55 protein-coding genes and 1 pseudogene (2 of these 56 running past the window's edge) are annotated in these 57,671 nt (G+C 45.7%); 29 read left to right on the top strand and 27 right to left on the bottom strand.

Features of this window, described 5'->3' with window-relative positions; translation table 11 throughout:
* Window positions 1-227: the 3' end of a YgiQ family radical SAM protein gene (locus FTU44_RS07235; protein ID WP_005169087.1), read on the top strand. 2,185 nt of this gene lie to the left of the window's left edge; 227 of the gene's 2,412 nt are visible here — the last part of the coding sequence; its start codon lies beyond the left edge, outside the window; its stop codon occupies window positions 225-227.
* 399 nt (window positions 228-626) lie between these two features.
* On the top strand, window positions 627-1,175 hold the full coding sequence (locus FTU44_RS07230) for a DUF2726 domain-containing protein (RefSeq protein ID WP_159138516.1): 549 nt from the start codon (window positions 627-629) through the stop codon (window positions 1,173-1,175).
* 53 nt (window positions 1,176-1,228) lie between these two features.
* On the opposite strand, the gene FTU44_RS07225 is transcribed toward FTU44_RS07230, so the two are convergent.
* The 6 genes and pseudogenes from FTU44_RS07225 to mdtD all read right to left on the bottom strand — a co-directional run bounded on the left by FTU44_RS07225 (window position 1,229) and on the right by mdtD (window position 6,984).
* Entirely contained in the window at window positions 1,229-1,585 is a 357-nt protein-coding gene (locus FTU44_RS07225) for a RidA family protein (RefSeq protein WP_005169082.1), read from the bottom strand.
* A gap of 1 nt (window position 1,586) precedes the next feature.
* Window positions 1,587-2,371 (bottom strand): annotated as a pseudogene (locus FTU44_RS07220) (hypothetical protein).
* Window positions 2,372-2,593: 222 nt separating this feature from the next.
* Window positions 2,594-3,649: a DNA polymerase IV gene (dinB, locus tag FTU44_RS07215; RefSeq protein WP_074383683.1), complete on the bottom strand. Its 1,056-nt coding sequence runs from the start codon at window positions 3,647-3,649 to the stop codon at window positions 2,594-2,596.
* Between the two features lie 20 nt (window positions 3,650-3,669).
* Window positions 3,670-4,686: an MBL fold metallo-hydrolase gene (locus FTU44_RS07210; RefSeq protein ID WP_159138517.1), complete on the bottom strand. Its 1,017-nt coding sequence runs from the start codon at window positions 4,684-4,686 to the stop codon at window positions 3,670-3,672.
* A 58-nt stretch (window positions 4,687-4,744) separates the two neighbouring features.
* On the bottom strand, window positions 4,745-5,524 hold the full coding sequence (locus tag FTU44_RS07205) for a GH25 family lysozyme (protein WP_180049958.1): 780 nt from the start codon (window positions 5,522-5,524) through the stop codon (window positions 4,745-4,747).
* 68 nt (window positions 5,525-5,592) lie between these two features.
* A complete protein-coding gene (gene mdtD, locus FTU44_RS07200; protein WP_005094513.1) occupies window positions 5,593-6,984 on the bottom strand; it encodes a multidrug transporter subunit MdtD in 1,392 nt (463 codons plus the stop codon).
* A 335-nt stretch (window positions 6,985-7,319) separates the two neighbouring features.
* Here mdtD and FTU44_RS07195 point away from each other — a divergent pair, with 335 nt between their 5' ends.
* On the top strand, window positions 7,320-8,294 hold the full coding sequence (locus tag FTU44_RS07195; protein ID WP_086044352.1) for a hypothetical protein: 975 nt from the start codon (window positions 7,320-7,322) through the stop codon (window positions 8,292-8,294).
* 66 nt (window positions 8,295-8,360) lie between these two features.
* Here the strand turns inward: FTU44_RS07195 and FTU44_RS07190 are convergent, their stop codons facing one another.
* The gene (locus FTU44_RS07190) at window positions 8,361-8,981 is read right to left on the bottom strand and encodes a TIGR00730 family Rossman fold protein (RefSeq protein ID WP_159138519.1); all 621 of its coding nucleotides are present in this window, start codon (window positions 8,979-8,981) and stop codon (window positions 8,361-8,363) included.
* 332 nt (window positions 8,982-9,313) lie between these two features.
* On the opposite strand from FTU44_RS07190, the gene FTU44_RS07185 reads away from it, so the two are divergent.
* The 6 genes from FTU44_RS07185 to FTU44_RS07160 all read left to right on the top strand — a co-directional run bounded on the left by FTU44_RS07185 (window position 9,314) and on the right by FTU44_RS07160 (window position 17,798).
* On the top strand, window positions 9,314-10,891 hold the full coding sequence (locus tag FTU44_RS07185) for a TerC family protein (protein ID WP_159138520.1): 1,578 nt from the start codon (window positions 9,314-9,316) through the stop codon (window positions 10,889-10,891).
* A 73-nt stretch (window positions 10,892-10,964) separates the two neighbouring features.
* The gene (locus FTU44_RS07180; protein WP_005094506.1) at window positions 10,965-11,429 is read left to right on the top strand and encodes a YchJ family protein; all 465 of its coding nucleotides are present in this window, start codon (window positions 10,965-10,967) and stop codon (window positions 11,427-11,429) included.
* 61 nt (window positions 11,430-11,490) lie between these two features.
* Window positions 11,491-12,135, top strand: a complete 645-nt coding sequence (locus FTU44_RS07175; RefSeq protein WP_005108433.1) for a trimeric intracellular cation channel family protein — start codon at window positions 11,491-11,493, stop codon at window positions 12,133-12,135.
* Window positions 12,136-12,265: 130 nt separating this feature from the next.
* The gene (locus tag FTU44_RS07170) at window positions 12,266-13,585 is read left to right on the top strand and encodes an MFS transporter (protein WP_005108434.1); all 1,320 of its coding nucleotides are present in this window, start codon (window positions 12,266-12,268) and stop codon (window positions 13,583-13,585) included.
* Between the two features lie 165 nt (window positions 13,586-13,750).
* A complete protein-coding gene (parC, locus tag FTU44_RS07165; protein ID WP_159138521.1) occupies window positions 13,751-15,970 on the top strand; it encodes a DNA topoisomerase IV subunit A in 2,220 nt (739 codons plus the stop codon).
* A 151-nt stretch (window positions 15,971-16,121) separates the two neighbouring features.
* Window positions 16,122-17,798, top strand: coding sequence for a long-chain-fatty-acid--CoA ligase (locus FTU44_RS07160; protein ID WP_005094498.1), 1,677 nt, complete (start codon window positions 16,122-16,124; stop codon window positions 17,796-17,798).
* Between the two features lie 50 nt (window positions 17,799-17,848).
* On the opposite strand, the gene FTU44_RS07155 is transcribed toward FTU44_RS07160, so the two are convergent.
* On the bottom strand, window positions 17,849-18,229 hold the full coding sequence (locus FTU44_RS07155; RefSeq protein WP_005094497.1) for a hypothetical protein: 381 nt from the start codon (window positions 18,227-18,229) through the stop codon (window positions 17,849-17,851).
* Between the two features lie 100 nt (window positions 18,230-18,329).
* On the opposite strand from FTU44_RS07155, the gene FTU44_RS07150 reads away from it, so the two are divergent.
* Window positions 18,330-18,728, top strand: coding sequence for an MAPEG family protein (locus tag FTU44_RS07150; RefSeq protein WP_005094494.1), 399 nt, complete (start codon window positions 18,330-18,332; stop codon window positions 18,726-18,728).
* Window positions 18,729-18,850: 122 nt separating this feature from the next.
* Entirely contained in the window at window positions 18,851-19,387 is a 537-nt protein-coding gene (gene ppa / locus FTU44_RS07145) for an inorganic diphosphatase (protein WP_074383675.1), read from the top strand.
* 97 nt (window positions 19,388-19,484) lie between these two features.
* On the opposite strand, the gene FTU44_RS07140 is transcribed toward ppa, so the two are convergent.
* Window positions 19,485-20,831 (bottom strand): OprD family outer membrane porin, encoded by a 1,347-nt coding sequence (locus tag FTU44_RS07140; RefSeq protein ID WP_159138522.1) that lies wholly within the window; start codon window positions 20,829-20,831, stop codon window positions 19,485-19,487.
* 591 nt (window positions 20,832-21,422) lie between these two features.
* Here FTU44_RS07140 and FTU44_RS07135 point away from each other — a divergent pair.
* Window positions 21,423-22,157, top strand: coding sequence for a TorF family putative porin (locus tag FTU44_RS07135; protein WP_085064601.1), 735 nt, complete (start codon window positions 21,423-21,425; stop codon window positions 22,155-22,157).
* Between the two features lie 46 nt (window positions 22,158-22,203).
* Here FTU44_RS07135 and FTU44_RS07130 read toward each other — a convergent pair whose 3' ends face one another.
* Together FTU44_RS07130 and FTU44_RS07125 are read right to left on the bottom strand one after the other, a co-directional pair.
* Window positions 22,204-23,694 carry a YifB family Mg chelatase-like AAA ATPase gene (locus tag FTU44_RS07130; protein ID WP_005094488.1) on the bottom strand — a complete coding sequence of 497 codons (1,491 nt, stop codon included), beginning with the start codon at window positions 23,692-23,694 and terminating at the stop codon, window positions 22,204-22,206.
* 66 nt (window positions 23,695-23,760) lie between these two features.
* Entirely contained in the window at window positions 23,761-23,988 is a 228-nt protein-coding gene (locus FTU44_RS07125) for an accessory factor UbiK family protein (protein ID WP_005094487.1), read from the bottom strand.
* Window positions 23,989-24,265: 277 nt separating this feature from the next.
* Between FTU44_RS07125 and glnK the strand changes: the two genes are divergently transcribed.
* From glnK to FTU44_RS07090, 7 genes are all read left to right on the top strand, one after another.
* Window positions 24,266-24,604 (top strand): P-II family nitrogen regulator, encoded by a 339-nt coding sequence (gene glnK / locus FTU44_RS07120; protein WP_005094485.1) that lies wholly within the window; start codon window positions 24,266-24,268, stop codon window positions 24,602-24,604.
* 59 nt (window positions 24,605-24,663) lie between these two features.
* Window positions 24,664-26,079 (top strand): ammonium transporter, encoded by a 1,416-nt coding sequence (locus FTU44_RS07115; RefSeq protein ID WP_005169048.1) that lies wholly within the window; start codon window positions 24,664-24,666, stop codon window positions 26,077-26,079.
* Between the two features lie 140 nt (window positions 26,080-26,219).
* On the top strand, window positions 26,220-26,684 hold the full coding sequence (gene nrdR, locus FTU44_RS07110) for a transcriptional regulator NrdR (RefSeq protein ID WP_005094481.1): 465 nt from the start codon (window positions 26,220-26,222) through the stop codon (window positions 26,682-26,684).
* 2 nt (window positions 26,685-26,686) lie between these two features.
* Window positions 26,687-27,775: a bifunctional diaminohydroxyphosphoribosylaminopyrimidine deaminase/5-amino-6-(5-phosphoribosylamino)uracil reductase RibD gene (ribD, locus tag FTU44_RS07105; RefSeq protein ID WP_005169044.1), complete on the top strand. Its 1,089-nt coding sequence runs from the start codon at window positions 26,687-26,689 to the stop codon at window positions 27,773-27,775.
* Entirely contained in the window at window positions 27,772-29,064 is a 1,293-nt protein-coding gene (locus tag FTU44_RS07100; protein ID WP_005094477.1) for a DNA adenine methylase, read from the top strand. Before ribD ends, FTU44_RS07100 begins: the two co-directional genes overlap by 4 nt.
* 22 nt (window positions 29,065-29,086) lie before the next feature.
* Entirely contained in the window at window positions 29,087-29,746 is a 660-nt protein-coding gene (locus FTU44_RS07095; RefSeq protein ID WP_100329432.1) for a riboflavin synthase, read from the top strand.
* A gap of 109 nt (window positions 29,747-29,855) precedes the next feature.
* A complete protein-coding gene (locus tag FTU44_RS07090) occupies window positions 29,856-30,401 on the top strand; it encodes a VTT domain-containing protein (protein WP_005094471.1) in 546 nt (181 codons plus the stop codon).
* Between the two features lie 331 nt (window positions 30,402-30,732).
* Here FTU44_RS07090 and FTU44_RS07085 read toward each other — a convergent pair whose 3' ends face one another.
* The 3 genes from FTU44_RS07085 to FTU44_RS07075 are packed head-to-tail and all read right to left on the bottom strand — an operon-like array spanning window position 30,733 to window position 33,237.
* Complete coding sequence (locus tag FTU44_RS07085) at window positions 30,733-31,362, bottom strand: hypothetical protein (protein ID WP_159516345.1); 630 nt, start codon at window positions 31,360-31,362, stop codon at window positions 30,733-30,735.
* A 26-nt stretch (window positions 31,363-31,388) separates the two neighbouring features.
* Window positions 31,389-31,796 (bottom strand): DNA polymerase III subunit chi, encoded by a 408-nt coding sequence (locus tag FTU44_RS07080; protein ID WP_005094466.1) that lies wholly within the window; start codon window positions 31,794-31,796, stop codon window positions 31,389-31,391.
* Window positions 31,789-33,237 (bottom strand): leucyl aminopeptidase, encoded by a 1,449-nt coding sequence (locus FTU44_RS07075; RefSeq protein ID WP_100535239.1) that lies wholly within the window; start codon window positions 33,235-33,237, stop codon window positions 31,789-31,791. Before FTU44_RS07075 ends, FTU44_RS07080 begins: the two co-directional genes overlap by 8 nt.
* Window positions 33,238-33,393: 156 nt before the next feature.
* On the opposite strand from FTU44_RS07075, the gene lptF reads away from it, so the two are divergent.
* The 4 genes from lptF (at window position 33,394) to FTU44_RS07055 (ending at window position 38,443) form a co-directional block, all read left to right on the top strand.
* Window positions 33,394-34,494: an LPS export ABC transporter permease LptF gene (lptF, locus tag FTU44_RS07070; protein WP_180049956.1), complete on the top strand. Its 1,101-nt coding sequence runs from the start codon at window positions 33,394-33,396 to the stop codon at window positions 34,492-34,494.
* A 2-nt stretch (window positions 34,495-34,496) separates the two neighbouring features.
* A complete protein-coding gene (gene lptG, locus FTU44_RS07065; protein ID WP_005094459.1) occupies window positions 34,497-35,567 on the top strand; it encodes an LPS export ABC transporter permease LptG in 1,071 nt (356 codons plus the stop codon).
* A 124-nt stretch (window positions 35,568-35,691) separates the two neighbouring features.
* Window positions 35,692-37,239: a 2,3-bisphosphoglycerate-independent phosphoglycerate mutase gene (gene gpmI, locus FTU44_RS07060; RefSeq protein ID WP_005094458.1), complete on the top strand. Its 1,548-nt coding sequence runs from the start codon at window positions 35,692-35,694 to the stop codon at window positions 37,237-37,239.
* 31 nt (window positions 37,240-37,270) lie between these two features.
* Window positions 37,271-38,443, top strand: a complete 1,173-nt coding sequence (locus FTU44_RS07055) for a S41 family peptidase (RefSeq protein WP_180049954.1) — start codon at window positions 37,271-37,273, stop codon at window positions 38,441-38,443.
* On the opposite strand, the gene FTU44_RS07050 is transcribed toward FTU44_RS07055, so the two are convergent.
* Genes FTU44_RS07050 through FTU44_RS07040 form a run of 3 tightly spaced genes read right to left on the bottom strand, consistent with a single transcriptional unit; the run spans window position 38,444 to window position 42,107 of the window.
* A complete protein-coding gene (locus FTU44_RS07050) occupies window positions 38,444-39,868 on the bottom strand; it encodes a sigma-54 dependent transcriptional regulator (protein WP_100329428.1) in 1,425 nt (474 codons plus the stop codon).
* Window positions 39,869-39,883: 15 nt separating this feature from the next.
* A complete protein-coding gene (locus FTU44_RS07045) occupies window positions 39,884-41,449 on the bottom strand; it encodes a PAS domain-containing sensor histidine kinase (RefSeq protein WP_180049952.1) in 1,566 nt (521 codons plus the stop codon).
* Between the two features lie 22 nt (window positions 41,450-41,471).
* Complete coding sequence (locus tag FTU44_RS07040; protein ID WP_005108454.1) at window positions 41,472-42,107, bottom strand: response regulator; 636 nt, start codon at window positions 42,105-42,107, stop codon at window positions 41,472-41,474.
* A gap of 219 nt (window positions 42,108-42,326) precedes the next feature.
* Here FTU44_RS07040 and FTU44_RS07035 point away from each other — a divergent pair, with 219 nt between their 5' ends.
* The gene (locus FTU44_RS07035) at window positions 42,327-43,394 is read left to right on the top strand and encodes a serine hydrolase (RefSeq protein ID WP_180049950.1); all 1,068 of its coding nucleotides are present in this window, start codon (window positions 42,327-42,329) and stop codon (window positions 43,392-43,394) included.
* 56 nt (window positions 43,395-43,450) lie between these two features.
* Here FTU44_RS07035 and thrC read toward each other — a convergent pair whose 3' ends face one another.
* The 4 genes from thrC to xerD all read right to left on the bottom strand — a co-directional run bounded on the left by thrC (window position 43,451) and on the right by xerD (window position 47,909).
* Window positions 43,451-44,590 (bottom strand): threonine synthase, encoded by a 1,140-nt coding sequence (gene thrC, locus FTU44_RS07030; protein WP_004281061.1) that lies wholly within the window; start codon window positions 44,588-44,590, stop codon window positions 43,451-43,453.
* A gap of 56 nt (window positions 44,591-44,646) precedes the next feature.
* A complete protein-coding gene (locus FTU44_RS07025; RefSeq protein ID WP_180049948.1) occupies window positions 44,647-45,954 on the bottom strand; it encodes a homoserine dehydrogenase in 1,308 nt (435 codons plus the stop codon).
* Between the two features lie 125 nt (window positions 45,955-46,079).
* Complete coding sequence (locus FTU44_RS07020; protein WP_100329427.1) at window positions 46,080-46,892, bottom strand: DsbC family protein; 813 nt, start codon at window positions 46,890-46,892, stop codon at window positions 46,080-46,082.
* A gap of 99 nt (window positions 46,893-46,991) precedes the next feature.
* Window positions 46,992-47,909, bottom strand: coding sequence for a site-specific tyrosine recombinase XerD (gene xerD, locus FTU44_RS07015; RefSeq protein WP_005094442.1), 918 nt, complete (start codon window positions 47,907-47,909; stop codon window positions 46,992-46,994).
* A gap of 175 nt (window positions 47,910-48,084) precedes the next feature.
* Here xerD and FTU44_RS07010 point away from each other — a divergent pair, with 175 nt between their 5' ends.
* The 5 genes from FTU44_RS07010 to ftsW all read left to right on the top strand — a co-directional run bounded on the left by FTU44_RS07010 (window position 48,085) and on the right by ftsW (window position 53,231).
* On the top strand, window positions 48,085-48,345 hold the full coding sequence (locus FTU44_RS07010; protein ID WP_004281065.1) for a FeoA family protein: 261 nt from the start codon (window positions 48,085-48,087) through the stop codon (window positions 48,343-48,345).
* Entirely contained in the window at window positions 48,342-50,198 is a 1,857-nt protein-coding gene (locus FTU44_RS07005; RefSeq protein WP_005094440.1) for a ferrous iron transporter B, read from the top strand. The genes FTU44_RS07010 and FTU44_RS07005 overlap by 4 nt, the downstream gene beginning before the upstream one ends.
* 56 nt (window positions 50,199-50,254) lie before the next feature.
* Entirely contained in the window at window positions 50,255-50,506 is a 252-nt protein-coding gene (locus tag FTU44_RS07000) for a DUF6587 family protein (RefSeq protein ID WP_005094438.1), read from the top strand.
* Between the two features lie 161 nt (window positions 50,507-50,667).
* The gene (gene murD, locus FTU44_RS06995) at window positions 50,668-52,014 is read left to right on the top strand and encodes a UDP-N-acetylmuramoyl-L-alanine--D-glutamate ligase (protein WP_180049947.1); all 1,347 of its coding nucleotides are present in this window, start codon (window positions 50,668-50,670) and stop codon (window positions 52,012-52,014) included.
* 20 nt (window positions 52,015-52,034) lie between these two features.
* Window positions 52,035-53,231: a putative lipid II flippase FtsW gene (gene ftsW / locus FTU44_RS06990; RefSeq protein WP_005094435.1), complete on the top strand. Its 1,197-nt coding sequence runs from the start codon at window positions 52,035-52,037 to the stop codon at window positions 53,229-53,231.
* On the opposite strand, the gene FTU44_RS06985 is transcribed toward ftsW, so the two are convergent.
* The 6 genes from FTU44_RS06985 to thiC all read right to left on the bottom strand — a co-directional run.
* Complete coding sequence (locus FTU44_RS06985; protein WP_005094432.1) at window positions 53,220-53,480, bottom strand: zinc ribbon domain-containing protein; 261 nt, start codon at window positions 53,478-53,480, stop codon at window positions 53,220-53,222. The genes ftsW and FTU44_RS06985 overlap by 12 nt on opposite strands.
* Before the next feature lie 56 nt (window positions 53,481-53,536).
* Window positions 53,537-54,457, bottom strand: a complete 921-nt coding sequence (gluQRS, locus tag FTU44_RS06980) for a tRNA glutamyl-Q(34) synthetase GluQRS (RefSeq protein ID WP_225553535.1) — start codon at window positions 54,455-54,457, stop codon at window positions 53,537-53,539.
* Window positions 54,458-54,459: 2 nt separating this feature from the next.
* The gene (gene dksA, locus FTU44_RS06975) at window positions 54,460-54,987 is read right to left on the bottom strand and encodes an RNA polymerase-binding protein DksA (RefSeq protein WP_005094428.1); all 528 of its coding nucleotides are present in this window, start codon (window positions 54,985-54,987) and stop codon (window positions 54,460-54,462) included.
* A 210-nt stretch (window positions 54,988-55,197) separates the two neighbouring features.
* Complete coding sequence (gene cpdA, locus FTU44_RS06970) at window positions 55,198-56,010, bottom strand: 3',5'-cyclic-AMP phosphodiesterase (RefSeq protein ID WP_180049945.1); 813 nt, start codon at window positions 56,008-56,010, stop codon at window positions 55,198-55,200.
* Window positions 56,007-56,642, bottom strand: coding sequence for an NUDIX domain-containing protein (locus FTU44_RS06965; RefSeq protein ID WP_180049943.1), 636 nt, complete (start codon window positions 56,640-56,642; stop codon window positions 56,007-56,009). The genes cpdA and FTU44_RS06965 overlap by 4 nt, the downstream gene beginning before the upstream one ends.
* A 76-nt stretch (window positions 56,643-56,718) precedes the next feature.
* Window positions 56,719-57,671, bottom strand: partial view of a phosphomethylpyrimidine synthase ThiC gene (gene thiC / locus FTU44_RS06960; RefSeq protein WP_180049941.1) — the 3' portion only. 943 nt of this gene lie beyond the right edge of the window; only the last 953 of its 1,896 coding nucleotides appear in the window; the start codon falls outside the window, past its right edge — the gene reads right to left on this strand; its stop codon occupies window positions 56,719-56,721.

Raw genomic sequence — 57,671 nt, 5'->3', positions numbered from 1 at the left:
GCAAGAAAAACTCGACAGTGGCGGGTGATTCGCAGAAACGTACCGGTGAGCAGGGAAATCGTGGCAAGGCTGCACAAGCTCAGTCCCGTCCTTCAAATACCAAGAAGCGTCCTGAGCGTGGTCAAATCCTGACCCAGCACACAGGCCTACCGCCGCGTGAAACAGGGGATGCCAAAAAACCATTTGGTGGATCAAAGCCGAAAGCAAAGCCTAAATCACGTGCATAATTGAGTTAATAGAAAAGACACTTCGGTGTCTTTTTTTAGCACTTAGGTAAAGTAACGTAGCTTGAAACGAGGACTGAAAAATGTAAAAGGATGTATTATTTACATTAAGTCTGGCTTAAAAGTGATATAAAAATAACACTTTATCGGAATTGTTCTACAGTTGGGCAGATTTGTATTGCGATCAATTCTAGGGATGTTTTAGAGTGCATTATCAGTACCTTAAATCCACTTTCATTGACATAGGGAAAGATGTCATTTTAGGTAACGCAGAATCAGGTTTTGATACTGGTTGTATGGGTATCTAAGCAGATTAGTTGTAAGACCTATTTAAAATAAAGTGTGAGTTTATACTGCACCACAATAAAACAAAAATGATGATAAGAATGCAAGGATTGAGGCATGACCACCTATATTATGATTGGGAGTTTCCTGCTCTTCTGTGTCGTGCTCATGGCATGGAAAACGCTCGGAAATAATTCCAAACCACAAGACAGCGCGTTAAAGCAGCGTGCTATTTTTAACCTGAATGAGCAATTGACCTTCACGCGCTTGAAGGAAGTATTACCTGAATATATTGTTTTGGCCCATGTGTCCTATGACGCCTTAATGACCACCAAATTTAACCGGACGCGACATAAATATCGCAACCTGACTGCAGATTTTGTGATTATGGATCAACAGCATCGGATTATAGCCATTGTGGCTGTGGATGATCCTTTAATCTTGAAGCGTCCACAGCAGACTGGTTTTCAGGATGCCTTGTTGAGTATGGCCGGTTATCGGGTGATTCGCTACGATGATGTGCCGGAATATTACCAGTTGCGGCAAGATTTTCTGCAGGAGCAAGCGCAAATGAAGAAAATGCCCAAATATACGGTCAGCAATGATCTGAAAAAGTATTATTTATATTCAGATTTAGAGCGCAGTAAAATCAAAGCAGTAGGTTAAAATAAAAAAGCATGCCATGAGCATGCTTTTTTATGCATATCGATTTTGCCACATTATTCTGGTTTGACGGCCACGACTGTCATTTCAACCAAAACCCGTGGATCATAAAGTTTTGCCTCGACACAGGTACGAGGTAATGCTTCGATATCAGCCACCCATGCATCCCAGATTTCATTAAATGCCGCATAATCTTTTTCAATGTCTTTTAAATAGATGGTCACCGACATGATGTGACTTTTGTCTGTACCGACATCTGCCAGAAACTGGTCGATAATATCTAAAGTTTGTTGGGTTTGACCTTTGATATCCAGCTCAACATCTGTGGCCAGTTGCCCGGCAAGATGTACCAGATTGCCTGCAATGGCAATTTCTGAAAAGCGTTTCGAGATATGTAAGCGTTCCACTGTCATATTATTCATCCTGCGTTTTGGGCACCAGGGCTGCGACCAGTGCGGTCAGCAAGCAACCCACTGCCAGATAGAGGGCAATATAATGCCATGAACCGTCTGCCCAAATCACCCGTACTGCTGCAATAAATGGGGGTAAAACCACCACCAATAATACTGCCCATCTGATAGCCAACGCCGGCACCGCTGTAGCGATATTCGGTACCGAACAGGGAAGTGAAAATCGGTTGATGAGCCCTGACCACCCTGTCGTATGCAACATTTGCCAGTAAAATTATGTCGACAATGATCATTCAGGTGTTTTGTGCATCGAGTACCATAAAGAATGAAAAGGCCGAGAGCGCACCAATCAAACTATTCTAGCCACACATTTTTTGATGATGAAATGTATCCACCCGTCAGGCAAAAAACGGAATGCTGAAACAGCGGATTGCACCGACCATCAAGGTGATATTCCAGAAGAACTGTTTGTCCATGCCCAAGTAATTGCTAGAAATTCCCATCAGGACGACGGTTAAGACCTGCATTTTCTTATGGCCAAGCTAGTGACCAACGTGACCAAAGACCATGCCATCTAAGGGCAAAACAGAAAGCCAACACCAAAAGTGGCCAATGCCGCCAGAGTGTCCATATTCTCACCAATGCTGTGGAAACTGATCTTTAAAAATTAAGGTTGTAACAATGCCGTAAAGGAGAAAATCATACCAATCGACAATAGCACCCACAAAACTAGACAGCGCAGCTTTACGCGTATTGTTCTTGAACCACAGAAAGATTTACAGAAGACATGCAGGAAGGAAGTCCATGAGTTACATCAGAGTTGCCCTGTAATATTCGGATTTGATCGTCACGCCAATCACAGGACAGCATGCTGAAAGTAAAGGTGATTTTCAGCATCTCAGCATATACATGGATAATGCATTGCGCAGATAGAGTACTCTAAAAAATCAAAATATAAAAATAAAGTTGCTGTATTTTTAAACTGATGTTCAAAACATGAACAAAAGTCGTTTAGAGCAGTAATAATTGGGTTTCAGTCTCGGGGGCGCTGAGTTGATAGACGCCGACACCGATCAGCCGGAATTGCATCTGCGGCGCGATATGCAGATCATCCAATAGTAAGTCCAAGGCTTGTGCTAATTCTTGCGGACTGCGCAAGAGCTGCTTAAAACTTTTACTGTGTTGCATCACCTGAAAATTCTTGAGCTTTAATTTGACCGTCACGCCGCGAGCCGAAAGTTGTTTTTTTTGCAAGCTTTGCCACAGTTGTGCAACTAAAGCTTCCCAATAAGAATGGCACTGATTTAAATAAAGATCATCATCAAAGGTGGTCTCTTTGGAAATCTGCTGACGTTCCCGTTCTACTTCGACTGGTCGTTCATCAATGCCTTGCGCATATAAAAACAGCCGCCGTCCATATTTACCAAAATGCTGAATCAGAATGGCTTCATCCATCTGTTGTAAGTCACCCAAGGTATCCAGATTCAGGCTTTTCAGTTTTTCCTGCGTGACTTTACCCACCCCGGGAATTTTCTTCAGCGGCAGATTCTGAATAAAACGCTGCACCTGTGAGGGCTTGATCACACAGATGCCATTCGGTTTGTGCCAGTCCGAGGCAATTTTGGCCAGAAATTTATTCGGTGCCACGCCGGCAGAAGCAGTCAGTCCAGTCACTTGAACAATATCCTCCCGAATCCGCACGGCGACCTCGGTAGCACTCGGAATCTGTTGTAAATTTTCTGTGACATCCAGAAAGGCTTCATCTAGCGATAAAGGCTCAATCAGGGCGGTATATTGCTGGAAAATTTGATGGATCTGTGCAGAAACTTGACGGTATTTGGCAAAGTCCGGCTCAATTACGATGACCTGCGGACAGAGCTTGCGCGCCTGTCCCATCGACATGGCAGAACGTAGACCATATTCGCGTGCCGGATAGGAGGCAGCCGCAACCACCGCCCGGGGATGATGCGAGGCAATCACCACAGGCAGGTGTCTGAGTTCTGGACGTTCACGCAGCTCGACCGAGGCATAAAACGCATCCATATCGATATGAATAATTTTGCGCATAGCCGCTATCTTAAGGGGCTTTAATCTGCTTGGGAAGAGACCGTTTCGCGGAGTAAGTAAGGCTGTGGGCCGCTGAGCAGGATGACTTTAGTGCCTTGTGCCTCGGCGGCCTGAATCAGCAGATTTAAACTTTTTGGCGTGTCATCTGCAAGGCGGGGTAAAAATTGTAGCGGCTGGCTTAAAGGCTGGAAAAAATCATCCCAATGTATCGGGATGACCACTTTGGGTTTGAGCGTTTGCAGGGTTTCAGCCAGATAGTGCTGCTGATAGTCATTGGATTGTCTGGAGAGCTGGGCAATACCCAAAAATAACGTATCGACCTGCAGGTTTTTAAATTGATCCGGGATAAATCCGGTACTGGCCTTGACCAGAATCTTGTGTCCTGAATGCTCAATCAGGTAATCAAAACTGCCGCCTTCCTTAAATTCGGAAAATTTGGCCGGCAGGGCTAAAGGTTGGAATAACTCTTCGCCTAGGTCATCATTTACCGCTGTGGCTGGCGTATGTTGTGAAGGAATTGCGGTTACTTGAAATTTGTTGACGTGCTGTATTTGCTCAGGCGTGACGGAGTGTAACTGCTGCGGACTTACTTTGGGATTTGCCCGGGCGATATTCAGGCTAGTGGGTGAACCGATGACAGCGGTTTCAGGAAGCATTTCCAGTAAAGCCGGTAGATCCAGAACATGATCATAATGCGAGTGACTGACCAGAATGGCTTTGGCCCGGTGCAGTTCATGCTCTTGAATTAGCTGCCTTAATAGCACGCTATCACTCTGAATTGGACCGCTAAGCACTTGCGACAACGACGGCCGGCTAAAGAAACCATCTATCAGGATCTGATCCTGACCATCATCCAGCAACAGGGTGGAAACACCGAAAAATTTAACGTTTAGTCCAGAACGAGAGGAACTGCTTTGCGGCTGCCAGTTCTGAAAGTCACTGAGCTTGCCTGAAGGTTGCAGTAGATAAGCCAGCGCACCCACGCTGAGCAGCAGAACAATCACCAGACCGAGTAAAATACCTTTAATCCATTTCAAGATTTTTATTTCCTTATTTTTCTACTTTTATAAAGCGCTTGTTTTCAATCGATCGATTTTATTTGGCCTGATGAGTAGATGATGGTACTGCAATTGCATTCATTCTCAGAAAATCCAGCCACTGCTGTTCTGAGCCATAGAACACATTCAGATCCACAGTTGTATTAATGCCGGGAATTTTACCCTGATTGCTATGTTGCCAGAAGGTCCATTTGGGCTGATTGTTTAAATCGGGCAGGCCCTTATACTCGCGTACCCAGAGTGGCACTTCTGGAAAATATCCTGCCAATACAATATTATAAAATGCTTTAGAAATATAGAAAATTGGCTGTTTGCCATAATGCTTTTGCAGGGCATCGTGCATGATCTGGATTTCGTTTAGAAGCTGCTCTTTGGAATAGGTATTGATGCAATTGCTGTCATATTCCAGATCAATCACCGGCGGTAAAGCATTGGCTTGCTTGGGGACGGAGTCGATAAAGTTCTGTGCCTGAATGCTGCCATCGCGACAAAGCCGATAGAAATGATAGGCACCAACCAGAAAGCCGCGTTCCCGGGCCTTGAGCCAGTTCTCTTGAAAACGCGTATCTTTAAAGTCACCACCTTCTGTGGCTTTCAGATAGACAAAACGGTATTTTTCCGGCGAAATCTGCTGCCATTGAATTTCTTTTTGATGATGTGATACATCGAAACCCTGGATCGGATAATCTGCTGCATGCGCAGAAGGGGCTTTAATCAGGCAAAGATAAATCATGGCGATAATCATCACGGCGATCAGAATGCCAAGCCCGATGAAAAGCGGCTGTTTGAATCTGTTCAGAGCCAGATTTTTTTGCATTTTCAGTTCTTACCTGTATCTAAACCTGAGCTTAAAAGGCTGCATTCGCCTGGCGTTAATATATCGTATTAAACAGGGGTGTTTTTAGGAATATGCCAGAAAGTATAAGCCGCAATAATATTGATACAGCCCAAACAGATCAGTGACACATGAAAAGCAGCCACCAGATTGTCAGCGCCGTAATAGGCACTCAGCATGTTGACCAGGGTGCCTGCCAGCGCCACCCCGATACTCATTGACAGCATCATGATCATCGACAGGAAACTGTTGCCGCTACTGGCATCCTGCTGGCTTAAGTCCTTTAAAGTCAGGGTATTCATCGATACAAATTGTAGGGAATTTAAAATGCCGAAGATAAAGAAATGAATTGCACGCAGCCAGATCGGGGTGTCCGCCGTGGTCAGGGCAAAACTGGCAATACATAAACCCACCAATAAGGTATTGACCAGCAAAACCCGACGATAACCAAAACGCTGAATGATTTTTCGGATAATCGGTTTAGACGCCAGAGAGCCGAGTACGGTTGGAATCATCAATAGACCGGTAATAAAGGGCTCAAAACCAAAGGCGACTTGCAACATAAGGGGGAGTAAAAACGGAATCGAATTACCGCCAAGACGGGCAAAAAAATTCCCCAGAATGCCAATCGCATAAATTTTATTTTTAAAGAGCCGACTGCGGAACAGGGCATTGCTATGCGTATGCGAATGATAGGCATACATCAAGGCCGCCAAGATTCCGGCCAGAATCAGGCTTAGACTCCACCACAGCGAATTTTGTGGACTGGCAAAATTTTCAATTCCCAGACAGAGTCCCACCATGGCCACAACCAGCAAGACAAAGCCCCAATAATCAAAGCGAGCGACCAGCGGTTCAATGACATTCGGCATGGCCCTAAAAGTAATCAGCGCTCCCAGTAAGCCAATCGGCAGATTGATCAGGAAAATCCATTGCCAGGACAGATATTCCACCATCCAGCCCCCAAGAGTTGGACCAATCAGGGGGCCAATCAGGCCGGCCAGACTCATTAGGCTCATGGCGGCCAGAAACTGGGTACGGGGAATGATCTTGAGCATGGCCAAACGGCCGACGGGGAGCAGTAAGGCGCCACCCATTCCTTGCAAGATCCGATAAGCCAGTAATTCATTCAGACTATCTGACCAGGCACAGCCCAAAGAGGCCAAAGAGAAAATAATAATTGCAGCAAAATAGATATTTCTGACGCCGAAACGGTCTGCCAGCCAGCCACTCAAGGGAATACAGGCTGCCACAGACAAGACATAAGCCACCACAACACTGTGCATGCGTAAAGGATCGGCCTGTAGGTTATGTGCAATCGCGGGCAGAGCTGTATTAATAATGGTGGTATCCAGCCCCTGCATAAAAAATCCGATCGATACCAACAAGACCAGCAGTCTGAATTCGGGATCTAAGGCTTGATGCGTAGGCGTGGCATTCATAATTCTGGAAAACTGAAAATTTTGAATAGTTTAAAGGAAGAGTAAGGCACAGGTGTAGTGAATACGTGTGAACTTTTTTGCAAGATATAAATCAGTTATAAGTGTAAAACTCATAACAAAGTGAGTATTTATCAGATCGGAGCTCCATAGCTGTAAAGAGCGATAAAAATAAAATTAAAGCAGTACTTTTTTGTTTATAAACAGTTTTTTCTGCCAATTTCATCTTCATCAAATGAAAATATGACAAAATTGTCATGAAAATGAAATAAAACCGTCATAATCTTAGGCCAACTTTTCAGCAATGCTGAAATCTCCTCGCGTATAGGTTTGTTTTTATGACAATCGAGATTTTGATGGTGATCGGCTTCTGTTTAGCCGCTTACTCTATTGTCGGAAATGATGTACCTCAAACCCTAGGGACATTTATTTCTTCGAATTCACATCGCCCATGGTGGGTGTTGTGGATTTATATCAGCTCAATTTTAATTGTCGTATTGGTCTATGGTTGGTATGCATCTGGGGTGGGTGATGCCTCATACGGTCGTTTAGAAACGATTCCTTTCCCTGAAGGTGGCATTACCTGGTTGTACATTGTGCCGCCTATTCTCCTGTTACTACTGACCAGATACGGGATTCCAGTCAGTACCACCTTCCTGGTGCTTACGATTTTCTCTCCTGCCAGCCTGGGCTCGATGATGGTCAAATCGATGATGGGCTATGCCGTCGCCTTTATCGTGGCGATTGTTATCTATCGTTTTGTGGTCAAGCAGCTGGCACGCCATTTTGCCAAGACACGTCATCAGGAGCACTCCAAGGTCTGGATGGGCTTGCAGTGGGTCTCTACCGGTTTCCTGTGGAGTCAATGGCTGATTCAGGATCTGGCTAACATCTTCGTGTATGTGCCACGTCAGGTGCCGTTTGAATTCCTGATGTTTGCGATTACGGTATTCGTGGTCTTGCTGGGTGTGATTCTGTATCAACGTGGCGGGGCGATCCAGAACATTGTCGACACCAAAACCGGTGTCACCGACATTCGTGCTGCAACGATTATTGACTTCATGTATGCCATTATCCTGTTAGTTTTTAAAGAGTGGAGCAACATTCCAATGAGTACCACCTGGGTATTCCTGGGATTACTCGCAGGTCGTGAATTTGCCATGTCGATGATTCTGGATGAAGTCAACAAACATCGTACTTCACGTAATGTCAGTGCAGATGCCATGAAACTGATGTTCGGTCTGGCTATGTCTGTCATTCTGGCAACAACTTTGCCGATGTTTTACGAGTTCGTGACGAATTATGGTCAATAAGTCCTGATATTAAAAATCCAATAAAAAAGCGAGCCAGGTGCTCGCTTTTTTATTAATTGGAACGGTTTAAACCACAAATCTTTGCGGATGGCCTAAATTGGTTAAAGTTGTATAAATTTCTTCTTCGTGTTCGCAAATGATCAGTTTGGCGCGATGCTGGGGAGGCAAAAAACCATCTTCGACTGCACGGTCCAGCTGCATAATCAAGGCATCATAGAAACCGTTAACGTTATACAGCATCATCGGTTTCTGGTGCTGGTTCAGCTGACCCCAGGTGGCAATTTCCAGGATTTCCTCAAAGGTTCCCAGTCCGCCTGGCAAGGCCACAAAGGCACAGGCACGATCTGCCATCATGGCCTTACGTTGGTGCATGCTGGTGACAACATGTAATTCGGTAAGCTGGTTATGGGCAATTTCATAATCCAGCATAAATTCGGGAATCACCCCGACTGCTTCACCACCATGCTGAATCATGGCATCCGCGACCTGTCCCATCAGGCCAATACTGGCGCCACCATAGACCAGCCCGAAGCCATGTTCTGCCAGTCCTTGCGAGAGATGAATGGCTTTTTCTAAATAAACCGGTTTGTTGCCTGCACGTGAACCACAATAGAGTGCCACTAGAGGGCGAGTTGTTTTTGGGGAGTTGTCTTTAAAATAATCTGTCATTTGAATTACGCTTTGCATTTATTTTCTTCACCTTATCATTTTTCTTTCTGGTGACTCTAGCTTAATTAATAAATATGACAATTCTGTGTGCGGCTACATTTTCACTGCAATAGGGCTCAGCAAAATTCATCGATAAACAGCCATGAAAACAGGTGAATTTCAAATTGATCTTGATATACTGAAAATTGGTTTCACAACAATAGAACGAAAATGGGTAGTGGTCGTTGGCCGTGTAACGCTATAAATCGCCGTCAAGTAATTGGTATTGTTCAATATCAAAAATATTATGCTGTTTCATTACAGTCTCGGTTCATTCAATGCTGCAGTCCTGAGCTTCAGGAGCCAAGCGTATGATCTTTGAATGGATGTCGGACCCTTCAGCCTGGGTCGGTTTACTCACGTTAATTGTTCTTGAGATTGTACTCGGGATCGACAATCTGGTTTTTATTGCCATTTTGGCGGAGAAACTGCCACCAGAACAACGTAATGCCGCGCGGATTGTGGGCTTAATGCTGGCCCTGGTGATGCGTTTGATCTTGCTGGCTTCGATTGCCTGGGTGGTCACTCTTACTGATCCACTGTTCCATATATTTGATCATGCTTTCTCGGGTCGAGATCTGATTCTATTGTTTGGTGGGGTGTTCCTGCTGTTTAAAGGCACCATGGAACTGCATGAGCGTCTGGAAGCCAAACCGGTCATTAAAGAAGAAAATCCGGTCCATGCAGTATTCTGGATGGTGATTGTCCAGATCGTGGTGCTGGATGCCGTATTCTCATTGGACAGCGTAATTACTGCAGTAGGTATGGTCAAAGACCTGTCAGTGATGATGATTGCCGTGATTATTGCCATCGGGATTATGCTCTGGGCATCCAAAGCCCTGATGGATTTTGTCAACAGACATCCGACCGTGGTGATTCTGTGTCTGGGCTTCCTGATGATGATCGGTTTCTCGCTGGTGGTGGAAGGCTTCGGTTTCCATATTCCGAAAGGTTATCTGTATGCTGCAATTGGCTTCTCGGTGATTGTCGAATTTATTAACCAGACCATGAAACGCAATCAGGAAAAAATGGTGACCACCACGGATATGCGCTACCGTACTGCCTCTGCCGTGATGCGTATGCTGGGTGGTAAACCTGCTCAGGACAATGATTCGTCTGAACCGGAAGATGTTCTGGCAACCCGTGCCTTTGCCGATGAAGTCTTTAATGATGACAATGGCATCTATCATAGTGTCATGGTGCAGGGAGTTTTGGGTCTGTCTGAACGTCCGGTAAAATCGGTGATGACGCCGCGTCCTGAACTGGAATGGATCGATCTGGACAATGCTGCCGACAGCATCAAAGCACAATTGTTGCAGATGAGCCATTCGCGTTTGATCATCGCTCGCGGCGAACTGGACAATATTGCCGGTGTGGTGCTGACCCATAAAGTCCTGAATGAATATATCGAAACTGGGGTGCTGGACTTTGAAAAGCATTTACGTGAGCCAGTCATCGTACATGAAAATGCTCAGGTACTGATGGTGATGGATCAATTGCGTCAAGCGCCCTTACAGATGGCAATTGTGCTGAATGAATATGGCTCAATTGAAGGGATTGCCACCCCAATTGATATCCTTGAAGCGATTGCCGGTGAATTTCCAGATGAAGATGAGCTGCAAGTGGCAGCAGAAAGTCTGGATGATGGCAGCCTGATTCTGGATGGTTCCACCGATATTCGTCACGTTTCCTTGCTGCTGGATCGTGATCTGGTCAATGAAACTGAAGAATATTCGACCCTGTCTGGCTATGTGTTATTCCATATGGCACGTTTACCGCACAGCGGTGAAAAGTTTGAAGCAGATGGGCATATCTTTGAGGTGGTGACCATGGACGGTCATAAGATTGATAAAGTGCATATCATTCCGCAGCTTCCTGCGCAAGACTAAACTATAGTCAGCGTTGGGTTGGTAAAGTTTGCTAAAATAGCCCGCATTGTCGGGCTATTTTTATGGAACTGAAATGTCAGAAGCATGTCCATGCGGACAAGGTGAATATCATAGCTGTTGTCAGCCCTTACATACTGGACAACAGGTTGCAGAGACTGCACAGCAACTCATGCGTTCCCGTTATAGTGCCTTTGCCAAGCATGAAATCGATTACATCAAAACCACGACTGCGCTGGGTCAGCAGCAGGCACTGGATTTGCAAGCCATTAGTGATTGGAGTAAAGCCAATCAGTGGTTAAAGCTTGAGATTGTTCAAGCCAATGAAAAATTAGATAAAAATCACGCCTTAGTCGAGTTTAAGGCGCATTTTCATGATGGCAAGCAGGCACAAGTGCATCATGAAGCTTCGCATTTTGTAAAATTTGAAGGCCACTGGTATTTTCTGGACCCGACCACGGAGCAGAAACTCAGCATGAAACAGGTTTGTATTTGTGGCTCGGGGAAAAAATTTAAGCAATGTTGTGCGGGATTTTTATAACTTTCACATAGATTTAGCTTAGAATAAGCGCCATCTCAAAGCCTCAGGTGGAAGCAGGGCGATGTTACTGACCGTCATCTATATTATTGCAATTACCGCTGAAGCGATGACCGGGGCACTGTCCGCTGGCCGGCGCAGCATGGACTGGTTTGGTGTCATGATCATTGCCTGTGTTACGGCACTGGGTGGTGGGTCGGTCCGTGATGTTCTGCTTGGACATTATCCTTTAACCTGGGTCAAACACCCCGAATATCTGGTGCTGACCTGTTGCGCTGCTTTCGTCACCATCCTGATTGCAAAATGGATGCGCCAGTTACGTAATGTCTTCCTGGTACTGGATGCCTTGGGTCTGATTGGTTTTACCATTATTGGCTGCCAGATTGCTCTGGAAATGGGACATGGTTTTGTGGTGAGTGCCGTTGCAGGTGTCTTGACCGGTGTATCCGGCGGGATCTTGCGTGACATCCTATGTAATGATGTACCTTTGGTTTTCCGTCGTGAACTGTATGCCAGTATTGCTTTTGTTTCAGTGATCTTTTACTGGCTCTGTAGCCATTACGGCTTGTCGCAGGACCTGACCATTCTTTCCACCCTGATTTTCGGCTTTAGCTTGCGTTTGATCGCCATCTATTTTGGACTGGAAATGCCAAAATTCATTTATAAAGAAGATGATGAACATTCGGCATCTTCCAAAGACGAATCCTGATTTGTAATCGTCATGAATGCGGCTATAAAAAATAGCCGCATTCAGCTTAATTCATAGTATAAAAAATACAAAGCAGCCTACCTGTTGAGAAAGCAGCATCTCCCGTTCCACCTGATCAGAGATTTTTGTTATGGATTTAGTTTCTCGCATACAACGCTTACCGATTGGTCGGTTTCATTACACCTTGCTGGTGGTGATTGGACTCGGTTGGATGTTTGATGCCATGGATACCGGATTGATTTCGTTTATTCTGGCAAAAATGGCTGAAGACTGGCAGATGACTGCGGATCAAAAAAGCTGGGTAGTGTCGATTGGTTTTGTTGGTATGGCAATCGGTGCAATCTGTTCAGGTGGTCTGGCAGACCGTTTCGGCCGTAAAACCGTATTCGCTGTGACACTGGTGATTTATAGCTTGGCTACAGCGGCCTGCGCTTTTGCACCGAATTTGACCTGGTTGTTGGTGTTTCGTTTTATCGTCGGTTTAGGTCTGGGTGGACAGTTACCCGTGGCAGTGACGCTGGTCAGTGAATATATTCCTGCGCATGTGCGTGGCCGTTTTATCGTATTGCTGGAAAGCTTCTGGGGACTGGGCTGGTTGGTTGCGGCTCTGGTATCGCGCTTTGTCATTCCGGATTTTGGCTGGCAAACCGCTTTCCTGATCGGTGGTCTGCCTGCGCTATATGCGATTGTGATCTGGAAAATGGTGCCGGAATCTATTCCATTTCTGATTAACCGTGGCCGTGTAGAAGAAGCTTCGGCACTGGTGAAAAAGATCGAGCGTCAATGCGGCGTTGAAGTTTATGAAATCTTTGAAGTGAAGCCGGTCGCAGAGAAACAGTATATTTCATTTACCCAGTTGTGGTCGGGTATCTTTGCGCGTCGTACCCTCATGCTGTGGCTGATCTGGTTCGGTATTATATTTTCTTATTATGGCATCTTTACCTGGTTGCCAAGTTTGCTGGTCAAAGAAGGCTATAGCATCGTCCAGTCCTTTGAATACGTGCTGATTATGATTTTAGCGCAGTTGCCCGGTTATCTGGTGGCAGCATGGCTGGTCGAAAAGCTCGGTCGTAAACCGACCTTGGCAGGTTTCATCGGCATGTGTGCCATCTCGGCATATTTCTTTGGCCAGTCGGGCAGTGTCACCGAAATTGTGATCTGGGGCTGTCTGATGTCCTTCTTTAATCTGGGTGCCTGGGGCGTGCTTTATACCTATACACCAGAACAATATCCAACCAATATCCGTGCTTTTGGTTCAGGCTGGGCTGGCGCAGTAGGCCGAATTGGGGGCATCGCAGCACCTTTTGCTGTCACCCATCTGATGGGCATGCCAAATGGTTTCAGTTATGTCTTCACCATGTTTACTGCGGTTCTGGTTGCCGTTGCAATCGTGATTCTGGTTTTGGGTGAAGAAACCAAAGGCAAGACCCTTGAGTCGATGGGCTTATAAACTTGATGAATTTTTAGTTGCTTAGGGTCTATAAAGTGGATATTTTTAGGCCATAAGACACAAATTGTCGCGCTGAGGCATTTGATGCTCTTGTGTCATCCCCAGCCGCGACATAGCATAAGAAACATTGATACAAAAACGAATTATTTAGGACTATAGGTTGTTATGACAAGCCTTGCGCATCATGCGACAGAAAACCGCTCCGTAGCAGAATTTACCGAACAAGCTTATCTGAATTACGCCATGTACGTGATTATGGATCGGGCATTACCGCACATCAGTGATGGCCTGAAACCGGTACAGCGCCGTATTGTCTATGCCATGAGTGAGCTGGGCCTGAAATGGACCAGCAAACCAAAGAAATCTGCACGTACCGTCGGTGACGTACTGGGTAAATATCATCCGCATGGTGACTCGGCCTGTTATGAAGCCATGGTGCTGATGGCACAGCCGTTTAGCTATCGTTATCCGTTTATTGAAGGACAGGGCAACTGGGGCTCACCCGATGATCCGAAGTCTTTTGCCGCAATGCGTTATACCGAAGCCAAACTGTCTCAGTACAGTGAACTGTTACTGTCTGAACTGGGTCAGGGTACCTGTGACTGGCAGGACAACTTTGACGGTTCGATGAAAGAGCCGGTGAACTTGCCGGCACGTGTACCGAATATTCTCTTAAATGGTACAACGGGAATCGCCGTCGGTATGGCCACCGACATTCCGCCGCATAACCTGCGTGAAGTGATTAAAGGCACCATTGCCCTGATTCGTAACCCGAATCTGACCGATGAAAAAATCTCAGAATATATTCCTGCGCCGGACTTGCCGACCAAAGCAGAAATTATTACCCCACCGGCTGAACTGTTAAAAATTCAGGTCACAGGTCGTGGTAGTTATCGTATGCGCGCGGTCTATACCGTCGATAAAAATGAGATTGTGATTACCGAACTGCCATATCAGGTCTCAGGCTCCAAAATCATCACCCAGATTGCCGACCAGATGCAGGCCAAGAAACTGCCTTTGGTCAGCGATGTACGGGATGAATCGGATCATGCCAATCCAACCCGTTTAGTGATTGTATTGCGTTCTAACCGGATTGATGCCGAAGTGGTGATGAGTCATTTATTTGCCACCACTGATCTGGAATCGAGCTACCGTGTCAACATGAATATGATTGGTGCTGATGGCCGTCCACAGGTGAAATCGATTCGTCGCATTTTACTGGAATGGATCGAGATCCGTAAAACCACGGTGACCCGTCGTCTGCAATATCATCTGAACAAAATCGAAAAACGCCTGCATATTCTGGGGGGGCTGATCATTGCCTACTTGAGTATCGATGAAGTGATTCAGATTATTCGTGAACAAGATCAGCCCAAGCCCGTGTTAATGGAACGCTTTGGCATTGATGAGATTCAGGCCGAAGCCATTCTGGAGCTGAAATTGCGTCATTTGGCCAAGCTTGAAGAAATGGAAATGCGCCGTGAGCAGGAAGAACTGGAAGCGAAGGCTGCGGTGATTCGTGAACAGCTGGCCAATCCGGAATCTTTAAAAGCGCTGATCATCAATGAACTGAAAGATGATGCCAAGAAATTTGGCGATGATCGCCGTTCGCCACTGGTGCAACGTGCCGAAGCTGCTGCGATTAATGAAAATGAGATGCTGCCAGCCGATCCTGTGACCGTGATTTTGTCAGAAGCCGGCTGGATTCGCTGTGCCAAAGGCCATGATGTCGACGCTGAAAATCTGAATTTCCGTGCCGGTGATCAATATCTCAGCCACGCACAGGGCAAATCCAATCAGCGTGTCTATGTATTGGATGAATCGGGACGTAGTTATGCCTTGCCAATCAATAACCTGCCATCGGCGCGTGGTCTGGGTGAACCTTTAAGTTCAAAATTATCACCTGCCAGCGGCATCGGTTTTAAACAGGTCTTTGTTGCAGAGGATGAGACGGAAGTCCTGGCGCTGAGTAACAAGGGCTATGGTTTTAAAACGCAGGCCAAACAGCTGGATACCAATGCCAAAGCAGGGAAGGCCTTCCTGAACTTATCCGATGGGGCGCAAGTCATGAGCCTGCAGCCACTCGAAGATGCCACGCATGTTGCACTGCTCAGTTCAGCAGGACGCCTGTTGATTGTCGATTTAGCAGAATTGCCTGTATTGAACAAAGGTAAAGGAAATAAATTGATACAACTTGAAGGTGGTGATCAAATTTTGTCCATGACAATATTGAAGCTTGATGAAATAATTCAAGTGCTTGCAGGACAACAGCAGTTAAAATTAAAAGGGGATGATTTGCAGAAATATATCGGCAAGCGCGGTGCAAAAGGACAGCTTTTACCACGCGGATATCAAAAAGCAAATAAACTGTTGATTCAAAGATAAGACTAGCATCCATCCTGTAAAATACGTTATATATGAACAACGATTCAACAAGATGGATGCAATATTGCACATATACAAGTCTAAAAATGGCGTGTGATATTGAAAAAAACAGTTGAAAACACTAAGGATTATGATTGGAGAGATGGGCATTATGGAAAAAATTTGGTTGGCTGAATACCAAAAGACAGGGATTCCGGAAACAGTAGAATTACCGGCAGAGAATACTTCTCTAGTCGATGTTTTTGAACGTAATTTCCAAAAATTTGGTTCGCGTGATGCCTTTATCTTTATGGATAAGGCCATGACTTTCAATGATCTGGAAGAGGCGAGCCGTAAGTTTGCAACGTATTTACAAAGCTTGGGGTTGGCAAAAGGTTCACGTGTGGCGGTGATGATGCCAAACGTTCTTCAGTATCCGGTCGTGGCACTTGGGGTTTTCCGCGCAGGGTTGGTACTGGTCAACGTCAATCCACTTTATACTTCGCGTGAACTTGAGCATCAACTCAATGACTCAGGTTCTGAAGTCCTGGTGATTATTGAGAACTTTGCCTCTGTTTACCAAGCGATTCTGGGTAAAACCCCGGTAAAACATGTGGTTATTGCTTCTGTAGGCGATATGCTGGGTGCTTTGAAAGGAACTCTGGTGAACTTTGTCTTGCGTTCTGTGCGTAAGCAGATTCCAGCTTGGGACATTCCAGGCCACGTGAAATTCAATACGGCATTAAATAAAATTAGCCCGAGCAATTACAAACGTCCTGAGTTGAGCCTGAGCGATACCGCGGTTCTACAATATACTGGTGGTACTACCGGCGTATCGAAAGGGGCTGAACTGACACATCGTAACCTGGTTGCGAACATGTTGCAGTGTGACGGGATCTTCCAGAGTAAGTTTGGTGCACAAGATGGCCAGCCAGATGACCGTATTTTCTGTGCCTTGCCGCTTTATCATATCTTTGCATTCATGGTGTGCGCACTTTATGGCATGTATAAAGGTCAGGCCAACGTCCTGATTCCGAATCCGCGTGATCTTCCTGCGGTGATGAAGGAACTACGTAAATACCAGCCGACTTTCTTCCCGGCAGTGAATACACTATTCAATGCGCTGGTGAACAATGAAGAGTTCAAACAGCTTGATCATAGCAAATTGAAAATGGCGATGGGCGGCGGTATGGCGGTACTTCCTTCTACAGCAGCAGCGTGGAAAAAGCTCACTGGAACCAATATTGTTGAAGGTTATGGCTTGTCTGAAACCTCTCCGGTTGCAACGGCAAACCCGCCTGCTTCTGAAGAATTCAGTGGCACCATCGGTATTCCATTGCCATTAACTGAAGTGGCGATTCTGGATGATGACGGCAATGAAGTTGCACTGGGTGAGCAAGGTGAAATTTCAATCCGTGGTCCTCAGGTCATGAAAGGCTACTGGAACCGCCCAGACGAAACTGAAAAAGTCATGGTTAATGGCTTCTTCCGTACTGGTGATATCGGTGTCATGGATTCACGTGGTTATGTGAAAATCGTAGACCGTAAAAAAGACATGATTTTAGTGTCTGGTTTTAACGTGTATCCATCTGAGATTGAAGAAGTTGTTGCAACCCATCCAAAAGTACTGGAAGTGGCTGCGATTGGTGTGCCAGATGAAAAATCTGGTGAAGTACCGAAACTGTTTGTTGTGAAAAAAGATCCGTCTTTGACCACAGAAGAAGTCTTGGCCTTCGCTAAAGAAAATCTGACCGGTTATAAACGTCCACGCTATGTGGAGTTTATGGACGAATTACCGAAATCGAACGTGGGTAAAATCCTGCGTAAAGATTTACGTAAAACAGCTTAAACTCGATATTAAAAAAAGCGCCTGATGGCGCTTTTTTTATTTGCAGGTTTTTATTTTTTCATCAGCCAGCGGTCAAAATAAGGACGTCCTACACCGACCACTCCCAGAAAAATAAACATGGTGCCAAATTGGCGGGTAAATCCTGTCTGGTTAAAGTTGCCATAACTCAGAATATTGTCGACCACACAATAGATCAAAATGGCTACCACCCAGTGCCAGATTGGCATGCGCTTGATGCCGACGGCATAAAAGGCAATCCATAAAATGGCAAAGCTAAAGATCGGCGACCAGATATTCATATTGGCACAAATCACGGCCATCAAAAAAGCCACAATCGGCAGCACGATTTTTAATACGCGATCCACTTGACGTTGATGCTGGCGCTGTTTATCGAGGACATCGAACATTTCATTTTGCTCAGGCGCGACCATAGTGAATCCTTCTTAAGTAATAAAAAACACTCTATTTAACAAAATTTATTCACGAAACACCATGCTATGATAGATATAAAATTTTCATGAGAAAAAACAGATGCACAGCATTAGTGGGGTGATTTATCTCATTTTAGCCGCTTGTCTTTTGCCTTATGTATTTACTTTGATTGCAAAGAAATCGGCAGGCTTTAGCGCAAAAGACAATCAGAACCCACGAGAGTTTTTAGCAAAATCAACCGGGCTCTCGAGCCGTGCCAATGCGGTTCAACAAAATAGTTTTGAAAGTTTACCATTGTTTATTGCCGCTATTTTAATGGCTGAATATATGGTGGTTCCTCAAACCCTGGTCATGACCTTCGGGATAGCCTATCTGGTATTTCGTGTGTTGTACGGCATTTGTTATCTGGCCAACTGGGCGACTTTACGTTCGATCGTCTGGCTGCTTTCAATCTTATGTCCTGTGGCTTTATTGCTGCTGATCATCAAGATCGTTTAAGCAATCAATTACAGTTCGCGGACATATTTACAGTTCGATATTTTAAAATCCAAAAATTTCTTTAAAAACCGTTATAATTGTCGCGGTTTTTTAAAAGATATAACTTGTTAAAGAGTGATGCTATGAGCTACAGCAATATCCCAGCGGGTAAAGATGCGCCAAACGACATCTATGTCATTATCGAAATTCCTGCCAATGCAGCACCGATCAAATACGAAATTGATAAAGATTCTGATGCATTATTCGTAGACCGTTTCATGGGTACAGCAATGTTCTACCCAGCAAACTACGGTTATGTACCTAATACACTTTCTCTTGATGGTGATCCACTTGACGTATTGGTTGTAACGCCACACCCAGTAGAGCCAGGCTCTGTGATCCGTTGCCGTCCTGTTGGTAAACTGAACATGGAAGATGATGGTGGTGTTGATGCGAAACTGGTTGCAGTTCCACACGACAAATTGACTCCAATCTACAAAGATATTCAGGAATATACTGATCTTCCGCCATTGTTGATTAGCCAGATTGAACATTTCTTCCAGCACTACAAAGACTTAGAGCCTGGAAAATGGGTTAAGTTAAGCGGTTGGGAAGGTGCTGATGTTGCGAAACAAGAAGTACTGGACTCAATTGCTGCATATGCAGAAGCAAACAAATAATTGCTTTGCGTTAGTTTAAGATTTTAAATTTTTAAAGCTTAAATTGAAAAAACCTGCACATTGTGCAGGTTTTTTTATGGTTTGAACTTCGAGTTAATTAGAATAATTTCACAGGAATATCTAACCAGATACGCCATTCGTTTGTGTCACCAATGTAGTTTCCGTATTGGTATTCATCACTCGCACGGTAGTATGAGTGACGTACACGTAAGCTGGTATCTTTAGCAAAACCAGATTGAACTGTATATTTTACCTGATTAAAGAATTCACGTTCTTGAGCATCACCAGTGATTAATTGAGAGCGATCATTTTGATTAGCAACATCAATATCCCAACCATATACAAATGCAGAAGTCCAAGATAGGCCAGGAACATTCATTGCACTGAAATCGTAAGTGTATTGAAGCTGTGCTGATTTTTCATCATTACCAATGAAGTCAGACAGGTATGAGTTCGGCATATAAATGGTTTGATGACCATCACCTACACCTTGACCTAAACCATAGTCATAACCTGTATTACCTGTATTTTGTTGGTAAGCTAGCATGACATTGTGTGGGCCTTTATTATAGGTCGTAGAAATTGCCCAAATATTGTTGCTTAACTTATTTAGATCATTTGTGGTATGCGAATAAGTGTATGCACCACCATCTGACTTTTTATCCCAATCAGTATGATAACCACTAAAGTCATGAGTTAAAGTACTACCATTCGCCAATGCATAATTATAGTTTGCATTAACATAATGACGTTCTAGGCGGTCTTTAATGTCTGTACCATAGTAAGAAGCATTAACTGCATCATTAAATTTGTATTTTGCACCCCAAACTACTGCGCGATCCAATTCATTACCATCAGATTTGATCTGGCTTGAACGCTGGTTTTCAGTAAATTTACCAGCAACTAGACTTAAGTTTTCGATTTCATTACTTTCAACCAATACACCTGTAAAGTATTCAGGTACTAAACGCGCAGTATTGCTTGCAAGTACAGGTAGGTCTAAAACCTGAGTACCATAAGTAGCAGTCGTGTTTGAAACACGTGCTTTTACATATGCGCCACCACGTGCCCAGTGATCATAAGCTGAACCATCGGGATGTTGAGGAATCATGTCATTGCCGGCATGTGCATTTTCACCCAATTTGAAAGATGCATCACCAATAATACCGGCACCAAAGCCGACTACACCTTTGGTAAAACCAGAGTCTAATTTAACGATCGCAGTTTGAGCAGCTGAGCTTGTGTCATTAACAACTTTGCGTTCACCTGTTTGGTTATCAGTGTAATTGGTTTTATCACGGTGCAAATAGCCAGTCCGGAAAAGTACAGAACCTTCAGCATCTTCTACAAAACCTTTAGACTCGCTTTGCTCGCTAGCGAAAGCGGTAGAAACCAAAGCAGCCTGAATCAAAACTGCTAATGTTAATTTTTTTGAATTTTGCATTGGGAAGAGAGCCTTATACAAATTGATCGGAATTTTTTAGGAATTGTATAAGAAATGCTGAAAAAATGTCATTTTTTATTGGATATATTCCACTAAAGTTTAGATTTTTTTAACTCAAATTAAACAATAGCCAGGATTTGAGGTGATTAATTTTTAACCTGTCGGTAAAAAGTGAGTAAAAACATAACTCTATTGACAGGTATAAATGATATTTCTGAAGTGATGAAATGAATGTGATCAGCTTGTTTATTTTGAAACGTGCGAAAAATATGATCAAAAATTACGCACTATTTTTTAGCACAAATTTTAATCATTACAAAAATAGAATCAAAATGGGGCAAATTGTAAATGATTATGTATAAGTATTAAAAAAGTGATGAAATAGCCTTAAATACATTTATTTAAAAGAAAGCCTAGATAATTCAGTTTTTTATAATTTAAATTAAAAACAATAACTTAAGTTTTATTTGTCTTTTTGGATTTATTATTTTGGTTCCTTTTATCCAGATTGGCATAGCTCTTGCAAATTTTGAGCTTGAGTTTAATCAATGATCATAAAAACGTCTCAGACGATCTGGGGGGAGCCACACAATGAAATTAACATTAAAAGTATTATCTCTTGCTTTATTGGGCGCTGTATCTTCTTTTTCTTTTGCCGAAGAACCTGTTGCTGAACATACGGTATCTGGAAATATAAGCGTACTTTCAAGCTATAACCTGCGTGGTATTACTAACATTCCTGAAAATAGCGGCGCTACCTTACAAGGTGGACTCGATTATAACCATGCGTCTGGCTTCTATGCAGGTTGGTGGGGATCTACGCTAGATTACACTTTGTCTGAAGAAGGACGTGATGCTTTCGAAAATAACTTCTATGCTGGCTATAGCCACGCAGTCAATGATGACTTAGGTTTAACGATCGGTACGACTTACTACTATTATTATGAATCTGATGTCAATTCTGATGGATTTGAGCTGTTATTGGGTATGAGCTATAAAGATTTGGGCGTTACAGCACAAACCCTTCTTGAAGATACCACTTGGGGCAATGCAGGTGATACCTATTTAAAAGCCACTTATAGCTATGCTTTACCACAAGATTTCAGCTTGGATACAGCTTTAGGCTTATATGCTTATGAAAAATCAGGTGACTTTATTGAAGGAACTACGGAAAGTTTCGGTTTCCGTCATTTTGACATCGGTTTAAGCAAGCCACTTGGTGACACAGGTGTAACTGCAAGCATGAATTATATCTTGGGTGGTTATGACCGTTTTGATGAAAAACAAAAGAATAAAGTCGTATTCGGACTGGGTTATAGCTTCTAATTCTCTTTAGATAAAAAGGCGACCTTAGGTCGCCTTTTTTAATGACCTAAATCTGTTGCTGTCCCCGATAAGACAAAGCTTCAGACAGATGCTGACTCTGGATTTCTGTGCTTTGATTTAAATCAGCAATAGTACGTGCCACCCGTAATACCCGATGATAGCCACGTGCGGATAAATTCAGTTTTTGTTGAGCCAGTTCAAGCATATTCTGGGCAGTCTGATCCAAGCCAGCATAATGTTCTAGCTGCTTTGGACTCAGACTCATATTCAAGCTATTTTGCCGTTGCATCTGAATCTCATAAGCTGCTATCACGCGTTGTCTGACCGTTTCAGAGTCCTCTGTCGGCCGATTATCCTGTAACTCATGCGCCTGTAAGGGCGGTACATCAATATGTAAATCAATCCGATCCAGCAGCGGCCCTGAAATCCGGTTCTGATAGCGCTTGATACTGTCAGGCGAACATTGGCAGCGAATATCCTGATTAAAGGCATAACCGCATGGGCAGGGATTCATGGCAGCCACCAGCTGAAAATTGGCTGGAAAAGTGATCTGACGTGATGCACGAGAAATCACAATTTCTTTGGCTTCCAGAGGCTGGCGCAAAACTTCCAGTACCTTTCGATCAAATTCAGGCAATTCATCCAGAAATAACACGCCCAAATGCGCCAGCGTAATTTCACCCGGTTTGGGGTGTGAGCCGCCACCGACCAGTGCAACAGCAGAAGCAGTATGATGCGGGGCTCGAAACGGCCGCTGGCCAAAAGGATGATTGGCATTGGCGACTGAATAAATACTGGCAACTTCCAGATTTTCCTGGGTTTTTAAAGGCGGTAAAATACTGGCTAATCGAGATGCGAGTAAGGTTTTTCCTGTCCCCGGTGGTCCTCGAAACAGCAGGGAATGGCCACCCGCTGCTGCAATTTCCAGTGCACGCCGTGGCCGCAATTGGCCTTTGACATCGGCAAGATCACATTTATAAAAATGGTTGGTATCGACTGGGATGGTTTGTATTTCTGCTAAGCACTGCGTCTGAGCAAGATGCTCACACACCTCTTTTAGATGATTGGCAGCAAAGACCTTAAAGTCCGGGAGTTGGCAGGCTTCTTGTGCATTCGGACCCGGCAGCATCAGTTGATGCTGATCATGTTGACAGGCAATCGCAATGCTCAGGATCCCTGTGACTGGGCGAAGTTGACCATCGAGAGCCAATTCTCCAATAAACTCAAGATCATCGGTGCAGTTTTCCGGAAGCTGTCCGGAGGCGACCAAAATACCTAAAGCAATCGGTAAATCCAGACGCGAACCATCTTTCGGTAGATCTGCTGGAGCCAGATTAATGGTCAGGCGTTTGGTCGGAAACTGAAAGCCACTATTTAAAATGGCAGAACGCACCCGGTCTTTACTTTCCCGGACTGCGGCTTCAGGAAGCCCCACAATCGTGAGTGAAGGCATGCCGGAACTGACATGAACTTCGACTTCAATTAAAGGCGCGTGCAGGCCAAGCAAGCCTCGTGTATAAATTTTGGCAAAAGACATTATTATTGTTCCAATTTAGTGCATTATTTTTATCGGTCTTAGGTCTTTTGTGCACTGTACTTGTGCTTATTTTTTATTCGAAATTTTATCTTCTAAGGCTTCAACCTGTTTCAGCAAATCATTGAGGCGATGATTGGCATTATCGAGGGCAGTACGTTGACGTTCAATTTCTTCTTTGGACACCAGGTCCATTTTTGTCACAGCTTCATTTAATAGAGCACGAATATTCTGTTCCAGATCTTTCTTAGGTTGTTCAACTTGCTGCAAAATTGCTTGTAATAGGGTTTCAATCATTGTCTGATCCATCGCCATCGAAAGGAAGCGACAGTTTAGCATTGCTCGAATACAGACCCTAGTATTTCAGACAAAATATAGGCTTAATCGATAAGAGATATTGTAAAAATCCACATAAAAAATGTCGGTTTTTTAAAGATTCAAAACCTTTATAAGTATAAAATAAGGTATAAATAAACCGCATGCCGGGCTTTCTAATTTCCCCCGACCTTAGGAATCTTGGCATGAAATTTGAACGTAAAACCTTACTGGTGAAATAAGCCGAAGGAAAACAAACATGAAGCTCGTAACTGCAATCGTAAAACCTTTTAAATTGGATGATGTTCGTGAAGCATTGTCTGAAATTGGTGTTCAAGGCATCACTGTAACTGAAGTGAAAGGCTTTGGTCGTCAAAAAGGCCATACTGAACTCTATCGTGGTGCTGAATACGTTGTAGATTTCCTGCCGAAAGTCAAAATTGAAATCGCGATTAGCGATGACATGGTTGACTCCGTCATTGAATCTATTACGCGTGTTGCTAGCACTGGAAAAATTGGTGACGGAAAAATTTTCGTGACGAACTTAGAACAAGTCATCCGTATTCGTACAGGTGAAACAGGTGCAGACGCTGTTTAACTTGGCACGAAGTTTGCTGAGTACCTAAGAACTCACAAAAACTTGGTTGGGGGATACGAATGAAAAAAATGCTACTTGCGTTCGGCATGGCCGGCGCACTTTTTGGTGGTTCTGTTGCATGGGCTGAAAATGCTGCAACAGCAACACCACCCGCAGAAGACATTGTGCTTGTTGAAGAAACAGGCGAAACCACACTGAATAATACGGCAGATACTCCAGCAGCAATTGCTGAAGCAGCGCCAGTTGAAACAGCAGTACCTGCAGAAGAAGAAGCAACATTAGATACAGGTGATACTGCCTGGGTTTTAACGTCCACCGCATTAGTTTTACTCATGACCATTCCGGGTCTAGCACTCTTTTATGGCGGTATGGTCCGTAAGAAAAACGTCCTGGCGACCATGGCGCATAGCTTTATTGCCGCTGCAGTCGTCAGCATTGTCTGGGTGATTATCGGTTATACCCTGGCCTTCGGGGAAGGGAATGCCTTCATTGGTAGCTTGGACAAATTTATGTTGGCCGGTATTACCACAGAGGCGCTTTCAGGCACCATTCCTGAAATTCTGTTTGTCATTTTCCAAATGACTTTTGCCATCATTACCGTTGCAATTATTAGTGGTTCGATCGCAGAACGGATGAAATTTGGTGCTTTCGTTGCTTTCATTGCACTTTGGGTGGTGATTGTCTATGCGCCGATTACTCACTGGGTCTGGGGCGGCGGCTGGTTGGGTAATGACGGTGCGCTCGATTTTGCTGGTGGTACAGTGGTTCACATCAACTCGGGTGTTGCCGGTCTGGTAGCAGCGTATATGCTGGGCAAACGTATGGGCCTGGGCCGTGAATCGATGGCGCCACACAACTTGACCCTTACTGTGGTGGGTGCATCTTTACTTTGGGTGGGCTGGTTCGGTTTCAACGGTGGTTCTGCCTTGGGTGCGAACGGCTCTGCAGGTTATGCGCTGGTGGTGACTCAGGTGGCAGCGGCAGCGGCAGCGCTCTCTTGGCTGATTACTGAAAAACTGGCACGTGGCAAAGCATCTGTATTAGGCGGCGTATCGGGTGCAGTTGCTGGTCTGGTGGTGATTACGCCAGCCGCAGGTTTTGTGACTGTCGGTGGTGCATTGGCGATGGGTCTGATCGGTGGTGTGGTGTGTTTCTGGGGGATTACTGCGCTGAAACGTGCCTTGAAAGCCGATGATTCTTTAGATGCGTTTGGCCTACATGGTGTAGGTGGTGTGGTCGGTGCAATTTTGACCGCTTTTTTTGCCAGCGAATTCATTATGGGGGATGCTGCGCCAGCCAACATGATGAGCCAGCTTTGGGTTCAAGTTGAAGGTGTACTTGCGACCATCGCTTACTCTGCCATCATGACCTTCATCATCCTGAAAGTGATTGACTTGATCATTGGTATCCGTGTCGCATCTGATGATGAGCGCATGGGTCTGGATTTGAGCCAGCATGGTGAACGTGTCGAATAATAATAAACACACAATAATCAATATATAGTGCAAAACAGCCCAAATGGGCTGTTTTTTTTCTATATGTTGCGTAAGACTCTACAAAGTTTGCAATTTTTGCTACACTCGGAATCCATCTGGATTTGTTCAATTAAACCGCTATGCATTGCCCATTTTGCAATACTGCCGACAGTAAAGTGATTGATTCACGCCTGGCAGCTGAAGGCTGTCAGATTCGTCGTCGCCGTGAATGTGTCAGTTGTAATGAACGTTTTACGACTTTTGAAAGTTATGAAGTGGTGATGCCGCGCGTGATTAAATCGGATGGCAAGAATGAACCCTTTGATGAAGCCAAATTACGTCGTTCCCTGATGCATGCCTTGCAGAAACGTCCGGTAACCCAAGAGCAGATTGAAACAGTTTTGAGCGATATCCAGTTACAGATTCGCCGTTTGGGTGAGCGTGATGTGAAATCGCGTACCATCGGTGAAATTGTCATGCAGTCTTTATTCGCACTCGATCACGTGGCCTATGTGCGTTTCGCTTCGGTTTATCAGGATTTCCAGGATGTTGAAGCTTTTCGTCATCAAATTGAACAGATGCAACAGCGAGAATCACAAGAATAAGCATGTCTGAACTGAATCAAGATCAAGTCTGGATGCGCCGCGCAATTCAGCTTGCCCAGCAAGGTCAATACTCGACCAAGCCCAATCCGAATGTCGGCTGTGTCATTGTCAAAGATGGCGTCATTATCGGTGAGGGTTTTCATCCTCAAGCAGGGCAGCCGCATGCTGAAGTATTCGCGCTGCGTCAGGCTAGTGAGCAGGCACGTGGTGCAACCGCGTATGTCACTTTGGAGCCGTGTGCGCATTATGGGCGAACGCCGCCATGTGCCAAGGGTCTGGTTGAAGCTGGTGTGGCTAAAGTGGTCGTGGCCTGTCCTGATCCAAATCCGCTGGTGGCGGGCAAGGGTGTACAGATTTTAAAAGATGCCGGTATCGATGTTGAAGTCGGGATTGGTCAGGAACAAGCGCATCAGCTGAATCAAGGTTTCCTGAAAGCCATGGCGACCGGCATGCCGTATGTGCGACTTAAAATTGCATCCAGTCTGGATGGCCGTACGGCGATGGCATCCGGTGAATCGAAATGGATTACCGGAGCCGAGGCGCGTCAGGACGTGCAGTATTGGCGGGCCATTTCCGGTGCAGTCATCACTGGGATTGAAACAGTTCTGGCCGATGACTGTCAGCTGAATGTGCGGCAACTCGATGGCATTGAAGATATTGAAACAGTAGTACAGCCCAAGCGTATCATTTTGGATCGTCAGGGGCGTTTGCCATTAACGGCGAAAATTCTAGCGCAAGCCGACACCGTGTTGGTGATGGGACCTTTTCGGCAAGAGCTGGCCGATCTGGGTGTGTTACAATTGCCGGTACAGCCTTTAAAACAATTATTGTCCCAGCTGGCTGAGCAGCATCAGATTTATGATGTCTTGGTGGAAGCAGGGGCGACCTTATCTACGGCATTTTTACAAGAACAATTGGTTGATGAACTGATCAGTTACGTTGCACCGACTTTATTGGGTCAGTCTGCACGTACTATGTTTAATGCAGAATTCAGCCTTATGGCAGAACAACTCCGATTTAAGCTGCGCGATGTGACCCGCTTGGGTGATGACGTGCGCTTCAGGTTAATTCCTTTTCAAGAGACACTATGAGTTCAGAGTCTACGGTTTATCATAAACGTCGCCATGCGGCACGTACCACCGATGAATATCTTTTCCATCAGCTGGTTCCTTATCTGGGCAACAAACGCCGTTTATTACATTTGATTCTGGAAGCACTTGAAATTACAGGAACTCTGAAGCGTGAAGATGGCCGTGCGCCGATTTTTGCTGATTTTTTTGCTGGTTCTGGTGTGGTATCACGCTTAGCCCGTCAAAATGGTTATCGCGTGATTGCCAATGACTGGGAACCCTATAGCCATGCATTGAATCATGCGGTGCTGGCCTGTACTGAAGCACCGGCGTTTAAAGAATTGGGTGGCTATCAGAAAGCCATTGATTATCTGAACCGTCTGCCGGAAGTGAAAGGCTGGGTCACGCATAACCTGTGTCCGCGCAATGATGAAATTTATGATCCCGCCCGTGACCGTTTGTTCTTTAAACGTCGTAACGGCATGCGTATTGATGCGATTCGTCAGCAGATTGCAGCTTGGCAGGCCCAAGGTGCCATTGACGATGTAGAGATGTCTGCCTTGCTGGCACCATTACTGTATTCAGCCAGTTTTGTCAGCAATACCTCGGGCGTTTTCAAGAGTTTCCACCACGGCTGGGGCGGAAAAACCCAAACGGCGCTGGAACGGATTGAATCTTTACTGTGGCTGACCCCAAGCCGCTTTTGCGAGTCGGATCAGAAGAAAGGTATGGCTGCCGAAATGTGGTGTGTCGATGCCCAGCATCTGGCCAATCAGATGAGCGGTTTTGAAGTAGATGTGGCTTATCTGGATCCACCGTATAATCAGCATGCCTATAGCAGTAATTACCATGTCCTGAATGCTTTGACCTTATGGGATCAGGCCGATTTACCGACGCCAGATACCAAGGGCTTCAAGAGCGGGATTGACCGGGCATGGCGCAAAGAGCGTCCGAGCCAGTACAACTCTTCCAAATATGCCAAAGAAGCCTATGAAAACTTGTTGGCGACCATCAATGCGCGTTTCATTCTGACCAGTTATTCAACGGATGGTAATATCAGCGCCACTGATTTATTGCAGGCCAACCTGAAACGTGGCCGGGTGACCTTGCTGACTCAGGATGTACCACGTTATCGGGTCAGCAAACAGCGCCAATCTGAACGTGCACGCGTACTGGAATTTATTGTGATTACCGATACCCATGCCAGGTCAGGTCCACCGATCCGTCAACTCCTCAGCCAGTTGCATCATTATGCAGAATTGGGCGGTGTGGATACCACCGGTGTCAGTACCCAGTTGGCACTCTGGTAAAAGAATAGAAAAGGAAATAAAAATGTTTACAGGTATTATCGAAAGCCTCGGCAAAGTAGACAGTCTGCGAATTGTGGGTGGTGATGTACGTTTACGTATCCAGACTGACCTGGACATGTCGGATGTACATCTGGGTGATTCTATTGCTACAAATGGCATCTGCCTGACAGTCATCGACTGGGGCGAAAACTGGTATGCAGCTGATGTGTCCCGTGAAAGTCTGAACCGGACGACACTGGGCAACTGGAAAGCCGGTCAACCTGTTAACGTCGAAAAAGCCATGTTGCCGACTACGCGTTTTGGCGGCCATATTGTTTCAGGTCATGTCGATGCAGTCGGCGAGATCACTTTGGTGCGTGCAGATGCACGCTCGATTTATTATGAAGTCACTGCACCGGCTGAAATTGCCAGATATCTGGCAGAAAAAGGTTCGGTCACAGTCGATGGTATTAGCCTGACCATTAATCACTTGCGTGGCTGTGTGATTAGTCTGAACTTGATTCCGCATACGGCTGAACGTACCAATATCGGTACCTGGAAAGTGGGTAGCAAGGTCAATCTGGAAGTGGATGTGCTGGCACGTTATATCGAGCGTTTATTGCTCGGTGATAAAGCCGCAGATACCACTGAACAGTCTAAGATCAGCATGGATTTTCTGGCTGAAAATGGCTTTTTAAAATAAGTGGAATGCTTGAATACTGAACAGTCTGATTGAAAAATTAGACTGTTTTTTTATTTTTCGGGATAATCAGCAATTCAATTTGCAAATATTGCCTTGGTGGACAGGTCGAATGCTCGATTTTTTACTCAACTTGGAACAGTCATTACCGCTATTGCTTGATCAATATGGGGTATGGATCTACGCGATCCTGTTTCTGGTGATTTTTGCGGAAACCGGCTCAGTATTTTTCTTTTTTCTGCCCGGTGACAGTTTATTGCTGGCTGTAGGAGCTTTATGTGCCAGCAGCGATATATTGACCCTGCATTCGATGGGATTACTGCTCTTTACTGCATCGGTACTCGGCTACACCGTGAATTATTACACTGGAAAAGTGCTGGGCCTAAAATATTTTAATCGGCATTCACGCTATTTCAAGCCGGAATATATGGTGAAAACCAATCACTATTTTATGAAACATGGCGGTAAAACCATTCTGATTGCCCGTTTTATTCCCTTTGTTCGTTCATTTGGTCCTTTTGCCGCCGGTTCAGCCCATATGAGTTTTGCCACATTCAGCTTTTATAATATTACGGGTGGTATTCTCTGGATTGGTACTTTATTAAGTATTGGCTATTTGCTTGGAAATGCTGCCTTTATGCTGGCCGATGTGCTCTAAAAGATCAAACTAAAAAGCCCGAATCAGCCGAATGCCAGTCAGTTAAGCAATTGACTGGTATTTTCTTTTTTAAATTCATAATTATATTTGATGGATGGAAAGGTCATCCGCAACTGTCTGAGGCATGCGGTGAATTGCACCGCAAGATGTCCTCCTTGCGAAGCTCCGCTTCTCATTTGGGCAAAACCAAATTAACCAATAATTTACAGATGTTTGATGTAAAACCTTAAGGCTCCATCGTGAACGGCTAAACAGTTAAAGCATCTATTTCTAAACTCCTTAACTGATCAGCATTACCGAATGAGCGGGCTTTTTATATGAGTTGGGATTTTTAATCAGGTCTCACTTGCCCGGAAAATTCTGAATTTTTCAGTATGTAGTCGATTTCTTCTTGGGCCGCCACACGCATTTGTTCTCTTAGTGCATTGATGGTCTGTTCAATCACCGTTTCTGCCTCAAGTTCCAGACGCAAACGCACACTCTCTAATTCGGATAAAATGGTGTGGTCTTGAATCTGGATACGACCTTGGGCAAAGTCAAAACTATGCTCAGGATTTTTCTGATAACGGGCAACATAGTGCTGCATTTCTGTCTCTAGACTGAGGTTTATGTCAGCGAGGGCTTGGGTCTGCTCAGCAAATTTACGCTGTTCATCCTGATATAGCTGTGCAATCGCAGCCTGCTCTGCGGCACGTTTATCGGCCAGAGCCTGTTCGAGTGCCAGCTGTCTGCGAATACGTGCAGCCTCAATCAATTCAGCCTTGCGCTGCGCATAGGCTTCTTCAATCTTGCGTTCAGATTCCTGCTGTAAGCGCTGATCACGAATCTGCCATTCTTCTAAAGAGGTTTCAGGCTTTAAAATGTCACAGATCCGAGAGAGGTCATCGATAAAGGTCTGACGTACAGCTTCCGGCACATTTAACCAGCGCTGTTTAAAATCTGGACCTACATTTAATGCCACATGCCTCTCCTTGTGGGTGATATCGGTTAAAGCTTATGGGTGTTGGGCTCAATACCTAAACGACGATATTGTTTGAATTTTTCACGACCCAGCTGTTTAGCCGTTTCATGGTTTTCAATGATCTCAATAATGTGACTAAATTTTGCGTAAGGTTCAAGTGCTTCCGGATTAAAATTGAAAATAATCCAGTCGGACTGTTCAGGCAATGTTGCCGAAATACACACGCTCGCCTCAGGCTGATCAATACCATGCGGAATAAAACTCGCGCGATCAAAGCTCCACAGGCGTTCATCCAGCTGCTGTTGTAACGCTGCATCGGCACATAGTAACCAGATCCGCGCCGGCTGGCGCAGAATCTTGCGGCATAAACGACAAGCACTTTCGACTTGTCGTTCAGGACTTTTTTCAAATAAATAAAAGCTGACCTTAGCCATTCGTTTGAACGCGGTTGGCCAGGAACTGCATCAATAATGGCACTGGACGCCCAGTTGCGCCTTTATTGGCACCTGAGTTCCATGCTGTACCTGCAACATCCAGATGTGCCCAGCGATATTCACGGGTAAAACGCTGCAAGAAGCAGGCTGCAGTGACAGAACCAGCTTTTGGGCCACCGATATTGCCAATATCGGCAAATGGTGAATCGAGTTGTTCCTGATAGTCATCTATGACCGGCATACGCCATACCCGGTCAAATGAATGCTGGCCGGCAGTTTCCAGTTCTGCTGCCAATTTATCATCTGGTGTGAACAGACCTGTCAGCACGGAACCCAAAGCCACCACACATGCACCGGTCAAGGTCGCAATATCAATCACCAGAGCAGGGTTGAAACGTTTCACATAGGTCAGGGTGTCACATAACACCAGACGACCTTCGGCATCGGTATTCAGGATTTCAACCGTTTGACCGCTCATCGTCGTGACGATGTCACCCGGACGAGTGGCTTTACCAGAAGGCATATTTTCTGCTGCGGCAATGGTTCCTACCACATGCAGAGCTAAGCGGGACTCACACAATGCACGCATGGTACCCAGTACAGAGGCTGCACCGCACATGTCGTATTTCATTTCATCCATACCTGCGCCAGGTTTGAGTGAAATACCACCGGTATCAAAGGTAATGCCTTTACCGACCAGGACCACTGGCGCTTCACTACGCTCTGATTGATATTCAATGCTGATAATACGACCCGGACGCTCTGAACCCTGGCTGACTGCAAGGAAGGCACCCATGCCTAAATCTGCCATCTGTTGTTCATCCAGTACCGTGACTTTCAGTAAATCCGGATATTCAGCAGCCAAGGCGATGGCCTGATCTGCCAGATATTCCGGGAAACAGATATTGCCCGGACGGTTGCCCAGATCACGCGCCAGGTTTTGCCCGCTCTGTACTGCTTGAACCAGTTGCAGCTGTTCTGTCGTTAAAACGCTATGCGTGGCAATCAGGTCGATCTGTTCAAGTACAAATTCATTCTTTTTCGACTTATATTCATCATAACCATAGCTGGCTTGAGTCAAAGCCAGAGCAAACAGATAATGCAATTCTTGTGGAAGTTGTGTCAGGTCTACAGAAATCTGTTTGAATTTTTTTTGAGTGGCCTGAATAATAGTCTGGGCAATTTTTGCGAGTTTTGCTGGTTGCAATTCAGCGACTTTGCCTAAACCGATCAGTGCTGCATGGCTGGACTGGCTGACTTGGCCAATCAGGCTCAGACTTTCAGCCAAAGCTGCTTTGAACTGAGATGCTTCAATTAATTTGTCTAAATTGTTGATTTGATAGGTTGAGGTGGTATTTTGAAGTTGTTCTGAGTCAACTAAAATCAACAAAGATTGACTTGATCCATTCTCTGGGAATGACGTATTAATTGTAAGTTTCATATTCTGTTTTCACGCCTGTCTAGATTTGTAAATCATTCAGTCATTGAACCATTTATCTGAATAGAGTTTCAATGGGTAGGGCCGTCTAGGTTTTATATTTTTGCTATTCGGGTAAACTAGCACTCGTTTTATAGACCTTATTTTGGAAGAATTAATTTGATTATTCGGCGTTATCTGGTCAAGCAAGTTGTCTCGACATCCTTGGTGGTGATTGCCTTATTGACCTTGATCATGATGGGTGGCCGACTGATCAAGTATTTTGGTGTCGCAGCGCAAGGCCGTCTGGATGCAGGCATTTTATTTAGCATCATTGGCTACCGTCTGCCTGAGTTTTTAACCTTGATTCTTCCGCTCGGTTTCTTTATTGGCCTGATGCTGGTATTTGGCCGTTTATATGTCGACCATGAAATGGCGGTGATGAATGGCAGTGGTGTCAGCCGGCATCAATTGGCGCGCCTTCTGGTGCCGATGACCTTGGTGTTTCTCATTACCCAAGCCGGCTTGATGCTCTGGGCAGCGCCATGGGGAATCCGCCAGTTTGAAGCGCTGACCACCAGTCAGGCGGTACGCACCGGCTTTGATCTGGTACGACCCAAAGAATTTATTTCCTCTGGCCCCTATACCATTTATGCCGGTGATCTGTCTGAAGACCGCAAGAACTTAAAAGATATTTTCTTCTATCAGCGGGCAGAAAAACCCGGTAAACCGGATGTGATGATTCTGGCCCAGGAAGCCACCCGCATCGAGGTGCCAAATGATGCGGCCAATGTGGTCGATCTGGTTCAAGGTCGCCGTTATGAAATTTATCCGGGCACTCCGCAATATACCCAGGCTGAATTTGCAAGCTATCGTCTGCGTTTAGAAAATGATGAGGAAGCACAGTTTGCCAGTGCTGAAGTTGAAGCCCTGCCAACCTCGCAATTGTGGCAGAACCGTCAGGATCCTGTGGTGGCCAGTGAATTAGGCTGGCGGGTATTTGTACCATTTGCGATTCTGATTGCTTTGATTCTGGCCGTGGCCTTGTCTGAAGTGAGTCCACGCCAAGGTCGTTATCTCAAGTTATTTCCGGCGCTCATGATTTTTGCTAGTCTGATTGTGGCGTTAATGGCCGTGAAAACCCGGATCAGTAAAGAGGAAATGGGGATCTGGGCTTATCCATTGATCCTGATTGCTTATGCGATTGCGGGTGCCTTGTTCTCACGTAAACAGAATTTGGCCCCGAAAATCAAGAAACAGATTCAGCGAGTGAGGTCTTAATAATGTTGGCACGTCGTATAGTTGCAAAACATGTGACCCAAACCACTGCGCTGGCGATGCTGGGTGCAACCGCTGTGTTGGCGGGTTTACAGGTGTTATTTACTTATCTGGGTGAGCTGGGCTCACTAAAAGAAGGTTATGGCGCCTGGGATGCCTTGAAATATGTGCTCTGGGGTGCTCCGAATTATCTTTATGAAATTCTGCCGATCTCGGCGCTGATCGGTGCGGTTTTAGGTTTGGGCACATTAGCCTCAAATAGTGAACTGATTGTGATGCGCTCGATCGGGATCAGTCTGTGGCGGATTGTTGGCTGGGTGATCCGTTCAGCATTACTGCTGGTGGTCTTGTCATTTGCCTTGAGCGAGTGGGTGATTCCTTATACCAATGAACAGGCCAAGAGCGTAAAAAGTTCGAGTAAAGCCGCGCAACTGGGCGAAGTGCGGGGTTACTGGACACGGGAAGGGCAGCGCTTTATTTATATTGATTATGCCAATTCGCAAGGTCAGCTGAAAAATGTGCAGATGCTGGATTTTGATGAAAATTATCGCTTACGCGGCACCTTGCAAGCGGATCAGGGCGAATTCGTCACAGATGGCTCCTGGACATTAAGCAATACCGAGCAGTTCGATATTCTGCAAAATGGTAGTGCTACCCTGATCAAGCAGGAACAGCAACCTTTGGCACTGGCATTACAGCCAAAATATGTGCATATGGTCACCATCGATCCTGAAGACTTGTCACCGAGCCAACTGATCAGTTTCACAAGTTATATGCATGAATATAGTCAGGTGCCAAAAACCTATCAACTGGCTTTCTGGCAGAAACTCGGTTCTCCTTTTGCCCTGATTGCACTGGTGGTGATTGCCTGTTCATTTATTTTCGGGCCGCTGCGTCAGCAATCCATGGGTTTTCGTCTGGTGATTGCCTTATTTGCCGGTCTGGGCTTTTTCTATCTACAGGATTTCCTCGGCTATGCCAGTCTGGTCTATGCGCCATCTCCGGCATGGTTTGTCTTTATTCCGATTCTGATCATGTTCGGTATTGGGGGTTACCTGCTGCATCGGGCACGCTAAGACCCAGGAAAATAGAACAAATCAATCGCGATGAGCGGCTTAAACCATACTCTGGTCATGGCCTCTTTTTGCAAACTTCGCTAAAATAGAGCGATTAATTCGTAGACGAACAGAGTATTTCATTATGACGGATGCAACTGCTGGCAAAATCCCTCACGTTTTGGTGATTATGGATGGTGTGGGTCATCGCGAAGCGGTCGAAGACAATGCGTTTTTAGCAGCTAAACGACCAAATTTAACTGCAATGCAGGACAAGCATCCGCATGGTTTGATCTCGGGTTCAGGCGAAGATGTTGGTCTGCCAGATGGCCAGATGGGGAACTCGGAAGTCGGACATATGAACCTCGGTGCAGGTCGTGTGCTGTATCAGGATTTTACCCGGATTACCAAAGACATTCGTACCGGTGATTTCTTCAATCATGAAGTACTCGTCGATGCGGTGGAGAAAGCCAAAGCTTCAGGTGGTGCAGTGCATTTGCTCGGCCTTTTATCTCAAGGCGGTGTGCATTCGCATGAAGACCATATTGTTGCGATGGCTGAACTGGCACTCAAACGTGGTGTCAAAGTTTATTTGCATGCTTTCCTGGATGGTCGTGATACGCCGCCACGAAGTGCCCAACCGTCATTGGAAAAACTGGATGCGCTGTTTGCACAATATCCGGGTCAGGGTCGTATTGCCAGCATGATTGGTCGTTACTTCGCGATGGATCGTGACAACCGTTGGGATCGCGTCGAACAGGCCTATCGTTTATTGACTGAAGGCGAAGCGGCCCGTACAGCTGCCACCGCAGTTCAAGGTCTGGAACAGGCTTATGCCGCAGATGAGTCGGATGAGTTTGTCAAAGCCACCCGCATTGGTGAGCTGGCAAAAATTCAGGATGGTGATAGCGTGGTCTTCATGAACTTCCGTGCTGACCGTGCCCGTGAAATTACCAAAGCCTTTGTTGAAAAGGACTTTGCTGGATTTGCACGTAAAGTGGTGCCGAACTTAGCCAAGTTTGTGATGTTGACGCGTTACCAAGCAACGATTGATGCGCCTGTGGCCTATATGCCAGAAGCGTTGGTCAACTCGATTGGTGAATACCTGTCAAATCTGGGTAAAACCCAATTGCGTATTGCTGAAACTGAAAAATATGCACACGTGACGTTCTTCTTTAGTGGCGGTCGTGAAGATGAATATCCGGGTGAAAAACGTATCCTGATTCCATCACCAAATGTAGCAACTTATGACCTCAAACCGGAAATGAGTGCTTATGAAGTGACTGATGAGCTGGTCGCTGCGATCAATTCAGGCGAATTTGACCTGCTGGTGGTGAACTATGCCAATGGTGATATGGTCGGTCATACCGGTGTTTTTGATGCCGCAGTGAAAGCGGTCGAAGCGGTCGATACCTGCTTAGGCCGGGTTTATGAGGCGGTGATGGCGCAAAAAGGTCATATGCTTATCACTGCCGATCATGGTAATGTAGAGCAGATGCAGGACTATCACAGTGGTCAGGTGCATACTCAACATACCACTGAATTGGTTCCATTTATTTATGTAGGTCCAACTCAGGCCACGATCGCAGAAGGTGGCGTATTGGCAGATGTCGCACCGACCTTATTAAGTCTGATGCAAGTTCCAGTCCCTGCGGAAATGCAAGGTCGCAACCTGATTGAACTGAATCAATAATTTTCGATAAGATTTTAAAGAAAGGTAAAAAATGGCAACAACACATTGGAAGTCTGTCGTTATACCATGCTTACTGATGTGTTTGAGTCATTCGGCCTGGGGTGCGGGCTCAAAAGAGCCGGTATTCGATGATATGGAAATGGATGGTCAGGTTTATACTGAAATTCCTGTGGCATCCATTCAAGAATTTGTACAAATTTACGGCATCGTCAAAGACAATTATATTCAAGACAAAAATGACGACGCCTTGTTCCAACAGGCAATCCAAGGGCTGGTCAGTGGCTTAGACCGCTATTCGCGTTATTTGTCTCCTGAAGATTATAAGCAGCTACGTGAATATACTGAAGGTGATCTGGCCAGCATTGATTTCGATCTGCAATTTAACTCGCAGATGAAGCAATGGATGGTGCAGGGATTGAGCGCCGATGCCGACTCTGCCAAGCAGGGACTGCGTAATGGTGTCACGGTCTATAAAATTGATGATCAGGTACTGAGTAGCCTGAATCAGGAGCAGGTGCGACAGTTATTGAGCGGGGCGGTCGGCTCTACGCTGAGCATACAGCTTTCCCCGCAAAGTCCGGTGGTTCGTCTGGTAAGGAATACCAAGCTCGATACTGAAATTAAATCCAGTCTGCACAATAATCAGGTACTGGTATTGCAGGTCAAAGTTTTCCAGCAAGATACAGCCAATGAAATCAAGCGCCTGATTGAAAGCTATTCTGACAGACGCTTAAAAGCGGTGATGTTTGATCTACGCAATAACCCGGGTGGCTTACTTTCTGCCGCAGTAGAATCGGCCGATTTATTTTTGAATCAGGGTGTGATTGTCTCGACCCAAAGCCGTTCGGAAGGCAATCAGCAATTTCAGGCGCTGCCAAGTTTTGAATTTCAGAATCTGAAAGTGGGCGTTCTGATTAATAACCGTTCAGCTTCGGCAGCTGAAGTCTTTACGGCAGCATTGAAAGAACATAGCCGGGCTTGGGTGGTCGGTGAGCAAAGCTATGGCAAAGGTGTGGTACAAAAGCTATTTCCACTGAGTAATGGTTCTGCTTTACAAATGACAGTGGCACAATACTTCAGTCCGAGTGGTCAGATGATTGAAGGGCGGGGCGTGCAGCCACATTTCAGTTATCCGTTTAAGCAGGAAATGCGTGAGGAGAGCTATCTGGAACACGTCACAGACCTGCTGCTCCTGCAAAAATAATTATTCGTCTTCCTCAGTATCCAGTCCGAACTTTTTCAAACGATAGCGTAGGGAGCGGAATGACATACCGAGCTTTTTCGCGGCCAGTGTGCGGTTCCAGTGCGTTAGATTCAGCGCATTGAGTAGGACTTCTTTTTCAATCTTTTCTAAATATAGCTCTAGGCCTTCTTCTGGGAGCTTTCTCGGGGCAATCAGGGTGTCAGTCGCAATGATCTCGCTCGTGAGCGTATTCATCTCCTGAGCGCTGTTAAGAGCCTGACGTAACGGTGCACTTTGCAGGTGCTGAAGATCAATCCGCTCTTCATCACTCAAGGTGATTGCACGTTCCATAATATTACGCAATTCACGTACATTACCCGGATAATATTGTTCCAATAAAAATTCTTTACTGCGTTCTGTCAGTTTTTTATTGGCAATGCCCCATTCCTGGCAAATCTTCTGAATAAAATGTTCGGCGAGTAAGAGAATATCCTGACTCCGTTCACGCAGCGGCGGTAAAGTCAGATCCATCACATGAATACGGAAATATAAATCCTGACGGAATTTGCCTTGTTGTACCAAGGCTTCCAGATCCTGATGAGTGGCACTGATGACGCGGAAATCCACATCAATTTCAGTATCTGAACCGAGTGGACGAATACGTTTTTCCTGTACGGCACGTAACAGTTTGACCTGCATGGAAAGTGGCAGTTCTGCAATTTCATCCAGAAACAGGCTGCCACCATGTGCCGATTGAATCAGCCCCTGTTTGTCCTGAGCGGCGCCAGTAAAGCTGCCTTTCTTATGCCCAAACAGTTCGCTTTCCATCAGTTCAGTGGGAATCGCACCACAGTTAATTGCAATAAAAGGGCCTTCATTACGGTTGCTCAGGCGATGGACCAGATTGGCCACCACTTCCTTGCCAGTTCCCGATTCGCCAGTAATAAAAACCGGTGCCTGTGAGCGGGCAATTTTTTGTAAGGTAATACGTAAGTGCTGAATCGGTATCGATTGCCCAATCAGCATTTTATGTTCTAAAGCATCATTTGGATTATTATGGGAATAATCCACCGGTTTATTCAGTGCTTTTTGTAGCAGCTGTTCCAGATGTTTCTGATTGATCGGTTTGCTGACAAAGTCAAAGGCACCGGCCTTGAGTGCAGCAATCGCGATTTCCATGTTGCCATAGGCGGTCAGAACCGCGACCGGAAGTGCAGGATAGAGATGACCAATCCAGTCCAGTAACTCCAAACCATTGCCATCGGGCAGGTTCAGGTCAGTTAAACAGGCATCATATTGATGATCTGCAAGATATTTTTTAGCATCTTGCAGACGATGTGCGATGTGCGTACGAATCCCCATCCGCAGCAACGACATTTGCATGAGGGTGCATAAATCTTCTTCATCATCCACCAAGAGCACCAGTGGCTGTTGTTCCACACTCATTTCCCTTAAACCCCTTTATACCGTAATACGTTGGCAGCTAATGCGAAAGCATGCGCCCTGTTCTTGTTGTATATAGTTTAATTGTGCCTGATTTGCTTCACAAAAACTATGTGATAAGTACAGTCCTAATCCGGTTCCACTAATCGAGGTACTGAAAAAAGGTTGAAATAATAGGGCTTGGTCGTGTATGGCTACACCTGAGCCGAAATCCCGGATATCAATCCAGACCCGATGTTCATAGGGATGTATATTCAGCTGAATGTAATTGGCATCTGCTGAATTGTGACGGATGGCATTGCGAAGCAGGTTAATCAGGACTTGCCGGAACTGCGCTTCATCGAACTGAATCAGCAGTGGCACATCAATATTAAATTGAATCTGATCGCAAATATCGGCCAAATCTTCCTGGATAAATAACGGGATAAATTCATTAAGATGAATCGGCACCGGATGGGTTTCTTTATTTTTGACCATATTCAGCGTGTCCTGAATAATCCGGTCAATCCGGGTCGCCTGTCGGCCAATCATCTGGTTGAGTACTTGTTGTTGTTCACTGCCAGAGTCAAGGTATAAATCATTGGCCTGCACAATAGCTGCCAATGGATTACGAATTTCATGCGCAATACTGGCCGAAAGCTGGCCCAGTGCGGCAAGTTTAAGTTGCTGCACCTGCTGATTGAGTTTTTTGGCATCCTGTAACACCAATAACATCAGGGTTTGATGTGGCACAATCAGCTTTTGTACCTGTACATGAATGTTATAGCGACTTTGCTGTGATTCAAATTGAAAACGCTCGCCATTTTCCAGCGTTTCAAACTGGATCAGTTCAAATAAATCTGGTTGTGACTGGTAGAGGGTAAATTTCTCATGCGCAAATTTTGCTTCGATCCCGAGCAGTGTACAGGCCGCAGGGTTACTCAGGACCACATGATAATTTTCATCCAGCACCAGATAGCCAGTTTCGATCTGTTCCAGAATATAACGGTTAATATTCTGTAAGCGATAAAGTTCCAGAGATTGCGAAAAGTTCAGGTTTTCCAGAATCTGAAAACGGCGCACCGCAATTTGCCCGGTTCCATAGACCACAAAGAACAAAAAGGCCAGCAGGGCACTATTACTGATATTGCTTAAGGAAGAAAATGCAAAAATACTACCGATGAAGTGTTGATATATAACACTAATCACAGCAATCAGGGTGACCACCAAAGCCTTTTTGGCATCCAGCAATAACGATGCGGAAAAGATGGTGATCACAAATAGCAGGCCAATTTGCAGATTAGGCCCATCACTTGCCAAAGTCAGTAAACTTAAGACGCAGACATCGCTAAAGAAAATCATAATCAGCTGCGGCTGGATCAGGCGTCTGATCCATTTCAGCGCGAACAGCTGCGCTGTATTAATGGCAACACCGATTCCCAGCGCATAATAATACAGCTGTGGATATTGATAATCGCTGGTTAGCTCGGGGTAGGTCAGCAGAAAAATCAGCAGCAGGCCAGTGCTGATCAGCAGGCGATACGCGCTATACCAGATCCCTAAATGATACTGATTGAGTTCAGAATAATTGGTTTTTTGTGCCATATGCAGCGTGACTCGCCAAAGGCTAAGGTTTAATCAGCCCATAGCGCATGGCCAGATGCGTCAGTTTGACATCACTATCAATATTCAGTTTTTCAAAAATACGATAACGATAGGTATTTACGGTTTTGACGCTGACAAAGAGCTTGTCAGCAATTTCCTGAGCGCTGATACAGTTCACCACCATCATCGCCACTTGCATTTCACGTTCTGACAGTGCATCAAAAGGCGATTGCTGTGTATCAGAAAGGTAAGAACTCGCTAACTGTTCTGCAATGTCGGCACTAAAATATTTACCGCCTTGCATGACTTTATTGATGGCGCGAACCATTTCTGAAATCGGCGCCCCTTTGGTAATATAACCTTTGGCTCCGGCTTTTAATAACAGCGAAGGATAGGGTTCTTCTGCCAGACCGCTGACAGCCAGTACTTTGGTTTCAGGGGCGCTCTGAAGCAGACGACGCGTGGTTTCTACGCCACCAATGCCCGGCATATTCACATCCAGTAAAACCACATTCGGATGATGCTGACGAACCAGAGAAATCGCTTCTTCACCAGATTCAGCCTGTCCAATCACCTGAACCTCCGCATGGTCTTCCAGCATTCTGCAAATTCCAGTACGTACTAATTCATGGTCGTCCACAACTAAAACTGTGATCACCTACGCTCTCCCTCTGTTAAAAAAATCATTTTTTTGTTACATAAAGCAAAATAAGCTTGCAATGAAAGTACAAAATTAGCAATCCTATTCGCAAGATAAAATCTGAAACTTATCACACAGTGTCAAGATCAAAAAATGTTCTGCAATGTGTTTAAATGTAAGGCATATTAGAGGTAATACGCAAATCAATCTTACCTCTGTTAGTTGAGTGAAGAAATAGTGAAGAAAATAAACAAGTCTTTAAGGCATGTATTGGGCCTGTCCGTGTTAGTCAGCATGAGTGCGACAAGTTTTGCTGAAATCATTATGAATTCTGGCACGACAGAGGGCGGATCCAGCATTAGTTGGTCTTCTGAGGAAGTCAATCAGCTGATGAGTGATGATTTCCGTGTGGCTGCTGATGAGCCTTCGCCACCCGGTTCAGCCACCGTGACCACGACCTTGCGTCAGAGTGTACCGAGCACCCAGCAGTCGGTTAGTGTTCAGCAACCAGCCAAAACAACACAGATTTTTGATACAAACAGTTATAGCAATCAACCCTCTGTAAATGCCCGTGCTGCATTGGTTATGGATGCACAAACTGGTGAGGTGCTGTTTAGCAAAAACACCAATACCGCTTTGCCGATTGCATCTATTACCAAATTAATGACAGCTGTGGTGATTTCCGATGCACGTTTAAACATGTCAGAAAAAATCACGCTGCAACAGGCTGATTTCTCTTGCGCAGGTTGTAAAAGCTCAAGCTCGACCTTACGTGCTGGCGATAGCATGAACCGTGCCGAAGCTTTATTGTTTGCTCTAATGAAGTCTGAAAACCCGGCAGCTGCAGCCTTGGCGCGAACGTATCCAGGTGGTCGCAGTGCATTTATTGCAGCGATGAACAGTAAGGCCAAGGCCTTAGGCATGAATTCATCCCGCTTTATGGAATCAACCGGCTTACACCCTGGAAATGTGGCATCAGCTCGTGACTTGGGAATCTTGGTAAATACGGCCTCTCAATACGGCCTGATTCGTCAGTTCTCGACCACGCCAAGCTATGACTTTAACTTGGGTTATCGTGTATTGAAATCTAATAATACCAATGCCTTGGTACGTAATGGCGGCTGGAATATCAATATTTCTAAAACCGGTTTTATTAATGAAGCAGGGCGCTGTGTGGTGATGCACACGACTCTGAATAACCGTCCGGTGGCGGTGGTAGTTTTAGGCGCAAACAGCTCACAGGCGCGTACCAATGATGCGACCCGTTTAATGAGTTGGGTCAGCCAGCAACCTAAACGAATCTAATTGATTGGTTCATAAAAAACCCTGCAAGTGCAGGGTTTTTTTAATTCTGGCCGAAATTACATATTCGACAGAATAGAGTCTTTAACTTGACTCATAGTTGCATCAATCGACAACATCACGGCATCAGCACATTGCTTGATAGCAGTGTCTGGATCTTTCAGACCGTTACCCGTTACGGTACATACGATTACTGAACCTTCAGCAATTTTACCCGCTTTAATGTCACGGATCGCGCCGCCGACAGACGCAGCAGACGCAGGCTCTACGAATACACCTTCATACATAGAAAGCAGACGTTGAGCTTCAAGAATCTCCGCATCAGTCAGTTCATCAAACCAGCCGTTTGAATCACGAACAACCGCTTTAGCATGATTGAAGCTTTGCGGATTGCCGATACGAATCGCAGTTGCAACAGTTTCCGGATTTTCTACTGGACCGCCACGAAGGAAAGGTGCAGCACCAGACGCTTGATAACCTGCCATGATTGGCAAGCCTGCCGGTTTAGGACCAGTGAAAGCATCGGTTTCAGCATCGTAAACGACTTGCTCAAATTCTTCTTTCGACTGGTTGGCAACCGCTTCGGTATAACCCATCCAGTGCGCAGTGATGTTACCCGCGTTACCGACTGGCAGGCAGTGATAATCCGGTGCACGACCTAAAGCTTCAACGATTTCATAAGCAATGGTTTTTTGACCTTGCAGGCGGTATGGGTTGATTGAGTTTACAATCGTTACCGGTGCCTGATCGGCAACTTCTTTAACCAGGCGCATGCCGTCATCGAAGTTACCGCGAATTTGCATGGTAATCGCACCATACATCATCGCTTGTGCCATTTTACCCATGGCAATTTTGCCTTCAGGGATGAGCACGAATGCTTTGATGCCAGCACGCGCAGCATATGCAGCCGCAGCCGCAGAGGTGTTACCAGTAGATGCGCAGATGATGGCTTTAGAGCCTTCTTCAACGGCTTTCGTCACCGCCATAGTCATACCGCGGTCTTTAAATGAACCAGTCGGGTTTAAGCCCTCGTACTTCACATAAATTTCAACATCTTTACCAATAATGCGTGGAATATTCTCAAGCTTGATCAGTGGAGTATTACCTTCACCCAAAGAGATCGCACGAGTAGTTGCAGACACTGGTAAACGGTCGCGATAGCGGTCAACTAAACCAGTATAACGATTGGCATTCGACATGATGATGTTCCAATTGTGTGTAGAGCTTGGCAAGGGGAATACTCCCCTCAACCCGATTAATTATCAAGCGATTCTAAACGAATTCGTACAATTTCGCCATGAATGACGGGTAATGCTTGAATTTGTGAAAGCGCTGCATCCATTTTTGATTCGACGATAGGATCGGTCAGAATCACGATAGGAATAAGGTCTTTGGATAAACGCGGTTGCTGCATGATCGCATCAATACTGATACCGGCACGACTGAGGATCGTGGTGACATCGGCAAGCACGCCCATTTGATCTTCGGCATTAATACGGATGTAATAGCCGGTGGTCATTTGTTCACGACTCAAGATCGGTAAATCGGTCAGTGCTTCAAAGGCCAGTTGCGGAATGGTTCCGGCACCGTCTTCGGTATAAATGATATCACGGACAATATCCACCACGTCTGCGACCACAGCAGAAGCCGTTGGGCCTGCACCCGCACCTGCGCCGTAGTACAGCGTTGGGCCAACCGCATTGGCTTGTACCAGTACGGCATTTTTCACGCCATTGACGTTGGCAATCAGTTCTTCTTCAGGAATCAGGGTTGGATGAACACGGAGTTCAATCCCGGCATCGGTGCGGCGTGCAATTCCCAGGTGCTTGATACGGAAACCGAGGTCTTCTGCATATTTCACATCTTGTGCAGTGACTTTGCCAATACCTTCAGTAAAGACTTTGTCAAACTGTAGCGGAATACCAAAGGCACATGAAGCCAGAATGGTCAGCTTATGTGCAGCATCAATACCTTCCACGTCAAAGGTTGGATCGGCTTCGGCATATCCGAGTTCTTGTGCTTCTTTGAGTACGTCTTCAAAAGTACGGCCTTTTTCACGCATTTCGCTGAGAATGAAGTTACCCGTACCATTGATGATGCCCGCCAGCCATTCAATCTTGTTGGCCGCCAGACCTTCACGAATCACTTTAATAATGGGAATACCGCCAGCCACTGCCGCTTCATAGGCAATCTGCACGGCATTGTCTTCAGCCGCTTTAAACAGCTCATTCCCATGTTCAGCCAATAGCGCCTTGTTGGCAGTGACAATATGCTTGCCATGTTTCATGGCTTCCATAATAATTTCAAAAGCAGGATGAATCCCGCCCATGACTTCGACCACCACGTCTACGTCAGGTTGACGCACGATGTCCATCAAGTCTGCACTTTGTTTCACTGATGCAGGTAGGTCCAGATCAGGACGTGGACGACGGGTGCCTACATAGGTAATTTCAATTTCACGACCGGTGCGACGTTTAATCTCAGCAGCATTTTCTTTTAATAGTTTCAAGGCACCACCACCTACAGTACCAAGACCGAGGATAGCCAGACGAACTGGTTTCACGTCACACTCCAAATAAACAGTTTTTTACGAGAACCTAGATCATAGCTAAAAAAACGCCATGACTCTAGGGTCATTTCAGAATATCTTTATCTATAAAATAAAGTTAAATAACGTATTAAAATGAGTTATTTAAGTCGCTTCAATAATTCAGCGCTAGACAGATATCCGCCGAGGTAAACCCCTTCCGAACTATAAATGGCAGGGGTGCCATTGACGCCCATATTCAGGCCCATGTGATATTGATCTTGAACAGGATTTTCACATTTCTCTGCACTAATCTGTGCGCCGGCAATGGCCTGATCAAAAGCACTATGACGGTCAGCACTACACCAGATTGCTTCCATGGCCGGCATATGCTGTTCACCACGCGGCCAGGCGATATAACGAACCTCAATACCTTTACTATTCATTTCATCCATTTGTTCATGGAATTTATGGCAATACGGACAGCTGACATCGGTAAAGACATAGACCACATGCTTGGCCTTGCCTTTGGCCGGATAGATCAGCAGATCTTCTGCTTTCAGTTCGGCAAAGAGTTTGTTGTTGATTCCGGCTTGCAGGTTTTCACTGACATTATGCAGCTGTTTATCACCGAGTCGGATCACGTCGCCCTGAATCAGGTATTTACCATCGCTGGTGACATAGACCGCAGACATACCTTCCAGACTGACCCAGAACAGGTTCGGTACTTCGGTGGTTTTAATATCGATAATTTTGGCACTGATCCCCGCAGTTTTGAAATGCTTTTCCAAGGTAGAGACCAGACGCTGTTGTGCATTGCGTTCGGTCAGGGTAGAGGCTTCTCCCGTTGCTGGTGCACTTGCAGTCAGTGTATCTTGCTTTTTAGTGTTGTTATCGGAATTGGAACATGCGCTAAGCCCCAAACCAGCAGCAAGTGTACAAGCCATAAAAACTTTTGAGCGGGCAAATGTCATAAATAACCCTTTTCTTCTTGGACTAAAAACAGAGCATTAGCATAACAAAAAAAAATACAAACACGTCAAACTTCTCAGTTTATTCCATATGTAGATGTTTTAAGCCCGTGGATGATGCGCTGCATGCAGCTGCTGCATCCGCACTTGCGCGACATGGGTATAAATCTGGGTGGTCGACAGGTCACTATGTCCAAGCAGCATCTGTACCACACGTAAATCTGCGCCATGATTGAGCAGATGCGTCGCAAAGGCATGCCGCAAGGTGTGCGGTGACAGCTCGGATGCAATCCCGGCCTGTAAAGCATAGCGTTTAATCGCATACCAGAAATTTTGCCGGCTCATGATGCCGCCATGCTGAGTCAAAAACAGATAATCGGTTGAGGTTTTATACAGTTGTGGACGGGCTTCATTCAGATATTTTTCCACCCATTCACAGGCCATGTGTCCCATCGGTACCAGCCGTTCTTTATTGCCTTTACCGACGATGCGTAAATAGCCCTGTTTTAAGTTAATCAGTTCCAGACGTAAGTTAATCAGTTCAGTGACACGTAAACCGCAAGCATACAGCACTTCAAACATGGCACGGTCACGCAGGCCTAAAGCAGTATTGATATCGGGGGCATCAATCAAGGCCTCAACATCGGCTTCAGACAAATCTTTGGGCAAGGCACGGCCAAGCTTCGGGGTTTTATGCGCTGCCACCGGATTATCACTACGCAGCTTCTGTTCACGCAGAAATTTATAAAATGAACGCAAGGCTGACAGACAGCGGGCAATTGAGCGTGGGCTTTTTTGCTGTTTGGTCAGTGCAATCAATACATCGGAAATATCGTCATGGGTCCATTCTGGCAAAGGCTTGCTCAGACATTCTGCACATTGCAGCAAATCAGATAAATAGGCATTTCGGGTGTGTGGACTGACCGTTTGCGCAATCAGATAATCACGAAAACCCTGTAAATAGCTCAAGGCTTCAGGAATTTGAACCGGGGCGGGAATACGGGGTTTTTTATTCAGCATAGGGTGCAAGGATCTGATCTGAAAAAGCGATGAATTTAATAGGTATTCTCCACTGTAGTTTAATTTCACCAGACTGTCGATGTGATATAAAAACTAATTCAGCATGTAATCAATCTTATTTGTTAATTATTCTCATTTGTTTGTATACTGTACAAAATAGTTCAGGAATTTCACGGTGCGTTTGTCTGATTTAAAAGCAAAACAAATTGCCATCATTCGAAAAGTGAGTCGAACAACTGATGGTGAAAGTGCTCTACACGATGTCGTCGCGAGTCGTTTGGAAACTCTAGGCTTTGTGCCGGGTACGAAGGTACAGGTGATTACGAAAGGTATTTTTGGTGGAGATCCCATTTTGATTCAAGTTGGATTTACCCGTTTTGCTTTGCGTAAATCAGAAGCAGCCAAAATTGAAATCGAACAGGCGGTGTCGGCATGAGTGATACATTACGTATTGCCCTTGTCGGTAACCCTAATTGCGGTAAAACTTCATTATTCAACCATTTAACCGGAACACGCCAAAAAGTTGGTAACTATGCGGGGGTCACGGTTGAACGTAAAGTCGGTACGTTTCAGCTTGCTTCAGGCAAAGCGGTGCGGGTACTGGATTTGCCAGGAACTTATAGTCTGGATGCGACCAGTCCGGATGAAGAAATCACCCGTAATGTGGTGCAAGGTAAAATCGCAGAAGAACAGCAGCAGGATGCATTCTTATGTGTAGTAGATGCCACTAACCTGAAACTGCATCTGGGTCTGGTCCTAGAAATGATTGCTTTGGGTCGTCCGATTCTGGTTGTACTCAACATGATGGATGAAGCACGCCGTCGTGGGATGCAAATCAATACCCAGAAGCTGTCTGAACGTCTCGGCGTGCCCGTGGTGGAAACTGTAGCGGTACGCAGTTCAGGGATTGAAAACCTGAAGAATGCCCTGGATCAGGGAAAATTCTCGGTACCGCAGACTGAACTGAGTGGCTTAAAGGGTGACCCGCATCAGCAGGTAGAAGTCATTCTGAACGACGTGGTCAATTTCGTCGATCAGGAAGACAAACGTACTGATTTTCTCGACAGGATTTTTTTACATCCGGTACTGGGTCTACTCAGCCTGGCTGTAATGATGTTCGTGATTTTCCAAGCGGTATTTGCCTGGGCTGCGCCGTTTATGGATGGCATCGAAACCTTCTTTGGTTGGCTCGGTGAATTCCTCGGTGAATATATTGCTCATCCTTTACTGAATAGTCTGGTGGTGGACGGGATTATTGCTGGTGCCGGCGGGGTGGTGGTATTCCTGCCACAGATTCTGATTCTGTTCTTCTTTATTCTAGTCTTGGAAGAATCAGGTTATTTACCACGAGCAGCCTTCTTGCTCGATAAGCTGATGTTTAAAGCGGGCCTGTCAGGCCGTGCCTTTATTCCGTTATTGTCCAGCTTTGCCTGTGCCATTCCGGGCATCATGGCATCGCGTACCATCAGTGATCCGCGAGATCGTTTAACCACGATTTTTGTGGCACCGCTGATGACCTGTTCAGCACGTTTGCCGGTATATGCCTTGCTGATTGCAGCTTTCATTCCACAGCAAACTGTCTGGGGTTTTATGAACCTGCAAGGTCTGGTGTTATTTGGCCTGTATATGGCGGGTATTGTCAGTGCTCTGGCGGTGTCTTTTGTACTGAAATTTTTCCATAAAGATAAATCCCAGCACATGCTGTTGATGGAGCTGCCAAGCTACCGTTTCCCGGATCTGAAAAACGTCTGGATCGGCTTGCTGGATCGCGGCAAAATCTTCTTGAAGCGGGTCGGCGGTATCATCTTTGCCTTATCGATTGTACTCTGGTTCCTGTGTACCTTCCCGCAACCCCCAGAAGGTGCGACTTTGCCGGCGATTGATTATTCACTGGCAGGTATGCTCGGTCATCTGATGCAGCCAATCTTTGCACCGCTCGGTTTTAACTGGCAGATCTGTATTGCCTTGATTCCAGCCATGGCAGCACGTGAAGTGGTGGTTGCTGCATTGGGCACTGTCTATGCACTGTCTGCCGTAGATGACGATGCAATGTCCGAAGGTCTCTCTTCACTCATCAGTAGTGGTGGTGATCTGGGCTGGTCAGTGGCGACAGGTCTGTCTTTACTGGTGTGGTTTATTTATGCACCGCATTGTCTGGCAACTTTGGCGACAGTCAAACGTGAAACTGGTTCCTGGAAAACGGTCAGTATCATGACGGTTTACCTGTTTGGCTTGGCATATTTCATGTCATTCCTGACTTATCAAATTGCTTCATATTATTTGGGCTAATCTCAGGTTGGCCTCGGCCCGTTGAGCTTGCCTGAGTATATGCATGGGAGATTGAGATGATTGAAATTCTGATTGTGGCGGCACTGGTGCTGTGGAGTGCGCTGGTGGTATTTAAAAAGGTGTTTCCGAACACCTCTCACTCAGTCTTCCAGAAGCTGTCTGATGCCTGCGCAGCAAAAGGCTGGACGCGTCTGGCCAAATGGCTGCAACCGGGTATGGCTGCAGGCTGTGGTGGCAACTGTGCCTGTCCGGTGTCGGAGCAAAGTGCACAGGAAAAGCCGGCCCAGCAAGCGGTCAAATGGAAATAAGTTCCTTTTTGGCTGTAATTTTAAAAACCGTCATGAGCATGACGGTTTTTTTACGCATGGACACAAAAAAATATGCAGAAAGCTCAATCAGAAAAGGCATTCAAAACAGCAAAGTGCTACCATTTCGTCAGTTTCAAAATAGACCAAAATATGGGGCGAAAATGTTAATACAACGTGGTGGGTTAAAAGTCGTTGCAGGACTCGGAATATCAGGTGTTGCAGCAGTCAATTTCTTACATGACCAGGGCTACCGCGTTGCAGTAACGGATTCTAGAGCCATCCCTCCGGGACATGACCAGATTCCGGCCGAAGTCCAGACCAGTTTCGGCCAGTTTGATGCCGAGCTGTTGCTGTCTGCAGAAGAAATCGTGATCAGTCCGGGACTGGATCCAAAATTGCCAGAAATTCAGGCGGCGATGGCGCAGGGTATTCCTGTGGTGAGTGAAATCCAGATTTTACGCCGTGCTACGGATAAGCCCATTGTCGCGATTACCGGTTCCAATGCCAAAAGTACAGTGACCACTTTGATTGGCTTAATGGCAGCCGATGCTGGCAAAAAAGTCGCCGTCGGTGGCAATCTGGGCCGTCCTGCACTGGATTTAACCAAAGATGATCCTGAATTCTATATTTTAGAATTATCCAGTTTTCAGCTGGAAACTACTTCAAATCTGGCGGCTGAAGTGGCGGTGGTACTGAACATGAGTGAAGATCATCTGGATCGGCATGGCGATATGATGGGCTATCACACCGCCAAGCACCGGATTTTTCAGGGTGTGAAAAAAGTGGTGTATAACCGGGATGATTCTTTGACCCGTCCTTTGGTGCCAGATGTGACGCCGATGCAAAGTTTTGGCCTGAATGCACCCGATATGAACCAGTACGGGATTCTCAAAGACAGCGATGGTGGCATCTGGTTGGCGCGTGGTCGTGAACGTCTGTTAAAAAGTACCGAGATGTATATGCAGGGCACGCATAATATTGCCAATGCCCTGGCTTGTCTGGCACTCGGTGAAGCGATTGGTCTGCCCATGGATACTATGCTGAATACCTTAAAGACCTTTAAAGGTCTGGAACATCGCTGCGAATTTGTCAAAGCAGTGCAGGGCGTACGTTATTATAACGACTCCAAAGGCACCAACATCGGTGCAACCTTGGCGGCTCTCGATGGTCTCGGTATGGCGATTGAAGCCCAAGGTGGCAAAGTTGCGATTATTCTCGGTGGACAGGGCAAAGGACAGGACTTTAAGGCTTTGCGTGAATCATTGAGTAAATATGCCAAGATTGCAGTGCTGATTGGTGAAGACTGTCCGATCATCGAAGCAGCGATTAGGGGCACGACTGAGCTGGTTCATGCAGAGAGTTTGCAGCAGGCCGTAGAAATCTGCCAAAAGCACACCCAGGCAGATGATGTCGTGCTATTGTCTCCTGCATGCGCAAGTTTTGATATGTTCTCGGGTTATCCTGAGCGTGGTCGCAAGTTTGTTGCGTATGTGAATGAACTCAATTAAGAATAACAAGGATTCGTGATATGGCTGGGTTTGCTCAGACTACGATCAATAAACTAAACCAATTTTATAGCCAGTGGGTACCCAAGCTCCCCGCTGAGCTAAATCCACGGAATGTACTAATTTTCTGTGTATTGGCTTTACTGTGTATTGGTTCGATCATGGTGGCATCGGCCTCGATGCCTTATGCTGAACGTATGCATGAAAATGCCTTTCATTATATTAGCCGCCATGGCATTTCGATTTTTGTGGCAGCAGTAGCCGCCTATCTAACCTATAAAATTCCCTTAAAGGTCTGGTTTAATAACACCTTCTTTTTGTGGATTATTACCATTGTACTGTTGGTGGCCGTGCTGGTGGTCGGGACTGAGGTCAATGGTTCCAAGCGCTGGATTCGGGTGGCCGGATTTACCTTGCAGGCCTCGGAAGTGGCGAAAGTGATGATGGCGATTTTTACCGCGGACTATGTGGTACGCCGTGCGGAAGAAGTCCGGAACAATATTAAAGGTTTGGTTCGTTTAAGTGCGATTATGGGTGTGACCGTCGGTTTGATTATTCTTGAGCCGGACTTGGGGGCAACCGTAGTAATTACCTTGACCATGCTTGGCGTGTTTTTCCTCGCGGGTGCGCCGTGGATTCAGTTTGGTGTGGCCTTTATGACCTTGGTCGGTGCATTTGCCGCAGCGATTTTATTAGAGCCTTATCGCTTGCAGCGTTTGATGTCTTTTTCAAATCCATGGGAAGATCCACTGGGTAGCGGTTATCAGCTCTCGAATGCACTAATGGCCTTCGGCCGTGGTGAGTGGGCCGGGGTTGGATTGGGGCACAGCATTCAGAAAATGTCTTATCTGCCTGAAGCGCATACTGATTTTATGCTGGCGATTTTAGGTGAGGAATTTGGCTTTTTAGGTATTGCGACCATCCTGATCCTGTCTTTTACCATGCTGGTCTGCTGTATCCGGATCGGACATCGTGCCTTGCAACATCAATATCTACGCGCCGGCTATCTGGCCTATGGGATCTGTATCATTTTCCTGTTACAGATTCTGGTGAATGCCGGTATGAATATGGGCGTGTTACCGACCAAAGGTTTGACCCTGCCATTTATTAGTTATGGGGGTTCATCATTGATTATCTGTGCGGTGATGATCAGTTTAGTGCTGAAAATTGATTCGACCACTCGGCAGGTCAATCCAAGCCGGGAAGAATCAAGCTTCTAGATTGGAGTTGGACCCGGGCTCCGGCTGAGCATGGTCAAGCACTGTGCTCGGCATTGCAGTTCCGCAATTGGAACAGGTCACAAAAGCAGTTTTAGGCTTGGAAAGTGGAATCAATGGAATAAAAAACAAAGAAAAATAATGACGTTGCTGTTTCAGCTCATAGCCTGTACGGGTTCGGCAGACTGGACACAGGAACTGGCTCTTTTCAATAGTTTTGGTTTTAGGGCCGAATCCAAAAATAAAAAACATCTGCTTTTCCTCTCTGATTTTAATTCTAGAATTCTAGCTTAAGCCAAAACAGGTTTTTATTGATAACAACCTTGTAGCGCTGTTGTATGTGGAATCCGTTCAATGTTCCATTGCGCAACCGCCTGTTGCAGCATGCGTTGTGGCGTATCCAGATCAACTTCAGCCTGATGCAAAGCATTAAGTGCCTGTTTTAAGAGTTGTGGGGCCTGACTTAAATCCAGTGCTTGGGCCAGATTCTGTTTTGAGAGTTTTTGTCCCTGATCATTCATCGCCAGGGGTAGATGCATATAATTCAGACGCGGATAACCGAGCAACTGCCCCAGATAGATTTGCCGTTCGGTATTGTCCAGCAGGTCAGCACCACGTACCACATGGGTCATGCCTTGCAGATAGTCATCGACCACTACCGCCAGCTGATAATTAATAATCCCGTCACGACGTTTTAAGACAAAGTCTCCCAGATCTTTCTTCAGCTTTGAGCAGTGTCGACCTTGTAATTGATCTTCAAAACAGATTTCGATATCTTCGACTTTTAAACGGATCGCTTGATTGTCGAATGCCAGAGCTAGGTCACGGCAGGTATCCTGATAGATATGATTGGAACCGAGCATTTTACGGGTACATTGACAGGCATAAACCAGACCCTGCTGACGTAATTGTTCGATCACATCTGCATAAATATCTAAACGGTCTTTCTGGAAAATGATTTCGCCGTCTGGCTCAAGCTGAAAGGCGTCCATGGCACGCAAAATATGCTCTTCACTGCCCGGATAAATACGCGGAATATCGGTATCTTCCACCCGAACCAGCCATGTGCCGTGGTTGGCTTTGGCATCGCAATAACTGGCAACTGCGGTAATGAGGGAGCCAAAATGCAAAGGGCCGGTTGGCGATGGCGCGAACCGACCCACATAAGCCATCCTATTGTCCCCCTCCTTTTTTAAAGGAGGGGTTAGGGGAGGATTATTCAACAGCATCATTAACCGTTATTTTGCTTCTCTTTGATTTCCGCCAGGGTTTTGCAGTCAATACATAAAGTAGCCGTTGGACGGGCTTCTAAACGACGCAAACCAATTTCGATGCCACAAGTTTCACAGAAACCATAGTCATCATTCTGGATCGCTTCGATTGACTGTTCGATTTTACGGATCAGTTTACGTTCACGGTCACGGGTACGCAGCTCAATTGCAAATTCTTCTTCCTGAGTGGCACGATCGTTGACATCAGGCAGGGCAGTATTCTCATCTTGCATCGTATTCAGCGTACGATCCACTTCTGACATCAACTCGGCTTTCCAGGCCAGCAAAATTTGGCGGAAATGCTGAAGCTGACCTTCAGACATGTATTCTTCATTTTTTTTAGGTTGATAAGGTTCAATACCAAATAAGCTAGCAGTAGAACCACCGTCAGTCGTTTTAGGCTTAGATTTGCGTACGCGCTTTGCAGCTTTCTCTTCTACAACTTCAATTTGATTGTCTAAGACTTGATTTTGGTTGTCATTCGCCATTTAGGGCATTCCTCATCATATGCGTATGATTGCTACGCAAAAAATATGGTGATATGCAATTTTTATCCACCCTGTAGAAGGATTATCCTCCTGTGGGGGCCGTCATCATATAGACTTTTTATGCTTATTGATAGTCTTTGATGTCTGGACTATGCATATCACATTTCCTTTGGTTGCAATAAAGTAATGCAAAAAAAACAAATTGAAAAGTTAATAACCTGAAATTTCAGTATTAATATTTTGCTGACTCAATGCCACCCGTTCAATATAGGTATCAAACTCACCATTTTGTTGCAAATGTAATACACGATAGCCGGGCGCCGCCTGATCTAGCGCAAAATCCTGGCTTTTAGGTTTGAACTGCACACTGGTCGATGGCGTGGATAAAAAATAGATACCATGCCATTCATTACAGGAATCTTGATGCACATGACCAAACAAGACCAGCTTTATATTCTGGTGCCGTGCCAGGACATCTTTCAGATCTTCGGCATTTTTAAGCCGGTGCTGGTCAATCCAGTGCGATTTCATCGCAAAAGGGTGATGATGACAAGCGATGATGACATGCTGATGCTTAAACTCAAGCAATAATTGCTCCAATTGATCAAGCTGAGCTTGTTCCACCCAGCCATCAACCTTGCCTTGAACCGCACTATTCAACAAAATCATGGTCCAGCTACCAAAATGAATCGCATGTACCTGATTGGCATTCTGATGAAACGGAAAGATCCGGGTGTCATCATGATTACCTGGAATTTGATAATGCGGCACGTTTAAGGACTGGATAAAGTCTAAATAACGCTGATAAGTTCGTTCCACCGGCACCTGTGCCAGATCACCGGTATGAATCAGCGCATCCATTTTGGGAAAGCGCTGCTGAATCTGCTGCATCACTTCATGAAAACTCTGCTCCGGATTCATCCGGGCAAATTCCAGCTCTTCCCGATCCATCAAATGGGTATCAGAAATCTGGATAATGGTCCAGTCGGGCTGTTCGGTTGTATTTGACTGCGAAAAACTCATGTCTTTCCCCTTAGACATATCCCTGCAGTATGAATATGTTGTTGCAACCATTGCAAGGCCATAATGACCGGTGCATTCCTTAGGCGCCCATTGCTGAGTAGTGCGGAAATATCTGCATATTCCAGAATATGCAGCTGGATATTTTCACCTTCATCCGGCATGCCAAAAATCCCGCCATGTTCAGGCAGTTCAGTTTCGGCGACATATAAATGAAACAACTCGGAACAAGCACCCGCTGAAGGATAGAAGCTGAAAATATGCTGTAACTGATTCAAGCTACAGCCTGATTCTTCGAGTGCTTCCCGGCGGATACACTGTTCAGGCGCTTCATCTCCATCCAGAACACCAGCAATCACTTCGAGTTGCCACGGTGAATCGACATCGTCCAGTCCGCCAATCCGGAACTGTTCAATCAGGCCGAATTTCTGCTGTTGATGGTTATAGAGCAGCACACCCGCTGCTTCTGGCCGGTGAATCAGCTCACGTTGCAAAATAGGCGTCGAGCTGTCCTGCTGGAATAAACGGTGTCGCAGGCTGACTTTTTCCACCTGAATAAATCCCCGGTACAAAAACTCACGTGCCTCTATGCGAAAGTCTTTTTTATTATAAGAGGCCTGTTTAATAATATTCATATGCTCAGATAGAATGAATTGATTTATTTTCATCCTATCTGAGTTTTTTTTGAAGACAACTGTTTTTTTTAAAGTTTTATAGTTTGTGGTACAGATTTTGGCCAGACTTATGGAAGCTGGCTTTCATCTGATCCATACCTGCTTCAATTTCGGCCTGAGAGCTTGCCGGCTGATCAGGCTTGGCCTGCTGATTGGCATAGTCTCGAACATTCTGGCTAATCTTCATTGAACAGAACTTCGGTCCACACATGGAACAGAAATGTGCAGATTTATGGGCTGCTTTGGGCATGGTTTCATCATGCATGCTGCGGGCTGTATCCGGATCCAGACTCAAATTAAACTGGTCTTCCCAGCGGAATTCAAAACGTGCCTTGGACAGCGCATTGTCCCGGGCCTGTGCGCCTGGATGCCCTTTGGCCAGATCGGCTGCATGTGCTGCAATCTTGTAGGTAATAATGCCGTCTTTGACATCTTTCTTATTCGGCAAACCCAGATGCTCTTTCGGGGTGACATAGCACAGCATGGCAGTGCCATACCAGCCAATCATTGCGGCACCAATCGCTGAAGTAATATGGTCATAACCCGGGGCGATATCCGTAGTTAAAGGCCCAAGGGTATAGAAGGGCGCTTCTTTACAGACTTCCAGTTGCAGGTCCATATTTTCCTTGATCATATGCATCGGGACATGCCCCGGACCTTCAATCATTACCTGTACATCATGTTCCCAGGCACGATGGGTCAGTTCACCCAAGGTTCTCAGTTCAGCGAACTGTGCTTCGTCATTGGCATCCTGCACACAGCCCGGACGCAGGCCATCGCCGAGGCTGAAAGACACATCGTAGGCTTTCATAATGTCGCAGATGTCATCGAAATGGGTGTAAAGGAAGTTTTCCTGATGATGCGCCAGACACCACTGTGCCATGATCGAACCGCCACGCGAAACAATGCCGGTCAGACGGTTGGCCGTGAGCGGTACATATCTTAAAAGCACACCGGCATGAATGGTGAAATAATCCACGCCCTGTTCCG

The sequence above is a fragment of the Acinetobacter sp. YH12105 genome (assembly GCF_013419095.1).
GTDB lineage: Bacteria > Pseudomonadota > Gammaproteobacteria > Pseudomonadales > Moraxellaceae > Acinetobacter > Acinetobacter pseudolwoffii.
This window is presented reverse-complemented; position numbering and strand designations above follow the sequence as displayed.

Bases quoted from the DNA above. Each gene is read 5' to 3' on its own strand.
- FTU44_RS07055 (WP_180049954.1), top strand. From the start codon at position 37,271: ATGGCAACAACACATTGGAAGTCTGTCGTTATACCATGCTTACTGATG.
- gluQRS (WP_225553535.1), bottom strand. From the start codon at position 54,457: ATGCTGTTGAATAATCCTCCCCTAACCCCTCCTTTAAAAAAGGAGGGG.
- FTU44_RS07175 (WP_005108433.1), top strand. From the start codon at position 11,491: ATGTTACTGACCGTCATCTATATTATTGCAATTACCGCTGAAGCGATG.
- FTU44_RS07190 (WP_159138519.1), bottom strand. From the start codon at position 8,981: ATGCAAAGCGTAATTCAAATGACAGATTATTTTAAAGACAACTCCCCA.
- FTU44_RS07225 (WP_005169082.1), bottom strand. From the start codon at position 1,585: ATGACAGTGGAACGCTTACATATCTCGAAACGCTTTTCAGAAATTGCC.
- FTU44_RS06985 (WP_005094432.1), bottom strand. From the start codon at position 53,480: ATGTTTTTTATTTTTGGATTCGGCCCTAAAACCAAAACTATTGAAAAG.
- FTU44_RS07050 (WP_100329428.1), bottom strand. From the start codon at position 39,868: ATGAGTGTGGAACAACAGCCACTGGTGCTCTTGGTGGATGATGAAGAA.
- FTU44_RS07075 (WP_100535239.1), bottom strand. From the start codon at position 33,237: ATGAAACTTACAATTAATACGTCATTCCCAGAGAATGGATCAAGTCAA.
- FTU44_RS07080 (WP_005094466.1), bottom strand. From the start codon at position 31,796: ATGGCTAAGGTCAGCTTTTATTTATTTGAAAAAAGTCCTGAACGACAA.
- gpmI (WP_005094458.1), top strand. From the start codon at position 35,692: ATGACGGATGCAACTGCTGGCAAAATCCCTCACGTTTTGGTGATTATG.
- nrdR (WP_005094481.1), top strand. From the start codon at position 26,220: ATGCATTGCCCATTTTGCAATACTGCCGACAGTAAAGTGATTGATTCA.
- FTU44_RS07005 (WP_005094440.1), top strand. From the start codon at position 48,342: ATGAGTGATACATTACGTATTGCCCTTGTCGGTAACCCTAATTGCGGT.
- ftsW (WP_005094435.1), top strand. From the start codon at position 52,035: ATGGCTGGGTTTGCTCAGACTACGATCAATAAACTAAACCAATTTTAT.
- FTU44_RS06965 (WP_180049943.1), bottom strand. From the start codon at position 56,642: ATGAATATTATTAAACAGGCCTCTTATAATAAAAAAGACTTTCGCATA.
- ribD (WP_005169044.1), top strand. From the start codon at position 26,687: ATGTCTGAACTGAATCAAGATCAAGTCTGGATGCGCCGCGCAATTCAG.
- FTU44_RS07020 (WP_100329427.1), bottom strand. From the start codon at position 46,892: ATGACATTTGCCCGCTCAAAAGTTTTTATGGCTTGTACACTTGCTGCT.
- FTU44_RS07095 (WP_100329432.1), top strand. From the start codon at position 29,087: ATGTTTACAGGTATTATCGAAAGCCTCGGCAAAGTAGACAGTCTGCGA.
- glnK (WP_005094485.1), top strand. From the start codon at position 24,266: ATGAAGCTCGTAACTGCAATCGTAAAACCTTTTAAATTGGATGATGTT.
- FTU44_RS07115 (WP_005169048.1), top strand. From the start codon at position 24,664: ATGAAAAAAATGCTACTTGCGTTCGGCATGGCCGGCGCACTTTTTGGT.
- FTU44_RS07135 (WP_085064601.1), top strand. From the start codon at position 21,423: ATGAAATTAACATTAAAAGTATTATCTCTTGCTTTATTGGGCGCTGTA.
- dinB (WP_074383683.1), bottom strand. From the start codon at position 3,649: ATGCGCAAAATTATTCATATCGATATGGATGCGTTTTATGCCTCGGTC.
- FTU44_RS07045 (WP_180049952.1), bottom strand. From the start codon at position 41,449: ATGGCACAAAAAACCAATTATTCTGAACTCAATCAGTATCATTTAGGG.
- murD (WP_180049947.1), top strand. From the start codon at position 50,668: ATGTTAATACAACGTGGTGGGTTAAAAGTCGTTGCAGGACTCGGAATA.
- FTU44_RS07155 (WP_005094497.1), bottom strand. From the start codon at position 18,229: ATGGTCGCGCCTGAGCAAAATGAAATGTTCGATGTCCTCGATAAACAG.
- FTU44_RS07195 (WP_086044352.1), top strand. From the start codon at position 7,320: ATGACAATCGAGATTTTGATGGTGATCGGCTTCTGTTTAGCCGCTTAC.
- FTU44_RS07160 (WP_005094498.1), top strand. From the start codon at position 16,122: ATGGAAAAAATTTGGTTGGCTGAATACCAAAAGACAGGGATTCCGGAA.
- parC (WP_159138521.1), top strand. From the start codon at position 13,751: ATGACAAGCCTTGCGCATCATGCGACAGAAAACCGCTCCGTAGCAGAA.
- FTU44_RS07205 (WP_180049958.1), bottom strand. From the start codon at position 5,524: ATGCAAAAAAATCTGGCTCTGAACAGATTCAAACAGCCGCTTTTCATC.
- FTU44_RS07100 (WP_005094477.1), top strand. From the start codon at position 27,772: ATGAGTTCAGAGTCTACGGTTTATCATAAACGTCGCCATGCGGCACGT.
- FTU44_RS07230 (WP_159138516.1), top strand. From the start codon at position 627: ATGACCACCTATATTATGATTGGGAGTTTCCTGCTCTTCTGTGTCGTG.
- cpdA (WP_180049945.1), bottom strand. From the start codon at position 56,010: ATGAGTTTTTCGCAGTCAAATACAACCGAACAGCCCGACTGGACCATT.
- lptG (WP_005094459.1), top strand. From the start codon at position 34,497: ATGTTGGCACGTCGTATAGTTGCAAAACATGTGACCCAAACCACTGCG.
- xerD (WP_005094442.1), bottom strand. From the start codon at position 47,909: ATGCTGAATAAAAAACCCCGTATTCCCGCCCCGGTTCAAATTCCTGAA.
- FTU44_RS07125 (WP_005094487.1), bottom strand. From the start codon at position 23,988: ATGATTGAAACCCTATTACAAGCAATTTTGCAGCAAGTTGAACAACCT.
- FTU44_RS07180 (WP_005094506.1), top strand. From the start codon at position 10,965: ATGTCAGAAGCATGTCCATGCGGACAAGGTGAATATCATAGCTGTTGT.
- mdtD (WP_005094513.1), bottom strand. From the start codon at position 6,984: ATGAATGCCACGCCTACGCATCAAGCCTTAGATCCCGAATTCAGACTG.
- ppa (WP_074383675.1), top strand. From the start codon at position 18,851: ATGAGCTACAGCAATATCCCAGCGGGTAAAGATGCGCCAAACGACATC.
- FTU44_RS07185 (WP_159138520.1), top strand. From the start codon at position 9,314: ATGATCTTTGAATGGATGTCGGACCCTTCAGCCTGGGTCGGTTTACTC.
- FTU44_RS07140 (WP_159138522.1), bottom strand. From the start codon at position 20,831: ATGCAAAATTCAAAAAAATTAACATTAGCAGTTTTGATTCAGGCTGCT.
- FTU44_RS07000 (WP_005094438.1), top strand. From the start codon at position 50,255: ATGATTGAAATTCTGATTGTGGCGGCACTGGTGCTGTGGAGTGCGCTG.
- FTU44_RS07170 (WP_005108434.1), top strand. From the start codon at position 12,266: ATGGATTTAGTTTCTCGCATACAACGCTTACCGATTGGTCGGTTTCAT.
- FTU44_RS07130 (WP_005094488.1), bottom strand. From the start codon at position 23,694: ATGTCTTTTGCCAAAATTTATACACGAGGCTTGCTTGGCCTGCACGCG.
- FTU44_RS07090 (WP_005094471.1), top strand. From the start codon at position 29,856: ATGCTCGATTTTTTACTCAACTTGGAACAGTCATTACCGCTATTGCTT.
- dksA (WP_005094428.1), bottom strand. From the start codon at position 54,987: ATGGCGAATGACAACCAAAATCAAGTCTTAGACAATCAAATTGAAGTT.
- FTU44_RS07150 (WP_005094494.1), top strand. From the start codon at position 18,330: ATGCACAGCATTAGTGGGGTGATTTATCTCATTTTAGCCGCTTGTCTT.
- thrC (WP_004281061.1), bottom strand. From the start codon at position 44,590: ATGTCGAATGCCAATCGTTATACTGGTTTAGTTGACCGCTATCGCGAC.